52 protein-coding genes, 2 pseudogenes and 1 riboswitch (2 of these 55 cut by a window edge) are annotated in these 55,844 nt (G+C 67.5%); of the genes and pseudogenes, 28 read left to right on the top strand and 26 right to left on the bottom strand.

Annotation, left to right across the window (positions count from 1 at the left end; all coding sequences use genetic code 11):
• From ubiE to OEJ36_RS07170, 17 genes and pseudogenes are all read left to right on the top strand, one after another.
• On the top strand, positions 1–218 hold the 3' portion of the coding sequence (gene ubiE / locus OEJ36_RS07100; protein WP_043245833.1) for a bifunctional demethylmenaquinone methyltransferase/2-methoxy-6-polyprenyl-1,4-benzoquinol methylase UbiE. The gene continues 553 nt to the left of window position 1, outside the view; the window shows 218 of its 771 coding nt (coding positions 554–771); its start codon lies off the left edge, out of view; it ends in the stop codon at positions 216–218.
• Positions 218–835, top strand: a complete 618-nt coding sequence (locus tag OEJ36_RS07105) for an SCP2 domain-containing protein (protein WP_263400909.1) — start codon at positions 218–220, stop codon at positions 833–835. Before ubiE ends, OEJ36_RS07105 begins: the two co-directional genes overlap by 1 nt.
• A complete protein-coding gene (ubiB, locus tag OEJ36_RS07110; protein WP_043245830.1) occupies positions 832–2,427 on the top strand; it encodes a ubiquinone biosynthesis regulatory protein kinase UbiB in 1,596 nt (531 codons plus the stop codon). The genes OEJ36_RS07105 and ubiB overlap by 4 nt, the downstream gene beginning before the upstream one ends.
• Positions 2,428–2,506: 79 nt before the next feature.
• Positions 2,507–2,908: a phosphoribosyl-AMP cyclohydrolase gene (gene hisI / locus OEJ36_RS07115; protein ID WP_021221365.1), complete on the top strand. Its 402-nt coding sequence runs from the start codon at positions 2,507–2,509 to the stop codon at positions 2,906–2,908.
• On the top strand, positions 2,901–3,236 hold the full coding sequence (locus OEJ36_RS07120; RefSeq protein WP_021221366.1) for a phosphoribosyl-ATP diphosphatase: 336 nt from the start codon (positions 2,901–2,903) through the stop codon (positions 3,234–3,236). Before hisI ends, OEJ36_RS07120 begins: the two co-directional genes overlap by 8 nt.
• 23 nt (positions 3,237–3,259) lie before the next feature.
• Positions 3,260–3,529 (top strand): twin-arginine translocase TatA/TatE family subunit, encoded by a 270-nt coding sequence (locus tag OEJ36_RS07125; RefSeq protein WP_263400910.1) that lies wholly within the window; start codon positions 3,260–3,262, stop codon positions 3,527–3,529.
• Positions 3,530–3,535: 6 nt separating this feature from the next.
• Positions 3,536–3,964: a Sec-independent protein translocase protein TatB gene (tatB, locus tag OEJ36_RS07130; protein WP_263400911.1), complete on the top strand. Its 429-nt coding sequence runs from the start codon at positions 3,536–3,538 to the stop codon at positions 3,962–3,964.
• On the top strand, positions 3,961–4,755 hold the full coding sequence (gene tatC / locus OEJ36_RS07135) for a twin-arginine translocase subunit TatC (protein WP_263400912.1): 795 nt from the start codon (positions 3,961–3,963) through the stop codon (positions 4,753–4,755). The genes tatB and tatC overlap by 4 nt, the downstream gene beginning before the upstream one ends.
• On the top strand, positions 4,752–5,459 hold the full coding sequence (locus OEJ36_RS07140; RefSeq protein ID WP_263400913.1) for a 16S rRNA (uracil(1498)-N(3))-methyltransferase: 708 nt from the start codon (positions 4,752–4,754) through the stop codon (positions 5,457–5,459). The genes tatC and OEJ36_RS07140 overlap by 4 nt, the downstream gene beginning before the upstream one ends.
• Before the next feature lie 72 nt (positions 5,460–5,531).
• Positions 5,532–6,593 (top strand): annotated as a pseudogene (locus tag OEJ36_RS30585) (methyl-accepting chemotaxis protein); the annotation flags it as partial.
• Positions 6,594–6,734: 141 nt separating this feature from the next.
• Complete coding sequence (locus OEJ36_RS30590; RefSeq protein ID WP_374981961.1) at positions 6,735–7,448, top strand: methyl-accepting chemotaxis protein; 714 nt, start codon at positions 6,735–6,737, stop codon at positions 7,446–7,448.
• Between the two features lie 329 nt (positions 7,449–7,777).
• Positions 7,778–8,767: pseudogene (locus OEJ36_RS30595) on the top strand (methyl-accepting chemotaxis protein); the annotation flags it as partial.
• A gap of 141 nt (positions 8,768–8,908) precedes the next feature.
• Positions 8,909–9,622: a methyl-accepting chemotaxis protein gene (locus OEJ36_RS30600; RefSeq protein ID WP_371877116.1), complete on the top strand. Its 714-nt coding sequence runs from the start codon at positions 8,909–8,911 to the stop codon at positions 9,620–9,622.
• A gap of 57 nt (positions 9,623–9,679) precedes the next feature.
• Positions 9,680–10,102: a UPF0158 family protein gene (locus OEJ36_RS07155; RefSeq protein WP_263400916.1), complete on the top strand. Its 423-nt coding sequence runs from the start codon at positions 9,680–9,682 to the stop codon at positions 10,100–10,102.
• 261 nt (positions 10,103–10,363) lie between these two features.
• Positions 10,364–10,921, top strand: coding sequence for a sigma-70 family RNA polymerase sigma factor (locus OEJ36_RS07160; RefSeq protein ID WP_263400917.1), 558 nt, complete (start codon positions 10,364–10,366; stop codon positions 10,919–10,921).
• Positions 10,918–11,907, top strand: coding sequence for a FecR domain-containing protein (locus OEJ36_RS07165; protein WP_263400918.1), 990 nt, complete (start codon positions 10,918–10,920; stop codon positions 11,905–11,907). Before OEJ36_RS07160 ends, OEJ36_RS07165 begins: the two co-directional genes overlap by 4 nt.
• A gap of 172 nt (positions 11,908–12,079) precedes the next feature.
• On the top strand, positions 12,080–14,467 hold the full coding sequence (locus tag OEJ36_RS07170; protein WP_263400919.1) for a TonB-dependent siderophore receptor: 2,388 nt from the start codon (positions 12,080–12,082) through the stop codon (positions 14,465–14,467).
• A 76-nt stretch (positions 14,468–14,543) separates the two neighbouring features.
• Here OEJ36_RS07170 and OEJ36_RS07175 read toward each other — a convergent pair whose 3' ends face one another.
• The 5 genes from OEJ36_RS07175 to pip all read right to left on the bottom strand — a co-directional run bounded on the left by OEJ36_RS07175 (position 14,544) and on the right by pip (position 18,688).
• The gene (locus OEJ36_RS07175; RefSeq protein WP_263401053.1) at positions 14,544–15,278 is read right to left on the bottom strand and encodes an amino acid ABC transporter ATP-binding protein; all 735 of its coding nucleotides are present in this window, start codon (positions 15,276–15,278) and stop codon (positions 14,544–14,546) included.
• The gene (locus OEJ36_RS07180) at positions 15,271–16,233 is read right to left on the bottom strand and encodes an amino acid ABC transporter permease (RefSeq protein WP_043240630.1); all 963 of its coding nucleotides are present in this window, start codon (positions 16,231–16,233) and stop codon (positions 15,271–15,273) included. The genes OEJ36_RS07175 and OEJ36_RS07180 overlap by 8 nt, the downstream gene beginning before the upstream one ends.
• A gap of 108 nt (positions 16,234–16,341) precedes the next feature.
• Complete coding sequence (locus OEJ36_RS07185; protein WP_021221376.1) at positions 16,342–17,133, bottom strand: transporter substrate-binding domain-containing protein; 792 nt, start codon at positions 17,131–17,133, stop codon at positions 16,342–16,344.
• 140 nt (positions 17,134–17,273) lie between these two features.
• A complete protein-coding gene (gene dtd, locus OEJ36_RS07190; RefSeq protein WP_263400920.1) occupies positions 17,274–17,711 on the bottom strand; it encodes a D-aminoacyl-tRNA deacylase in 438 nt (145 codons plus the stop codon).
• Positions 17,711–18,688 carry a prolyl aminopeptidase gene (pip, locus tag OEJ36_RS07195; RefSeq protein ID WP_184489700.1) on the bottom strand — a complete coding sequence of 326 codons (978 nt, stop codon included), beginning with the start codon at positions 18,686–18,688 and terminating at the stop codon, positions 17,711–17,713. Before pip ends, dtd begins: the two co-directional genes overlap by 1 nt.
• A 92-nt stretch (positions 18,689–18,780) precedes the next feature.
• Here pip and OEJ36_RS07200 point away from each other — a divergent pair, with 92 nt between their 5' ends.
• Both OEJ36_RS07200 and OEJ36_RS07205 read left to right on the top strand, forming a co-directional pair.
• A complete protein-coding gene (locus OEJ36_RS07200; protein ID WP_031288443.1) occupies positions 18,781–19,212 on the top strand; it encodes a hypothetical protein in 432 nt (143 codons plus the stop codon).
• Complete coding sequence (locus OEJ36_RS07205; protein WP_263401054.1) at positions 19,209–19,682, top strand: NUDIX domain-containing protein; 474 nt, start codon at positions 19,209–19,211, stop codon at positions 19,680–19,682. The genes OEJ36_RS07200 and OEJ36_RS07205 overlap by 4 nt, the downstream gene beginning before the upstream one ends.
• 212 nt (positions 19,683–19,894) lie before the next feature.
• On the opposite strand, the gene hutG is transcribed toward OEJ36_RS07205, so the two are convergent.
• The 11 genes from hutG to hutC all read right to left on the bottom strand — a co-directional run bounded on the left by hutG (position 19,895) and on the right by hutC (position 32,702).
• Complete coding sequence (gene hutG, locus OEJ36_RS07210) at positions 19,895–20,698, bottom strand: N-formylglutamate deformylase (RefSeq protein WP_263400921.1); 804 nt, start codon at positions 20,696–20,698, stop codon at positions 19,895–19,897.
• Entirely contained in the window at positions 20,691–21,899 is a 1,209-nt protein-coding gene (hutI, locus tag OEJ36_RS07215; RefSeq protein WP_263400922.1) for an imidazolonepropionase, read from the bottom strand. The genes hutG and hutI overlap by 8 nt, the downstream gene beginning before the upstream one ends.
• The gene (hutH, locus tag OEJ36_RS07220) at positions 21,896–23,449 is read right to left on the bottom strand and encodes a histidine ammonia-lyase (protein ID WP_263400923.1); all 1,554 of its coding nucleotides are present in this window, start codon (positions 23,447–23,449) and stop codon (positions 21,896–21,898) included. Before hutH (OEJ36_RS07220) ends, hutI begins: the two co-directional genes overlap by 4 nt.
• Positions 23,450–23,456: 7 nt before the next feature.
• Entirely contained in the window at positions 23,457–24,272 is an 816-nt protein-coding gene (locus tag OEJ36_RS07225) for a glycine betaine/L-proline ABC transporter ATP-binding protein (protein WP_052351259.1), read from the bottom strand.
• Complete coding sequence (locus tag OEJ36_RS07230; RefSeq protein WP_043240618.1) at positions 24,269–25,120, bottom strand: ABC transporter permease; 852 nt, start codon at positions 25,118–25,120, stop codon at positions 24,269–24,271. The genes OEJ36_RS07225 and OEJ36_RS07230 overlap by 4 nt, the downstream gene beginning before the upstream one ends.
• A gap of 47 nt (positions 25,121–25,167) precedes the next feature.
• Positions 25,168–26,136: an ABC transporter substrate-binding protein gene (locus tag OEJ36_RS07235; RefSeq protein ID WP_263400924.1), complete on the bottom strand. Its 969-nt coding sequence runs from the start codon at positions 26,134–26,136 to the stop codon at positions 25,168–25,170.
• 173 nt (positions 26,137–26,309) lie between these two features.
• Positions 26,310–27,716 (bottom strand): amino acid permease, encoded by a 1,407-nt coding sequence (locus OEJ36_RS07240; protein WP_263400925.1) that lies wholly within the window; start codon positions 27,714–27,716, stop codon positions 26,310–26,312.
• Between the two features lie 92 nt (positions 27,717–27,808).
• Positions 27,809–29,341, bottom strand: a complete 1,533-nt coding sequence (hutH, locus tag OEJ36_RS07245; protein WP_263400926.1) for a histidine ammonia-lyase — start codon at positions 29,339–29,341, stop codon at positions 27,809–27,811.
• Positions 29,342–29,343: 2 nt separating this feature from the next.
• Positions 29,344–31,014 (bottom strand): urocanate hydratase, encoded by a 1,671-nt coding sequence (gene hutU, locus OEJ36_RS07250; RefSeq protein ID WP_263400927.1) that lies wholly within the window; start codon positions 31,012–31,014, stop codon positions 29,344–29,346.
• A 432-nt stretch (positions 31,015–31,446) separates the two neighbouring features.
• Entirely contained in the window at positions 31,447–32,037 is a 591-nt protein-coding gene (locus OEJ36_RS07255) for a HutD family protein (RefSeq protein WP_263400928.1), read from the bottom strand.
• Entirely contained in the window at positions 32,034–32,702 is a 669-nt protein-coding gene (hutC, locus tag OEJ36_RS07260; RefSeq protein ID WP_263401055.1) for a histidine utilization repressor, read from the bottom strand. Before hutC ends, OEJ36_RS07255 begins: the two co-directional genes overlap by 4 nt.
• A 200-nt stretch (positions 32,703–32,902) precedes the next feature.
• Here hutC and OEJ36_RS07265 point away from each other — a divergent pair, with 200 nt between their 5' ends.
• Positions 32,903–34,261: a formimidoylglutamate deiminase gene (locus tag OEJ36_RS07265; protein WP_263400929.1), complete on the top strand. Its 1,359-nt coding sequence runs from the start codon at positions 32,903–32,905 to the stop codon at positions 34,259–34,261.
• Positions 34,262–34,265: 4 nt separating this feature from the next.
• Here OEJ36_RS07265 and OEJ36_RS07270 read toward each other — a convergent pair whose 3' ends face one another.
• From OEJ36_RS07270 to OEJ36_RS07300, 7 genes are all read right to left on the bottom strand, one after another.
• Complete coding sequence (locus tag OEJ36_RS07270; protein ID WP_263400930.1) at positions 34,266–34,823, bottom strand: lipocalin family protein; 558 nt, start codon at positions 34,821–34,823, stop codon at positions 34,266–34,268.
• The gene (locus OEJ36_RS07275) at positions 34,820–35,074 is read right to left on the bottom strand and encodes a hypothetical protein (RefSeq protein ID WP_021221206.1); all 255 of its coding nucleotides are present in this window, start codon (positions 35,072–35,074) and stop codon (positions 34,820–34,822) included. The genes OEJ36_RS07270 and OEJ36_RS07275 overlap by 4 nt, the downstream gene beginning before the upstream one ends.
• Positions 35,075–35,143: 69 nt before the next feature.
• The gene (locus tag OEJ36_RS07280; protein ID WP_263400931.1) at positions 35,144–35,743 is read right to left on the bottom strand and encodes a DUF924 family protein; all 600 of its coding nucleotides are present in this window, start codon (positions 35,741–35,743) and stop codon (positions 35,144–35,146) included.
• A gap of 3 nt (positions 35,744–35,746) precedes the next feature.
• Entirely contained in the window at positions 35,747–36,757 is a 1,011-nt protein-coding gene (locus OEJ36_RS07285; protein ID WP_021221208.1) for a class 1 fructose-bisphosphatase, read from the bottom strand.
• A 173-nt stretch (positions 36,758–36,930) separates the two neighbouring features.
• On the bottom strand, positions 36,931–38,577 hold the full coding sequence (locus tag OEJ36_RS07290; RefSeq protein WP_263400932.1) for a histidine kinase N-terminal 7TM domain-containing protein: 1,647 nt from the start codon (positions 38,575–38,577) through the stop codon (positions 36,931–36,933).
• Between the two features lie 205 nt (positions 38,578–38,782).
• On the bottom strand, positions 38,783–40,159 hold the full coding sequence (locus OEJ36_RS07295) for a DUF3999 domain-containing protein (RefSeq protein WP_263400933.1): 1,377 nt from the start codon (positions 40,157–40,159) through the stop codon (positions 38,783–38,785).
• Positions 40,156–43,791 carry a DUF2339 domain-containing protein gene (locus tag OEJ36_RS07300; RefSeq protein ID WP_411860978.1) on the bottom strand — a complete coding sequence of 1,212 codons (3,636 nt, stop codon included), beginning with the start codon at positions 43,789–43,791 and terminating at the stop codon, positions 40,156–40,158. The genes OEJ36_RS07295 and OEJ36_RS07300 overlap by 4 nt, the downstream gene beginning before the upstream one ends.
• A gap of 299 nt (positions 43,792–44,090) precedes the next feature.
• Between OEJ36_RS07300 and OEJ36_RS07305 the strand changes: the two genes are divergently transcribed.
• The gene (locus OEJ36_RS07305) at positions 44,091–44,486 is read left to right on the top strand and encodes a YkgJ family cysteine cluster protein (RefSeq protein ID WP_043240585.1); all 396 of its coding nucleotides are present in this window, start codon (positions 44,091–44,093) and stop codon (positions 44,484–44,486) included.
• Positions 44,487–44,637: 151 nt separating this feature from the next.
• Here the strand turns inward: OEJ36_RS07305 and OEJ36_RS07310 are convergent, their stop codons facing one another.
• Positions 44,638–45,546 (bottom strand): DUF808 domain-containing protein, encoded by a 909-nt coding sequence (locus OEJ36_RS07310; protein WP_263400935.1) that lies wholly within the window; start codon positions 45,544–45,546, stop codon positions 44,638–44,640.
• A gap of 151 nt (positions 45,547–45,697) precedes the next feature.
• On the bottom strand, positions 45,698–47,482 hold the full coding sequence (locus tag OEJ36_RS07315) for a phosphoethanolamine transferase CptA (RefSeq protein ID WP_263400936.1): 1,785 nt from the start codon (positions 47,480–47,482) through the stop codon (positions 45,698–45,700).
• Positions 47,483–47,681: 199 nt separating this feature from the next.
• On the opposite strand from OEJ36_RS07315, the gene OEJ36_RS07320 reads away from it, so the two are divergent.
• The 3 genes from OEJ36_RS07320 (at position 47,682) to OEJ36_RS07330 (ending at position 50,642) form a co-directional block, all read left to right on the top strand.
• Positions 47,682–48,113, top strand: coding sequence for a hypothetical protein (locus OEJ36_RS07320; RefSeq protein WP_263400937.1), 432 nt, complete (start codon positions 47,682–47,684; stop codon positions 48,111–48,113).
• Between the two features lie 122 nt (positions 48,114–48,235).
• A complete protein-coding gene (locus OEJ36_RS07325; protein WP_263401056.1) occupies positions 48,236–48,691 on the top strand; it encodes a cell division protein in 456 nt (151 codons plus the stop codon).
• 469 nt (positions 48,692–49,160) lie between these two features.
• A complete protein-coding gene (locus OEJ36_RS07330) occupies positions 49,161–50,642 on the top strand; it encodes a M4 family metallopeptidase (RefSeq protein WP_317891566.1) in 1,482 nt (493 codons plus the stop codon).
• 65 nt (positions 50,643–50,707) lie between these two features.
• Here the strand turns inward: OEJ36_RS07330 and OEJ36_RS07335 are convergent, their stop codons facing one another.
• The gene (locus tag OEJ36_RS07335; protein ID WP_263400938.1) at positions 50,708–51,616 is read right to left on the bottom strand and encodes a LysR family transcriptional regulator; all 909 of its coding nucleotides are present in this window, start codon (positions 51,614–51,616) and stop codon (positions 50,708–50,710) included.
• A 134-nt stretch (positions 51,617–51,750) separates the two neighbouring features.
• Here OEJ36_RS07335 and OEJ36_RS07340 point away from each other — a divergent pair, with 134 nt between their 5' ends.
• From OEJ36_RS07340 to OEJ36_RS07355, 4 genes are all read left to right on the top strand, one after another.
• Positions 51,751–52,368: a nitroreductase family protein gene (locus OEJ36_RS07340; protein ID WP_263400939.1), complete on the top strand. Its 618-nt coding sequence runs from the start codon at positions 51,751–51,753 to the stop codon at positions 52,366–52,368.
• A 9-nt stretch (positions 52,369–52,377) separates the two neighbouring features.
• The gene (locus OEJ36_RS07345; protein WP_263400940.1) at positions 52,378–53,259 is read left to right on the top strand and encodes an EamA family transporter; all 882 of its coding nucleotides are present in this window, start codon (positions 52,378–52,380) and stop codon (positions 53,257–53,259) included.
• A 175-nt stretch (positions 53,260–53,434) separates the two neighbouring features.
• The gene (locus OEJ36_RS07350) at positions 53,435–55,078 is read left to right on the top strand and encodes a methyl-accepting chemotaxis protein (protein ID WP_263400941.1); all 1,644 of its coding nucleotides are present in this window, start codon (positions 53,435–53,437) and stop codon (positions 55,076–55,078) included.
• Between the two features lie 56 nt (positions 55,079–55,134).
• Positions 55,135–55,225, top strand: a riboswitch (glycine riboswitch).
• Positions 55,226–55,345: 120 nt separating this feature from the next.
• Positions 55,346–55,844, top strand: partial view of a trimeric intracellular cation channel family protein gene (locus tag OEJ36_RS07355; protein ID WP_263400942.1) — the 5' portion only. It continues 122 nt past the right edge of the window; only the first 499 of its 621 coding nucleotides appear in the window; it begins with the start codon at positions 55,346–55,348; its stop codon lies beyond the right edge, outside the window.

A 55,844-nucleotide genomic window follows, 5' to 3' on the forward strand; every position in this document is an offset into this window, starting at 1 on the left:
CCAAGGCCTATGACGCCTACTCCTTCAGCCTGCTGCCGCTGATGGGCAAGCTGATCACCAACGACTCCGAGAGCTACCGCTACCTGGCCGAGTCGATCCGCATGCACCCCGACCAAGAAACCCTCAAGGCCATGATGGTGGAGGCCGGCTTCGAGCGCGCCACCTTCCACAACATGACCGGCGGCATCGTCGCCCTGCACCGCGGCATCAAGCCCTGATGCTTACCCAGGCCCTGCTCGCCGGCGTCGAACACGGCATCAACCGCGTCCTCAGGCTCGACGGCACTGCGCTGCCGCGCCTGTCGCGCCTCGAAGGCAAGGTGATCGAGATCGATTGCCAGGCCCCCGCCCTGCAGCTGTTCATCCTCCCCGGAGGCGACGGTCTGCAACTCGCGGCGAACTGGGCCGCACCGGCCGACTGCCGCCTGCGCGCGCCGGCCGCCAGCCTGCTGCGCCTGGCCCTGAGCCGCGAAAAGACCGCCGTCCTGCACCGCCCGGAAGTCGAGCTGGACGGCGACAGCGCCGCGCTCATGGAACTCGCCGGCATCCTCCAGGACCTGGAGCTGGACTGGGAATACGAGCTGTCCCGCTGGCTCGGCCCGGTGGCCAGCCAACTGCTCGGCGCCCACCTGCGCAGCCGTGTCGACTGGACCACCCAGAGCCTCGACAGCCTGCGCCTGAACCTCGCCGACTACCTGGCCGAGGAATCGCGCACACTGGTCGGCCAGCGTGAAGCGGACGCCCGCTTCGCCGAACTGGACCGTCTCAAGGTCGACCTCGACCGCCTCGACGCCCGCATCGGGCGCCTGACCCAGAAAAGCAAACCCAACGCATGAAGCTGCTCGCCGTCCGCCGTCTGCTGCGCATCCAGAGTGTGGTCATCCGCTACCGCCTCGATGACCTGGTCTTCGACCTGCCGCTGCCCTGGTGGCTGCGCGCCCTCAGCTACCTGCTGCCCTGGCGCTGGTTACCGCGCAAGCGCCTGGAGCTCTCCCGTGGCGCACGCCTGCGCCTGGCGCTGGAAGGCCTGGGGCCGATCTTCATCAAGTTCGGCCAGCTGTTGTCCACCCGCCGCGACCTGCTGCCGCCGGACATCGCCGACGAGCTCGCGCGCCTGCAGGACCAGGTCCCGCCCTTCGACCCCGAGCAGGCCGTGGCCCGTATCGAGGAGCAGCTCGGCGCCCGCGTCAGCGAAGTCTTCGCCCGCTTCGACGTCACCCCGCTGGCCTCCGCCTCGGTGGCCCAGGTCCACGCCGCGCAGCTGAAAAGCGGCGAGGAAGTGGTGGTCAAGGTGATCCGCCCCAACCTGCGCCCGATCATCCGCCAGGACCTCGCCTGGCTGTTCATCCTCGCGCGCATCGCCGAGCGTCTCTCCAGCGACGCCCGCCGCCTGCGCCCGGTGGAAGTGGTCAGCGACTACGAAAAGACCATCTACGACGAACTCGACCTGCTCCGCGAGGCGGCCAACGCCAGCCAGCTGCGGCGCAACTTCGAAGGCTCGCCGCTGCTCTACGTGCCCCAGGTGTACTGGGACCTGTGCCGCCCCAAGGTGCTGGTGATGGAGCGTATCTACGGCGTCCCGGTCACCGACCTGGCCACCCTCGCCGACCAGCGCACCGACCTCAAGCTGCTGGCCGAACGGGGCGTGGAGATCTTCTTCACCCAGGTCTTCCGCGACAGCTTCTTCCACGCCGACATGCACCCCGGCAACATCTTCGTCAGCAACCGCCAGCCCTGGAACCCGCAGTACATCGCCATCGACTGCGGCATCATCGGCAGCCTCACCCCCGAGGACCAGGACTACCTGGCGCGCAACCTGATCGCCTTCTTCAAGCGCGACTACCGCCGCGTCGCCCAGCTGCACATCGACTCCGGCTGGGTGCCCGCCGAAACCCGGGTCAACGACTTCGAAGCCGCCATCCGCACCGTCTGCGAGCCGATCTTCGAGCGGCCGCTCAAGGACATCTCCTTCGGCCAGCTGCTGCTGCGCCTGTTCCAGACCGCGCGCCGCTTCAATATGGAAGTGCAGCCGCAACTGGTGCTGCTGCAGAAGACCCTGCTCAACATCGAAGGCCTGGGCCGCCAGCTGTACCCGGACCTCGACCTCTGGAGCACCGCACAGCCCTACCTGGAACGCTGGATGCGCGAACGCATGAGCCCCAGGACCCTGCTGCACAACCTGCAGTCCCAGGTCGAACAGGTGCCGCACGTCGCCAACATGACCCGCGACCTGCTGGAGCGCATGAGCCAGCCCCACGCCGCCGACCCGCCGCCGCCCTGGCACAAGCCCCGTGACGGCCTGGCCCTGCGCCTGATCGGCGCCGCCCTGCTGGTCGGTGCCGCCACCCTCGGCCTGGAGCAACACGCCGCAGCCTGGCCCGCCTGGCTGATGCTGGCCGGTGGTCTGTATCTGGTATTGCGCCGATAGCCAAGCCAGCGCCGGCGCTGGCACACTAGCCGCCCCGGTCAGGCCGTGCATCGCACCTGACCCGCTCGTGGAAACCGAAATGAACGACTGGCTGGAAGAAATTCACTGGAATGCCGATGGTCTGGTGCCGGCAATCGCCCAGGACCACAAGACCGGCCGCATCCTGATGATGGCCTGGATGAACCGCGAATCCCTGACGCTCACCGTCGCCGAGAACCGTGCCATCTATTGGTCACGCTCCCGTGGCAGGCTATGGCGCAAGGGCGAGGAATCCGGCCACGTGCAGCGTCTGCACGAGCTGCGCCTGGACTGCGACGCCGACGTCGTGGTGCTGATGGTCGAACAGCTTGGCGGCATCGCCTGCCACACCGGCCGTGAAAGCTGCTTCTACCGCGTCTTCGAGAATGGCGACTGGAAAACCGTCGACGCGGTCATCAAGGACCCCGATGCGATCTACCACGCAGGACACACCCATGAGTGACACCCTTACCCGCCTCGCCGAGGTCCTGGAAGCGCGCAAGGGCGCCGCAGCGGACTCCTCCTACGTGGCCAGCCTGTACCACAAAGGGCTGAACAAGATTCTCGAAAAGGTCGGCGAGGAATCGGTGGAAACCATCCTCGCCGCCAAAGACGCCGCCGTCAGCGGCGACTGCAGCGACCTGATCTACGAAACCGCCGACCTCTGGTTCCACAGCCTGGTCATGCTCGCCGCCCTCGGCCAGCACCCCCAGGCGGTGCTCGATGAACTGGATCGTCGCTTCGGCCTGTCCGGGCACGCTGAAAAAGCCGCCCGCCAGCCTTCCGCATAACGCATTAGCCTCAGGAGCAAACCATGGGTATTTTCGACTGGAAACACTGGCTGGTCATTCTGATCGTCGTCGTCCTGGTGTTCGGCACCAAGCGCCTGAAGAACCTCGGTTCGGATGTCGGCGAAGCCATCAAGGGCTTCCGCAAGGCGATGAACACCGAAGAAGACCAGAAGGCCGAACAACAGGCTGCCGCCCAACCGCAAGCGCAACAGCCCGGCACCCCGCTGAACCAGCCGCACACCATCGACGGCCAGGCACAGAAGGTCGAAGAGCCGGTAGTGCGCAAGGACTGACCCAGCATGTTCGGTATCAGCTTTGGTGAACTGCTGCTGATCGGCCTGGTGGCGCTGCTGGTGCTCGGCCCCGAGCGCCTGCCCGGTGCCGCCCGCACCGCCGGCCTGTGGATCGGCCGCCTCAAGCGCAGCTTCAACGCCATCAAGCAGGAAGTGGAACGCGAGATCGGCGCCGACGAAATCCGTCGCCAGCTGCATAACGAACAGATCATGGCGCTGGAGAAGCAGATCAAGGAGAGCATCGTGCCTCCCGCTGCGGAGCCCGTGCCCACGCCGGCCGCCCCGCAGCCGGCCCCCGAGGCCGTGCCCGCACCCGCGACAGCAGCGGCGGCCGAGGCGAGCCCCGTCGCGCCCGCCGCTGAAGCCGTCCCGGCCAACGTACCGGCCGCCCCCGTCGTGCCCACCGAACAGCCACAGCCGCCACGCCCCCTATGAGCGATCACAAGCCGGAACTGGACCAGGAAATGCCCCTGGTCTCGCACCTCACCGAATTGCGTACCCGCCTGCTGCGCTGCGTGGCCGCGATCTTCCTGATCTTCGCCGGGCTGTTCTACTTCGCCCAGAAGATCTACACCCTGGTCTCCGCGCCGCTGCGCCAGTACCTGCCCGAAGGCGCGACCATGATCGCCACCGACGTGGCCTCGCCCTTCCTCACGCCCTTCAAGCTGACCATGGTGGTGGCGCTGTTCCTCGCCATGCCGGTGATCCTGCACCAGGTCTGGGGCTTCATCGCGCCCGGCCTGTACAAGCACGAGAAGCGCATCGCCATGCCCCTGCTGGTCTCCAGCATCGTGCTGTTCTACGCCGGCATGGCCTTCGCGTACTTCCTGGTGTTCCCGCTGATCTTCCACTTCTTCGCCAGCGTCACCCCCGAAGGCGTGTCGATGATGACGGACATCAGCAGCTACCTCGATTTCGTCATGACCCTGTTCTTCGCCTTCGGCGTCGCCTTCGAGATCCCGGTGGCCGTGGTGCTGCTGATCTGGATCGGCGTCGTCGACGTCGCCTACCTGAAGAAGATCCGCCCCTATGTGATCATCGGCTGCTTCGTGGTCGGCATGGTCCTGACCCCGCCGGACATCTTCTCCCAGACCCTCCTGGCGATCCCCATGTGGCTGCTGTTCGAGGTCGGCGTGTTCTTCGGCGGCCTGATCCGCAAGCGTGGCGATCACCCCGAGGACAGCACCGACGAGCCCGGCGACCAGCCGCCCGCCACCCAGCCGTGAACCTGCTGCTGCTCGAAGAGGGCGACCTGATCGCCCCCGATCGTGCCCTGCTGCAGGGTCGTCGCCTCAAGCACCTGCATGAAGTGCACCGCGCCGAAGCCGGCGACAGCCTGCGCGTCGGCCTGCTCGGCGGCGCCATGGGCGAAGGCCGCCTGCTGAGCCTGGAGGCTGACCGCGCTGAACTGCAGTTCAGCCTGGAACAGGCCCCGCCGGCCAAGCTGCCGCTCACCCTGCTGCTGGCCCTGCCACGACCGAAGATGCTGCGCCGTGTGCTGCAGACGGTCGCCACCATGGGCGTGCCTCGCCTGGTGCTGCTCAACAGCTACCGGGTAGAGAAAAGCTTCTGGCAAACCCCCTTCCTCGAACCCGACGCCATCCGCGAGCAGCTCATCCTCGGCCTGGAACAGGCCCGCGATACAGTGCTGCCCGAGGTGGTGATCGAGAAGCGCTTCAAGCCCTTCGTCGAGGATCGCCTGCCCGCCATCGCCGCCGGCACCCTCGGCCTGGTCGGCCACCCGGGCCCCTGGCCCGCCTGCCCGCGCGCGGTGGAAGGCCCCATCACCCTGGCCATCGGCCCGGAAGGTGGCTGGATTCCCTACGAGGTGGAAAAGCTCCAGGAAGCCGGCCTCGATCCGGTGCAACTGGGCGAGCGCATCCTGCGCGTGGAAACCGCCGTCACCGCCCTGCTCGCCCGCCTGTTCTGACGCGTCCCGCTTCAAGACACGACCGCTGCTGCCGATAACCCCAGCACTGCCTTGTTCGCTGGAGAAATCCTCATGTTCCGCTGGTTCGGCAATATCAGTGTCAACCTCAAGCTGACCCTTGGCTTCGGCCTGGTACTGCTGCTTACCGTGCTCATCACCCTCACCGGCTGGTTGGCCGTGGACGCTACCCTGCAACGGGGCGACAAGCTCGGCGCCAGCGCCAAGCTCAGCGAGCTGACCAAGGACCTGCGCGTCGCCCGCCTGCAGTACCAGATCAAGCAGGAGCCGGCCACGGCCGACCAGGTCAACGCCGCCCTCAAGGCCATCGACGACTACGCCCTGGAGCTCAACAAGAAGCTCAGCGACCCCAGGGACCGCGACCTGATCAGCCAGGAAGAAGCGGCAGTCAACACCTATCAACAGGCCTTCGGCCAGCTTGGCCAGGCCTACCAGGCCCGCGAGGCAGCGCGCACCCAGCTGGGTGCCAGCGCCGATGCCGCGGTGCAGGCCATCGGCGAGATCGAGCAGCGCATCCTCGCCGACATCGCCCTGGACGAAGCCTCGCGCCTCGAACAGTACCGCCAGCTCAGCGAACTGCGCCTCTCGGTGCAGCAGGCGCGCTTCCAGGTGCGCGGCTACACCTACAGCAACGACCCGAGCCTGGAGCAGGCCGCCCTCACCGCCGTGGACACCGCCCTGGCCGGCCAGGCCAAGCTCGGGGAAACCCTGGGTGAGGACGAAGACCTGGCCAAGGTCGCCGCCGGTCTCAAGGCCTACCGCAGCGCCATCAGCGCCTTCCGCGCCGCCACCGACAACACCCAGGTGCACTTCCAGAGCATGGCCACCCAGGGCGACAAGCTGCTGCAGATCAGCTCCCAGCTGTTCGAAGGCCAGTCGGCCAAGCGCGTCAAGGAAACCACCCGCACCCGCAGCATGCTGCTGACCGCCATAGCCGTCGCCCTGGCCATCGGCGTCGCCGCCGCGGTGATCATCACCCGGCAGATCGTCCTGCCCCTGCAGCGCACCCTGGGCGTAGCCGAACGCATCGCCTCGGGCGACCTCAGCGAAGACCTCAAGGTCGAGCGCGCCGACGAACTCGGCCAGCTGCAGAAGAGCATGCAGCGCATGACCCTGAGCCTGCGCGAGCTGATCGGTCACATCCGCGACGGCGTCACCCAGATCGCCAGCGCCGCCGAGCAGCTCTCCGCCGTTACCGGGCAGACCAGCGCCGGGGTCAACAACCAGAAGGTCGAGACCGACCAGGTCGCCACCGCCATGAACGAAATGGCCGCCACCGTGCAGGAGGTCGCGCGCAACGCCGAGCAGGCCTCCGAAGCCGCCAGCTCCGCCGACCGCCTGTCCCGCGAGGGCGAGGTGGCGGTCAACGACGCGGTGGAGCAGATGGATCGCCTGGCCACCGAAGTGGGCCGCTCCAACGACGCCGTCGGCCGCCTCAAGCAGGAAAGCGACAAGATCGGCAGCGTGCTCGACGTGATCAAGTCCGTGGCCGAGCAGACCAACCTGCTGGCCCTCAACGCCGCCATCGAGGCCGCCCGCGCGGGCGATGCCGGCCGTGGCTTCGCCGTGGTCGCCGACGAAGTGCGAGGCCTGGCCCAGCGCACGCAGAAGTCCACCGAGGAGATCGAGGAGCTGATCGCCGGCCTGCAAAGCGGCACCCAGCAGGCCGCCAGCCTGATGGACACCAGCCGCAGCCTGACCGAAAGCACCGTCGAGCTGACCCGCCGCGCCGGTCGCCGCCTGGGCACCATCGCCCAGGCCGTCTCCACCATCCAGCAGATGAACCAGCAGATCGCCGCGGCCGCCGAGCAGCAGGGTGCGGTAGCCGAGGAGATCAACCGCAGCGTGATCAACGTGCGTGACATCTCCGAGCAGACCGCCTCCGCCAGCGAGGAAACCGCCGCCTCCAGCGTCGAACTGGCGCGCCTGGGCAACGAACTGCAATCGATGGTCTCGCGCTTCCGCGTGTAACCCGCCAGCCCTGGCCCGCACCTCGCGGCCAGGGCGCAATGCCCATGCAGGCTTGCGGCGCCGCTATGGCGCCAGCTACTCTCCCGCACCTTGCGTCCCTGGTCGCAGCTCCGGTGGCCCCTTCAGCCAGCCACCCGCGACCAGTTCCAACAACTCGAAAGACGCCCCTACCCCACTCGAACACGGCAGCGCCACAAGCACTGCCGTGCGCAGCTCATTTCCGGGAGAAATCCATGTACCACTGGTGTACGCAACTGCTGGCCAACCTCACCGTCAGCAAAAAACTCGTGGCCGGCTTCGGCCTGGTCCTGCTGCTCACCCTCACGGTGATGCTCACCGGCATCCACGGCATCGACCGCATGATCGCCAGCAGCGACGAGATGGTCGCCGTCGGCGCCGTGGACAACCTGATCAAGGACGCCCGCGCCGAGCGCCTGCAGTTCCTCGCCAACGGCGACATGCAGCACGCGAAGAACATCGAGGAACTGGTCGACCGCATGCTCCAGCAGAACGAGCACATGCGCCCGCAGTTCGCCGAGGGGGAAGGCGCACGCCGCCTGGCGGGCCTCAATGCCGCCGTGCTCGCCTACCGCCAGTCCCTGGGCGACCTGATCCGCGCCCAGGAAACTCGCAACGCCGCCCGCGCTGTGCTGGTCAAATCCGCCGAGTCCAGCCTGCAGGTGTTCGAGAAGCTGCAGAACCAGCTGTTCGACGAACTGGCGCTCAACAGCAGCGACAGCCAATTGCTGGGCCAGGCCCGCGAGGTGTTCGAGCTGAACCGCCAGTTGCTGTCGATCCGCTACCTGGTGCGCGGCTTCGTCTTCCAGCAGACCCCGGAATCGGAACAACCGGCCCTCGCGGCGCTGGCCACCATGCAGGCCGACCTGCAGAAGGCCATCGCCGGCACCAGCGGCGAGCGCCTGGAAGCCCTGAAGAGTGCACAGCAATCCTTCGCCGCCTACCAGGACGCCATCCGCCTGTTCGGCAACGGCGCCGCTGCCAGCCGCCAGGCCAGCGCCACCATGGCCGACCACGCCCAGGTCATGCGCGACCTCAGCCAGGCGCTGTACAGCCAGCAAGTGGACGAGCGCAGCGGTGACGCCAGCGCCGCCAGCGGCCAGTTGCTGGTCACCACCCTGTTCGCCGTGCTCCTGGCCATCGGCGCCGCCTGGGTCATCACCCGGCAGATCATCCAGCCGCTGCGCCAGAGCCTGGCCTTCGCCGAACGCATCGCCCAGGGCGACCTCGGCGGCCAGCTGCAGGCCGACCGTCGCGACGAACTCGGCCAGCTGCAGCGCTCCCTGCAGGCCATGGCCGGCAACCTGCGCCAGCTGATCAGCCACATCGGCGACGGCGTCACCCAGATCGCCAGCGCCGCCGAACAGCTCTCCGCCGTCACCGAGCAGACCAGCGCCGGGGTCAACAGCCAGAAGGTCGAGACCGACCAGGTCGCTACCGCCATGAACGAGATGGCCGCCACCGTGCAGGAAGTCGCGCGCAACGCCGAGGAAGCCTCCGAAGCCGCCCTGGCCGCCGACCGCGAAGCCAATGCCGGCAACCGCATGGTGCTGGAAGCCGTGCAGCAGATGGACCGCCTGGCCACCGAAGTGGCGCGCTCCACCGAATCGGTGCAACAGCTCAAGCGCGAGAGCGAGAAGATCGGCAGCGTGCTCGACGTGATCAAGGCGGTGGCCGACCAGACCAACCTGCTGGCCCTCAACGCCGCCATCGAGGCCGCACGCGCAGGTGAAGCCGGCCGTGGTTTCGCCGTGGTCGCCGACGAGGTACGCGGGCTGGCCCAGCGCACGCAGAAGTCCACCGAAGAGATCCAGGAACTGATCGGCGGCTTGCAGAACGGCACCCAGCAGGCCGCGAGCATGATGGAGAGCAGCCGCGCCCTCACCGACAGCACCGTGGAACTGGCGCGCCGCGCCGGTGATTCCCTGGCCAGCATCACCCGCACCGTGTCCACCATCCAGGCGATGAACCAGCAGATCGCCGCGGCCGCCGAGGAGCAGAGCGCGGTGGCCGAAGAGATCAACCGCAGCGTGATCAGCGTGCGCGACGTCTCCGAGCAGACCGCCGCTGCCAGCGAAGAGACCGCCGCCTCCAGCGTCGAGCTGGCGCGCCTGGGCAACGAGCTGCACACCATGGTCGGGCGCTTCCGCGTCTGACAAAACGGCGCCCCGGGGGTAGGATCACGCAGTCATCCTTCCCCCAAGGCCCCCGTCATGCGCCCACTGACCATCGACCTCGACGAACTGGCCTTCGCCCTCAACACCGAAGGCCTCGACCACTACCTCGACCTGCTCAGCGGCAAGCTGCTGCTGATCCCCGAGGAAGACCCCGACCCGGAACTGGACGCCCTGCTGCGCGCCGAGCCCGAACGCTTCCTGCTGGTGGAGCCGCTGACCCCGGGCGAGAGCCTGCGGCTGATGCAGGAGTTCCTCCACGAGGTGTCCCACCCCCACGCCTATACCGCCCTGGAACAGGCCCTGGCCGGGCGCAAGCCGGTGCGCACCTTCAATCACGTGCTGATGGAATACCCGGTGCTGCTGCAGGCCTGGCAAGGCTTCGAAGCGGCGCGCCTGCGCGAGCTGGCCCAGGACTGGCTGGAAGAGAACGAACTGCAGCCGGCCACGCCGCTGCACTGAGCAAGCCCCCCACGAGACCGCCAGCCGATAGGCCACGCACCTGCCACGCCCCGGGGTGCGTGGTCGCCTGCTTCGTTGCCGCAACGGCAACGACGAACGAGCGGCGCGCAGCCCCTCTCCACATCGCGTCGCACCGGGGCCGTTACCGGCAGCCTGGCCGGGTTGCTGGCGGCTGACAAACCGTGCAACAATTGCAATCAATTCTCATTAACTATAAGCCTTGATGACCGCGGGACTCCCCCGGCGGCGTGGTGACAGCCTTTGAGCGCATCTGCCTATCTCACCCCTCCATCGCTGGAAACCCTGTACTGCGACCATCACGGCTGGCTGCAGGTCTGGCTGCGCCGGCACCTGGGGCATGCCAGCGATGCCGCCGACCTGGCCCACGACACCTTCCTGCGCCTGATAGGCGTCGCCAACCCGCCCCGCTTCGCCAGCATGGCCGAGGCTCGCGCCTACCTGCGCACCACCGCCAGGAACCTGTGCATCAACCTGTGGCGGCGCCAGGAGATCGAGCGCGCCTGGCTCGACACCCTGGCAGCGCTACCCGAGGGCGAGTACCCCTCGGCCGAGCGCGAAGCCGTGGTGTTGCAGGCCCTGGAGGAGATCGGCTGGATGTTGCAGGCGTTGCCTGCCAAGGCGGCACGGGCTTTTACCCTCGCCGTGGTGTGCGAGATGACCGACGACGAAGTGGGTGCCGAACTGGGGGTTTCCGGGCGCATGGTCCGCAAGTACGTGGCCCAGGCGATGCTCGCCTGCCTGACGCTGCGCGCCAGCGAGACCGCAGCCGCGTTGCGCCAGGAACCGCTCTGCCGATGATGCGCACAGGCAACGACGCGCCCTTGCCGCCACACGCCGTGCTGGAGCAGGCGGCCTATTGGTACGCCACCCTGCGTGATGGCCAGGCCAGTGCCCAGCAGCGTGCCCGCTGGCAGGCGTGGCTGGGCGCGGACCTGGCCCACGAGCAGGCCTGGCGCTATGTCGAAGGCATCAGCCGTGATTTCGAGCCCCTGCGCGGTCGGTCCGATGCGCGCCTGGCTGCCAATACCCTGGAGATCGCCAGCGGGCGCATGCATTCGCGTCGTCGGGTGCTGACCGGGATGGCGGCCATCACCAGCGCCTCCCTGTGCGGCTGGCTGGGCTGGCGCGAGGCGCTGCTGCCATCCGGCCTGATGGCCTGGGGTGCCGACCATCGCACCCGCACGGGCGAGCAGCGCGAGATGACCCTGGCCGATGGCTCCCAGGCCTGGCTCAACACCGCCAGTGCCATCGACCTTGCGTTCAGCGACCGCGCGCGCTGCATCACCCTGGTGCGCGGCGAGCTGTTCGTGGCCACCGCCAAGGGTGCGAGCCCCTTCTATGTCGACACCGAGCATGGACGCCTGCAGGCGCTGGGGACGCGCTTCAACGTGCGTCGTGATGGCGAGCGTACCTGGCTGGCCGTCTACGAAGGCGCCGTGAAGATTCGCACCACTACGGGCGCCACTCGCATCGTCGACGCCGGCCAGCAGGCCCATTTCGCCGCCGACCGCATCAGCGACCTGCAGACCGCCGACGCCGCCCGTGAAGCCTGGACCCAGGGCACGCTGCTGGCCGACAACATCAGCTTGCGCGAGGTGGTGCAGGAGCTGCGCCGTTATCGCCATGGTCACCTCGGCGTGGCCGACGACGTGGCCGACCTGAAGGTCTACGGCAACTTCCCCGTGCAGGACTCCGAGCGCGTGCTGCGCATGCTGGCATCGGCATTGCCGATCCGCATCGAACAGCCTCTGCCCTGGTGGGCGAGCATCGAAGCCCGGCCCTGAACGCCTGTCGGCAAAAAATAAATCGGAAAAGGGTTCCGGGTTTTGCCTGCTCGTTGGTTTACCCAGTGAGAAGACATGAAACTTCGCCGGACCGGTGCCCTGAGCACCCGCGCTGCAGCGCCTGCCGAGGGTCTTCGTTCATCAACCCTTGCTCCCCAGAGGAACGCTGTCCATGCCCCATCGCCGTCACCAGCGCGCTGCCCGCCCGGGTGTTGCTGCACACGTTTTCGCCCTGCGTCCGTTGACCCTGGCGCTTCACCTGGCGCTGCTGGGCGGCGCCCTGAGCCTGGCAAGCTGGTCGCCGGTCGCCCTGGCCGAGGACAGCGCCGCGACCGCCTCCGTGCGCAGCTACGACATCCCCGCCGGCCCGCTGGCCAGCGCCCTCACGCGTTTCTCCCATGAGGCGGGCGTGTACCTGGTGGGTGCCGGCAGCCTGGCCGAAGGTGTGACCAGCCCGGGCCTGAAGGGCAACTACTCGGTACCGGCCGGCCTGGCCATGCTGCTTTCGGGCTCGGGCCTGGAGGCGGTCCAGCAGGACGACGGCAGCTATGGCTTGCAGATGGCCCCTGCCGAGGAAGCGTTCCGCCTCTCGCCCATCCTGGTGAACAGCCAGGCCAAGGTCGACGAAACCTCCAGTTCGATCGTGGCCCAGGAGCTCTGGGTCGGCGGCAAGGTGGCGACCAGCATCCTCAATACACCGGCTTCCGTCTCCGTCGTGACGCAGAAGGAAATCGAGCAGCGCAGCGCCAGTACTACCGAAGAAATCCTGCAATACACCCCGGGCGTGATCACCGACTACTACGGCACCGACGACCGCAACGACTACTTCAACATCCGCGGCTTCCAGGCCACCACCTACCGCGACGGCCTGACCCTGGGCTCGATGCGCGGCGTACGCGAAGAGCCCTTCGCCTATGAGCGCGTGGAAATCCTGCGGGGCGCCAACTCCACGCTGTTCGGCCCGGCAGACCCGGGCGGCTCGGTGAACTTCGTGACCAAGCAGCCGCGCTTCAGCCAGTTCGGCCAGGGCTATGTGACCTACGGCTCGTTCGACCATGTCGAGTCCGGCCTGGACATGGGCGATGCGAACGACGACCAGACCCTGGCCTATCGCTTCACCGGCAAGTTCCAGGACAGCGACCGCGAGTACGACCACTCCCAGGACGACAACAACTTCCTGATGGGGGGCCTGACCTGGGCGCCGACCGCCTTCACCTCCGCCACCCTGGTGGTGGACCATCTGCGCCAGGACAGCACGCCCAACAGCGGCGGCTACCCGCTGGACAAGGAATACGATCGCGACGAGTTCTTCGGCGAGCCGAGCTACAACTTCCACGACGTCGAGCGCACCAGCATCAGCGGCACCTTCACCCACGACTTCGACAACGGTTTCGTGTTGCGCAGCAACCTGCGCCACAGCGACCTGACCGACGACTTCGGCTACGTCTACATCAGTGACTCCGCCGCGCGGACGGGCACCACGGTCAACCGCTACCTGTTCGGCACGGACAAGGAGTCCGAGCAGCTCAACGGCAACCTGATGCTGCAATACGACGCCCGCTTCGAGAACCTCGACAGCAGCACCATCGTCGGCCTGGAATACCTCGACGCCTCCACCGAGGACAGCTCGGTCTATGCCCTGACGAGCCCCATCGATATCGCCAACCCGGTCCACACCGGGGTGCCGTCCGGCGTTGCGCCCTACAGCGCCAACGATCAGGACAACACCATCAAGTCCGTCTTCCTGCAGCAGAACCTGTCGTTCTACGAGCGCTTCATCGTGACGGCGGGCATGCGCAACGACTCGATGGACGTTTCCAGCACCAACATCGCCGGGGTCAAGTCCTCGGACAGCTACTCGGAGAACTCCTTCCGCGGCGCCCTGACCTACATGGTCACCGACGAAGTCTCCACCTACGTCAGCATGGTGGAGTCCGTGGCCCCGCCGGTGGTCGGCACCACGCCTGAACGCGGCAAGCAGTACGAGATCGGCGTGAAGTACTCGCCGCTAGCGATAAACGCGCTGTTCTCGGCCGCGATCTATGACCTGACCCAGGAAGACATCACCATTGCCGTGGTGCAGCCGAGCGGCGCCATCGAGCGGGAGACCGTGGGTGAGTCGCGCGTGCGCGGCCTCGACCTGGAAGCCAAGGCGGAACTGACCGAAAACCTGAGCCTGGTGGGTGGCTACTCCTACATGGACAGCGAGGTGGTTCGCGGCACGCTGCGCAACGGTACCTCGCTCAAGGGCAATGAACTGGTCACCGCGCCCAAGCACTCGGCATCGCTGTGGAGCTACTACAGCCTGCCGGGCACGGACGTCAGCGTCGGTCTCGGTGCGCGCTACATCGGCGCCTACTACTTCGACGCGGCCAACAGCGGCCAGAGCGACGGCACCACGCTGTTCGATGCGGCGCTCAACTACAAGCTCGCCAAGGGCACCGACCTGGCGCTCAACGTCAGCAACCTGCTCGACGAACAGCACGTGGTGGGTTCCGGTACGGCGGACTACTACAACCCGGGCCGCGAGCTCACCGCCAAGGTGAGCTACAACTGGTAAGCCTGTGTGGGGTTGCCCGGGTGTCGCCCGGGTAACGCCACCCATGAAAAAGGGCCGCATCGCGGCCCTTTTTTCGTTACAGCACCTGGCGCAGGAAGGATTGCGCGCGCGGGTCCTGTGGCTGGTCGAAGAACTGCGCCGGCGGCGCGTCCTCCAGCAGCTTGCCGTGGTCGAAGAACAGCACGCGGTCGGCCACTTCGCGGGCGAAGCCCATCTCGTGGGTGACGCAGACCATGGTCATGCCCTCGACGGCCAGCTGCTTCATCACGTCCAGCACCTCGCCGACCATTTCCGGGTCCAGCGCCGAGGTGGGCTCGTCGAAGAGCATCACCTTGGGCTCCATGCACAGGGCACGGGCGATGGCCACGCGCTGCTGCTGGCCACCGGAGAGGCGCGAGGGGTACTCGTCGACCTTCTGCGAGATGCCGACCTTGGCCAGCAGGGCCCGGGCCTTCTCCTCGCGCTCGGCCTTGCCGCGCTTGCGCACGATCTTCTGCGCCAGGCAGAGGTTCTCCAGCACTGTCATGTGGGGGAAGAGGTTGAAGTGCTGGAACACCATGCCCACTTCGCGGCGGTAGGCGTTCACGTCGGTCTTCGGGTTGGCGAGGTCGACGCCGTCGATGCTCACCGAGCCGGAATCCAGCTCTTCCAGGCCATTGAGGCAACGCAGGAAGGTGGACTTGCCGGAACCGGACGGACCGATCACCACCACCACTTCGCCACGGGCCACCTGGGTGGTGACATTGTCCACCGCGCGCACTTCATGGCCACGGGCATCGAAGACTTTTATCAGCTCACGGACTTCAATCACTTTGCGCAAGCCTCCGTTCCAGGCGGTTGGCGATCTGCGACAGGGGCAGGTTGATCACGAGGTACAGGGCGGCGACGCAGAACCAGATCTCGAAGGTCGAGAAGGAGGTGGTGATCGCCTCGCGACCACTCTTGGTCAGTTCGGTGATGGCGATGACCGACACCAGCGAGGTGTCCTTGACCAGGCTGATGAACTGCCCGGCCAGGGGCGGCAGCACGCGCTTGAAGGCCTGGGGCAGGATCACGTGGCGCATCGACTGCCCGGAGGACAGGCCGAGGGAGCGCGCCGCCTCGTTCTGCCCACGGGCGATGGACTGCACGCCGGCACGAACGATCTCGCCGACGTAGGCGCCGGTGAACAGCGCCAGCGCCGCCACCCCGGCGAACTCGCGGGACAGATCGAGCACGGTGCCGATGAAGAAATAGAAGATGAAGATCTGCACCAGCAGCGGCGTGCCGCGCACCAGCTCGACATAGACGGTGGAGAGGTCGCGTAGGGTGGGGTTCGGCGACAACCGGCAGAGGCCGGTGAACAGGCCGATGGCCAGGCCGAAGGCACCGGAGAGGACGGATATCCACAGGGTGGTCCAGAGGCCCCAGAGCAGCGGCCCGGCGGCCCAGTGGCGGGTCACGCCGACCACATCGCCCTCGGCGACGTCATCGCCCTGGGAGACCTGCAGGCTGTCCTTGGCGATGACCAGCTGCTGTTCCTCGCCGGCATCGTTGACCAGCGTCACCCGGGCGTTGGCGCCCTCCTCGGCGATGGCATCGACCCGCGCGTACTCGGCGGCGCGCTGGGCTTCTTCGGCGTGGTAGGCGAAGTACTGCGGCACGCGGTTCCAGCGCCACTCGTACGAAATCAGGGAGGTTGAATACCAGAGGCCGTAGGCGACCACGACCAGGATCAGGCCGGTCAGTACGTGCCAGGGCCAGGTGCGACGTTGTTTTCTAGTCACGGGCTATCTCTTTCATGGCGGGAGGCCATAGAAGGCAAAAAGGCAGGCCCGGCCTCGTGAGCCGGAACCTGCCGTCTGCAGCGTGAGCGTCGGGGCTCGCGGCTGCGGTTACTCCATATCCTTCAGCCAGGCGGTGTTCTTGAACCACTTGGCATGGATGCGATCGTAGGTGCCGTCCTTCTGGATCTGATGCAGCCAGTTGTTGATCCAGTTGATGCTGTCGTAGTCACCCTTCTTCAGGCCGAAGGCCAGGGGCTCGTAGGTGAAGGGCTCTTCCAGGTACACCAGCTTGCCGGCGCCGGCCTTGTTCACCGCAACCACGTTGTAGGGGGCGTCGTAGATGAAGGCGTCGGCCTTGCCGTTGACCACGTCCATCACCGCTTCCTGCTCGTTGTCGAAGCCGTTGTACTTGGCCTTGGCGATCAGCTTCTTGGCGACCATCTCGCCGGTGGTGCCGATCTTCGAGGTGATGCGGTACTGGGCGTCGTTCAGGTCCTTGTAGGACTTGATCTTGCCTTCCAGCTCCTTGCGGATCAGCAGGGTCTGGCCGACCACGATGAAGGGCTCGGAGAAGTTGAGGCGCAGGTTGCGCTCCTGGGTCAGGGTCATGCCGGAGCCGATCATGTCGAACTTGTCGGTCAGCAGCGCCGGGATGATGCCGTCGTAGCTGGTGGAAACCAGTTCCAGCTTGACGCCCATCGCCTTGGACATGGCCTTGAGCAGGTCGACTTCGAAGCCGATGATCTCGCCACGCTTGTTGGTCATTTCGAAGGGCATGTAGGTCGGGTCCATGCCAACGCGCAGGGTGCCGCGCTTGACCGCATCATCGACGACGCCAGCGTGGGCCAGGCCGGTGACGGCACAGGCGGAGAGCAACAGGGATGCGAGAAGCTTCTTCATTCTTACTCCTGATGGGGCAGATCGTTTTATTGTTGGCAGCCCACGGACGACGGGCAGGCGGCAGATGCTAACCGCCCGCGCCGTGGATGGCGAGTCAGAGGCAAGAAGTACGCCAGAATCGGACGGGTGGAGCCTGGGGCCTAGCTTTCCAGGAGGAAGGTGACCGGGCCGTCATTCACCAGGTGCACCTGCATGTCGGCGCCGAAGCGGCCGGTCGCCACCTTGGGGTGCTTGAGGCGCGCCTGCGCCACCAGGTAGTCGAACAATTCCTCGCCCAGGGCGGGCGGGGCGGCACTGGAAAAGCTCGGGCGCAGGCCGCTGCGGGTGTCGGCGGCCAGGGTGAACTGGGACACCAGCAACAGGCCGCCCCCCACCGCGCCGAGGGAGAGGTTCATCTTGCCCTCGGCATCGGCGAACACGCGGTAATTGAGCAGCTTGTGCAGCAGCTTGTCGGCGCTGGCCTGGCTGTCCTGGGGCTCGACGCCCACCAGCACCAGCAGGCCCTGGTCGATGGCACCGACGGTTTCGCCAGCGACGTCCACGCGGGCCGCGGAGACCCGTTGCAGCAAGCCCTTCATCAGGCCTCTTCTTCCGGCGGCAGGTCCAGCAGGCGGCGGGCGATCTGGTCGGTGGCGCGCACCAGTGCGTCGGTGATGCCCGGCTCGGACGCGGCGTGGCCGGCATCACGGACGATCTGCAGCTCGCTGTTGGGCCAGGCCTGGTGCAGTGCCCAGGCATTGTCCAGCGGGCAGATCACGTCGTAGCGGCCGTGCACGATGATGCCCGGCAGGTGGGCGATCTTGTGCATGTCGCGCAGCAGCTGGTTGGGCTCGAGGAAGGCATCGTTGACGAAGTAGTGGCACTCGATGCGGGAGATGGACAGCGCGCGCATCGGCTCGCTGAAGCGCTCCACCACCGGGCCGCTGGGGCGCAGGGTGGCGGTGCGGCCTTCCCAGGTGGACCAGGCCTTGGCGGCGTGCATCTGGGCGATCTGGTCGCTGCCGGTCAGGCGCTTGTGGAAGGCCTGCAGCAGGTCGCCCTGCTCGTCGGCCGGGATCGGCGCGACGTAGTCTTCCCAGTAGTCGGGGAACAGGCGGCTGGCGCCACCCGCCTGATAGAACCAGGTGATCTCCTGGGGGCGGCAGAGGAAGATGCCACGCAGGATCAGCGCCTGCACGCGTTCCGGGTGTGCCTGGGCATAGGCCAGGGACAGGGTCGAACCCCAGGAGCCACCGAACAGTACCCACTTGTCGATGCCCAGGTGCTCGCGGATGCATTCCAGGTCGGCCACCAGGTCCCAGGTGGTGTTCTTCTCCAGGCTGGCATGGGGCGTCGAACGGCCACAGCCGCGCTGGTCGAAGGTGACGATGCGGTACAGGTTGGGGTCGAAGAAGCGGCGACTCAGGGCGTCGCACCCGGAGCCCGGGCCACCATGGATGAACACCACCGGCAGGCCGTCGGGCGAACCGCTCTCGTCGACGTAGAGCACATGCGGTTCGTCCACCGCCAGCTCGTGACGGGCGTAGGGCTTAATCTCCGGAAACAAAGTCTGCATTCTGGGCTCCGATACTCTGCGTAAGCTCGACCCCTTGCGGGTCTCCGCCACCTGTCCTGCAGGGCATCATAACGAGGAAAAGGGAGTTAGGCATGTCACCTGGGAAGATGATTTTCGCGATCGCATTGATTCTAGTCGCGCTCACCGGGTGTGGCCGCGACGATCCCGCCGCTGCGCTGGATGCAGCGGTACAGCAGCTGCAGGACAACCTCGAAGCGAAGAAGACCAGCGCGGTGATCGACCAGTTGCACCCGCAGTTCAGCGCCCAGCAGGAGTTCGACCGTGAATGGGCCAAACGCACCATGACGCTGTTGTTCCTGCGGCACAAGAATGTGCGCATCCTGGCCCTGGGCAAGGCCAACCGCATCGACCCGACCTACAGTACCAAGGGCTACACCGAGGCCCAGGTGGGGCTGGCCGGCGCCGAGGGGTTGCTCCCCGACGCCGCGCGGCACTACGCCGTGAAGCTCGAATGGTGGCTGGAGGACGGCGAATGGAAACTGGCACGGCTCACCTGGGAATAGCCCCCAAGCTGCAACACCGCATCCGCGCCGCCGGCCTGCTGGTGGAGGCCGGGCGCATCCTGCTGGTCAAGCACGTGGTCGGCGACGACACCTACTGGATACTACCGGGCGGCGGCTTCGAATCGGATACCGATGCCTGCACCCGCGACACGGTGAAGCGCGAATTCTTCGAAGAGACCGGGCTGGTGGTGGAAGTCGGCCCGCTGGTCTACGTTCGCGAGTTCGCCGAACCGGCCATGGGCCGCTTCCATATGGAGCTGTTCTACCGCATCGACGCCCGCCACGGCGAACCCACCCTGGCCAACCTCAAGGGCCTGGGCGGCGACGAATTCGACATCCGCGAGCTGGCCTGGATCAGCCGCGAAGAACTGGCCGCCCTGCCCTTCTACCCCGCCGAGCTGCTGGACGACACCTGGGACCGCATCGCGCCCACCCTGCCCACCATCCGCCATCTCGGTTTGCAGACCTAGCCCGGCACAGCTCCTGTGGGAGCGAATTCATTCGCGAAAAGGCGACCGGTGGGCTGAAGCGGAGCGCCGCCCGGCCCACCCTACGAGAGTGCCACCCCGGCCATCGATGGGATTCGCTGCGCTCTTCCCATCCTACGAAGGCCCTTCAACGCACGCCCCTGTAGGGGCGAATTCACTCGCCCAAGGGCCGCGCAGCGGCCCCCGGAGCGCAACTATTTCCCGTACCGCTCCCGCCCCCAGGCGAGCATCGCCAGCAGCAGTTGGCGGATGACCTTGCGGGTGGGCACGGCGAGGTCTTCGCGGAAGGCGAAGGGTTCCACTTCGTTCATGTAGGTGCGCTGGGCCAGTTCCAGCTGCACGGCGTGGATGTGCTGGTCCGGCTGGCCGTAATGGCGGGTGATGTGGCCGCCCTTGAAGCGGCCATTGAGCACGTGGCTGTAGCCCTCGGCGCGGGCACAGACGCTTACCAGCGCATCCGCCAGGCCCGGGTCGCAGCTGGCGCCGGCGTTGGTGCCCAGGTTGAAATCCGGCAGGTGGCCGTCGAACAGGCGCGGGATGAAGGCGCGGATCGAATGGGCGTCGAACAGCAGCGCATAGCCGAACTCGCGCTTCAGACGCGCCAGCTCCTCGGCGATATGCCCGTGATAGGGCCCCCAGATGCCTTCCAGGTAGCCGGCACGCTCCTCGGCCGAAGGCTCCGCGCCGTCGCGGAACAGCGGCTGGCCATCGAACATCACGTCGGGGAACAGCCCGGTGGTGGCGGTGGCGTAGAGCGGCTTGTCGTCCGCCGGGCGGTTGAGGTCGATGACGTAGCGCGAGTAGTTGGCGGCCAGCAACCCGGCACCCAGCTCGGCGGCGAAGTCGTAGAGCAGCGGGATATGCCAGTCGGTGTCGATCAGCGAACGTGCGCCGTCGACCAGGCCGGCCTCCACCGCCGGGGTCAGGCGGGTGCCGGGGTGCGGCATGCTGATCAGCAGCGGCACACGGCCGGGGGTGAAGTCGAGGACGTTATCCAAGGTCGATCTCCTGTCCGTGGCGAACCACCCGCTTGGGCAGGTCGCCGCCGAGCCAATAGGCCAGTTGCGCCGGGCGCTCGATGTCCCAGGCGACGAAGTCGGCGAGCTTGCCCGCCTCCAGGCTGCCGCAACGCTCGGCCAGGCCCAGGGCGCGGGCGGCGTTTAGGGTGACGCCGGCCAGGGCCTCTTCCGGAGTCAGGCGGAACGAGGTGCAGGCCATGTTGAGCATCAGGCGCAGCGACAGCGCCGGTGAGGTGCCGGGGTTGAGGTCGCTGGCCACCGCCATGGCCACGCCGTGGCGGCGCAGGGCCTCGATGGGTGGCAGCTGGGTCTCGCGCAGCAGGTAGAAGGCGCCGGGCAGCAGCACGGCGACGGTGCCGGCAGCGGCCATGGCGATGGCGTCTTCTTCGGTCATGTACTCCAGGTGGTCGGCCGACAGCGCGCCATAGCGCGCCGCCAGGCTGGAGCCGTGCAGCGACGACAGCTGCTCGGCGTGCAGCTTGACCGGCAGGCCCAGCCCGCGTGCGGCCTGGAACACCCGCTCGACCTGGGTCGGGGAAAAGGCCAGGTGCTCGCAGAAGGCATCCACCGCATCCACCAGGCCTTCACCGGCCAGTTGCGGCAGGATCTCGGTGCATACCAGGTCGATGTAGTCATCGGCGCGCCCGGCGTATTCCGGCGGCAGCGCATGGGCGGCGAGACAGGTGGTGGTCACCGTCAGCGGCAGCACTTCGGCGAGGCGCCGGGCGACCCGCAGCATCTTGCGCTCGCTGGCCAGGTCCAGGCCGTAGCCGGACTTCACCTCCAGGGTGGTGACCCCGTCACGCAGCAACTGCCGGGCGCGCGCCACCGCGCTGGCCAGCAGCTCATCCTCGCTGGCCTCGCGGGTGGCGCGCACGGTGCTGGCGATGCCACCGCCCTTGGCGGCGATCTCGGCGTAGCTGACACCCTCCAGGCGCTGTTCGAACTCGGCGCTGCGGTCGCCGCCGAACACCAGGTGGGTGTGGCAGTCGATCAGCCCCGGGGTGACCCAGGCACCGCCCAGGTCGATGCGCTCGGCGCCCGTGGTGTCGGGCGCCTCGGCCAGCGGACCGACCCAGCGGATCAGCTCGCCGTCGGTGAGCAGGGCCCCGTCCTCGATCATCGAGTAGCGCCCGCCCTGCAGGGTGGCGAGACGGCAGCCGTGCCAGAACCTCTTCATTGCAATCCTCCTGTCCGTGTGGAAACCGTTTCCAGGGCCGGCCCGTCGCGCAGCAGCGCCACGGCCGAACCGATGTCGGGGGCCAGCCAGCGATCCTCCTCGTAGGCCGGCACCCGCTCACGCAGCAACGCACGGGCGGCAGCAGTGCCGGCGCCAGTGGCCAGCTCGCCGAGGAACTCCTGGGCCTGGGCAGCCAGCAGGTACTCGATGGCCAGTATCTGCCGGCAGTTGCCCAGGGCGCGGCCGAGCTTGAGCGCGGCACTGGTGCCCAGGCTGAGGTGGTCTTCCTGCAGGCCGGAGGTGACGAAGTTGTCCACCACCGCCGGTTGCGCCAGGTGGCGGTTCTCGCCGGCCAGGGCGGCGGCCACGTACTGCAGGATCATCATCCCCGAGTTGACCCCGGGGCGGCTGACGAGGAAGGCCGGCAGGCCGCTGACCAGCGGGTTGACCAGGCGATCCAGGCGCCGCTCGGCGATACCGCCCAGCTCGGCCACGGCTATGGCCAGCAGGTCGGCGGCCATGGCCACGGACTCGCCGTGGGGGTTGGCCTGGGAGATCACCCGATAGTGGTCCGGCGTGCCCAGCACCAGCGGGTTGTCGTTGGCGGAATTGAGCTCGGTCTCCACCTGGCGCGCGGCGTGGTCGAACTGGTCGCGGCAGGCGCCGTGCACCTGGGGAATCGAGCGGATGCTCAGGGCGTCCTGGGTGCGCAGGCCCTGGCTGGCGGCGATCACTTCGCTGCCGGCGAGCAGCGCGCGCAGGTTGGCGCCGACCGTCTGCATGCCCGGGTGCGGCTTGAGTTCGAGTATCGCGGGGTCGAAGGCGGCGAGCTGGCCGCGCAGGGCCTCGAAGCTCATGGCGCCGATCACGTCGGCCCAGCGCAGCAGGTGCTCCAGGTCGGCCAGTGCCAGGCAGGCCAGGCCGGTCATGCAGGGCAGGCCGTTGACCAGGCAGAGCCCGTCCTTGGCCCCCAGCTGCAGCGGTTGCAGCCCCTCGGCGGCCAGCGCCTGGGCGGCCGGTACCACGGCGCCGCGATGGCTCACCTCGCCGACGCCCAGCAGGGCGATGCCGACATGGGCCATGTGGGTCAGGTAGCCCACCGAGCCCTGGGACGGCACGCGCGGGGTGATGCCGCGGTTGAGCAGGTTGAGCAGCCCTTCCACCACCTGCGGCTGCAGGCCGGACTTGCCCTGGCTGTAGTTGGCGATGGCGCAGCAGATGATGGCGCGGGTCTGTTCGTCCTCCAGCACCGGGCCGACGCCGCAGGCGTGGCTGAGCAGGGTGTTGCGCGACAGCGCGGCGAGTTGGTCGCCCTCCAGCAGGATGTCGCTCAGCGCCCCCAGGCCGGTGCTGATGCCATAGGCGCGCTCGCCACTCTCGACGATGCGGCGAACGATGGCGTGGGCGTTGTCGATGCGCGCCCAGGCCGCCGGGGCCAGCTCCAGGCGCCGGCCGCCACGGGCCACATCGACCACGTCGCGCCAGCGCAGCGGGCCGTTGCCGAAGACGGTGGTTTCGAGGGTGGTGCTGCTGGTCTTCACGGTATCCATGCCGCCCTCACAGGTTGGCCACGCGGCGCTGGACGAAACGGTCGACGTAGTCGTCAGCGGGCTGGTGGAGGATTTCACGGGGCGCGCCGACCTGGATCAGCTGGCCGTCCTTGAGGATGGCGATGCGGTTGCCGATGCGCACCGCCTCATCGAGGTCGTGGGTGATGAAGACGATGGTCTTGTTCAGGCCCTTCTGCAGCTCCAGCAACTGGTCCTGCATGTCGGCGCGGATCAGCGGGTCGAGGGCGCTGAAGGCTTCGTCCATGAGGATGATGTCGGTGTCCGCCGCCAGCGCCCGGGCCAGGCCCACGCGCTGGCGCATGCCGCCGGACAGCTGGTGCGGGTAGGACTTCTCGTAGCCGGCCAGGCCGACCGTGGTGATCCAGTGCTGGGCGCGCTCCTGGCACTGCGCCTTGCTCTCGCCGCGCACCTTGAGGCCGTAGGCGACGTTGTCCAGCACGCTCTTGTGCGGCAGCAGGCCGAAGCTCTGGAACACCATGCTGATCTTGCGCCGACGGAAGTCGCGCAGGGCCTGCATGTCGTAGCGCAGGATGTCCTCGTCATCCACCAGGATCTCGCCGCTGGTGGGGTCGATCAGGCGGTTGAAGTGGCGCACCAGGGTGGACTTGCCCGAGCCGGACAGCCCCATGATGACGAAGATTTCCCCCGCCTCGATGGACAGCGACAGGTCGTTGACCCCCACCACGCAGCCGGTGGCGGCCAGCACCTCGGCCTTGCTGCGCCCCTGGCGGATCAGCCCCATGGCCTCTTCCGCGCGCGGGCCGAAGATCTTGTAGACGTTCTTCACCTGGATCTTGCTCATTTGCTGGCCTCGTGGCGGGAGCGGCCATAGGCCTGGGTGATGCGGTCGAAGACCACGGCGAGGATGACGATGGCCAGGCCCGCCTCCAGGCCCCGGCCGACGTTGAGCGTCTGGATGCCGATGAGCACGTCCTCGCCCAGGCCACGGGCGCCGATCATGGAGGCGATCACCACCATCGACAGCGCCATCATGGTGGTCTGGTTGACCCCGGCCATGATGCTCGGCAGCGCCAGCGGCAGTTGCACGCCGAACAGTTGCTGCCAGCGGTTGGCGCCAAAGGCGTTGACCGCCTCCATCACCTCGCCGTCCACCTGGCGGATGCCCAAGTCGGTGAGGCGGATCAGCGGCGGTGCGGCGTAGATCACCGTGGCAAAGATGGCCGGCACCTTGCCCAGGCCGAAGAGCATCAGCACCGGGATCAGGTACACGAAGCTGGGCATGGTCTGCATGATGTCCAGCAGCGGCATCAGCAGCGCCCGCAGGCGATTGCTGCGCGCCGAGAGGATGCCCAGCGGGATGCCGATCAGCACCGAGATGAAGGTGGCCACCAGCATCAGCGCCAGGGTCTGCATGAGCTTGTCCCAGAGCCCCACCGCGCCCACCAGGAACAGCAGGCCGGTGATCACCAGGGTCGGCAGCACGCGGCGGGTGGCGTGCCAGGCGATGCCTGCCACCAGCGCCAGCATCAGCCACCAGGGCGTGGCACGCAGCAGCCACTCCAGGTTGACGATGGCCCACAGCAGGGTGTCGGAGATGTGCCGGAACACATCCCCGTAGTTGGTCACCAGCGCATCGACCCAGCGGTTGACCCAGTCAGCGATGGAAAATGTGAAGCGTTCGGGAAACATGGGGTGCTCTCTCCGGATGGGTGGATGCGGCTGGCGGTTTCAGGCGGTCAGAGCGAGGCGTCGACCTTCTTCGCCGCATCCTCGCTGACCCAGGCGTGCCAGACCTCCGGGTGCTCCTTGAGGAAGGCCTTGGCCAGCTTGTCCGAGGCGATCTTCTCCTTGGCCATGCGTGCCAGGTTCTGGTTCAGCAGGTCGATGGGCAGGTTGACCTTCTTGAGCATCTCCACCAGTTCGGGCGCCTCGTCGTGGAAGACCTTCGACAGGCCCACCTGGATGGTCACGCGCTTGTCGACGCCGGGCTTCTCGTCCAGCTTCACCAGGTCGGCCTGGCCCATCAGCGGCGTCGGCGACCAGTAGTAGAAGAGGATAGGCTCGCCACGGCGGTAGCTGGACAGCACCGCGGCATCCAGCGCCGGGCCGGTGCCTGGGCGGAAGTTGGTGAATTTGTCTTCGAGGCCGTAGTCCTTGAGCATCTCGCTGTTTTCCAGCTCGCAGGTCCAGCCGGCCGGGCAGTTGTAGAAGCGGCCCTTGGACGGCTCCTCCGGGTCGCGGAACAGCTCGGCGTACTGGCCCAGGTCGGCGATGGCCTTGAGTGTCGGCGCCTTGGCTTCCAGGCCGCGCTTGGCGTCGCCCTCCACCAGGTAGCGCGGCACGTACCAGCCTTCCACGGCACCGACGATCGGTGCGCCCACGCCCACCACCTTGCCGGCCTTCTCGGCCTTGTTCCAGGCGTCGCTGCGGCCGATCCACTCCTCAGCGAAGATCTGGATGTCGTTGTTGCCCAGAGCCTGCTCCATGGTGATGGAGTTGCCCGGCAGGCTGTCGGTCTCGCAGCCGTAGCCTTCCTTGAGGATCACCTGCAGCAGGTCGGTGAGCAGCATGCCGCTCTCCCAGTTGAGGCCGGCGAACTTCACCGTCTTGCCACCTTCGCACCAGCCTTCGGCCTGGGCGGTCCCGTGGCCGGCCAGCAGTCCCACGGCACACACCAGGCCCAGCATTTTCTTGTTGAATCGCATGTTCCGACGCTCCTTGAACTTGGTAAGGGTTAAGGCAGAGCAAATGCCCGGAGGGCAGGCCATCGGCTTCCGGGCAGGGAACCGGCCAGAGCCGGTTCCCGTACGTCGGCGACGACGAATTCTCGTGAATGGCGGGTACGCCCAGGCGCCCCGCTCATCCCGCGTACGACCACTCAGTCATCCAGACTCAACACGGACGGCACCTCCTGCCGCCCCTCACCAACGCCCGGCCGCACCCAGATGAACCAGGCGATGACCAGCAGGGCGATCCACACCGCGCCCACCAGCAGCGCGACCTGGGTCTTCGGGAACCAGCCAAGCACGCCGAAGACGAACAGCATGAAGGCGATGGCGCAGGCCGGCCCCAGTGGCCAGAACGGCACAGGGAAAGCCAGCGCCGCTACTTCTTCGCGGCCGAGACGGCGACGCATGCCGACCTGGGCCAGGAGGATCATCAGCCACACCCAGACGGTGGCGAAGGTGGCGATGGAGGCCACCAGCAGGAACACGTTCTCCGGGATCAGGTAGTTCAGCAACACACCCAGCAACAGCGCAGCGGCCATTACCAGCACCGTCATCCAGGGCACGCCATGGCGCGAGACGCGGGCGAAGCCCGAGGGTGCCTGGCCCTGCTGGGCCATGCCGAAGAGCATGCGACCGGCACCGAATATGTCGCTGTTGATCGCCGAGACCGCCGCCGAGATCACCACCAGGTTGAGCAGGGTCGCGGCCGAAGTGATGCCCAGGCTGTCGAATATCTGCACGAAGGGACTGCCCTGGGTACCGATCTGCGGCCAGGGGAAGATCGACATCAACACGAACAGGGTCAGCACGTAGAACAGCAGGATGCGCAGCGGCACCGCGTTGATCGCCTTGGGAATGGTGCGACGCGGGTCCTGCGCCTCACCGGCGGTGATGCCGATGATCTCGATGCCGCCGAAGGCGAACACCACCACCGCGAAGGAGGCGATCAACCCGCCCAGGCCGTTGGGCATGAAGCCACCGTGGCTCCAGAGGTTGGCGACACTGGCAGCATGGGTGGCCTCGGCCATGCCGAAACCGAACAGGAGGATGCCGAAGCCGCCGAGGATCATGGCAACGATGGCCGAGACCTTGAGCAGCGACAGCCAGAACTCCAGCTCGCCGAACACCCGCACGCTGCACAGGTTGAGGGCGCCGATGAAGAAGATGATCGACAGCACCCAGATCCAGCGCGGCACCTCGGGGAACCAGAAGCTCATGTAGATGCCGAAGGCGGTCACGTCGGCCAGGCAGACGATGATCATCTCGAAGGTGTAGGTCCAACCGGTGAGGAAGCCCGCCAGCGGGCCGATGTAGCTGCTCGCGTACTGGCCGAAAGAGCCCGATACCGGCTCGCGCACCGCCATCTCCCCAAGGGCGCGCATCACCATGTACACCGCTGCCCCGGCCATCAGGTAGGCCATGAGCACGGCCGGCCCAGCCATCTGGATGGCCGACGCCGAACCATAGAACAGGCCCGTGCCGATGGCCGAGCCCAGTGCCATGAAGCGTATGTGCCGGGCGTTGAGGCCCCGGCGCAGGCTGGTCTGTACAGTCATTCCCTTATTCTCCTTGTTCTTGGGGTGGTGGGCGGCTCCGGCGCCTCCATCGCAAGCGCCGCCCGGCATGACGGGTGGTCGGGGTGCCGGCCTCAAAGGCTCGGCAGCAGCCCTCCCGGGATCAGTTCATTGAGGCAACCGCTGGCCAGCAGCACGCTGGCGGCCTCGATGTCGGGAGCGAAGAATCGGTCCTCCTGGTAGTACGGGACCTGGCCGCGCAGCAGCGCACGGGCTTCCTCCAGCTTCGGCGAACTCTTCAACCCCTCGCGGAAATCCAGGCCCTGGCAGGCGCCCAGCCATTCGACGGCGAGGATGCCGCGCACGTTCTCGGCCATGGCCCAGAGGCGCTTGCCGGCGTTGGGTGCCATGGAGACGTGGTCTTCCTGGTTGGCCGAGGTGGGCAGGCTGTCGACGCTGTGGGGGTGCGCCAGGGCCTTGTTGTCGCTGGCCAGGGCGGCGGCGGTGACCTGGGCGATCATGAAGCCCGAGTTGACCCCGCCATTGGCCACCAGGAAGGGCGGCAGCTGCGACATGTGCTTGTCCATCATCAGCGAGATGCGCCGCTCGGAGAGCGAGCCGATCTCGGCAATGGCCAGGGCCAGGTTGTCGGCGACCAGGGCCACCGGCTCGGCGTGGAAGTTGCCGCCGGACACCACGTCGCCCTGCTCGGCGAACACCAGCGGGTTGTCGGAAACGGCGTTGGCCTCCACCTCCAGCACCTCGGCGGCCTGGCGCATCTGGGTCAGGCAGGCGCCCATCACCTGGGGCTGGCAGCGCAGGGAGTAAGGGTCCTGCACCTTGTCGCACTGGGCATGGGAGCGGGCCACTTCGCTGCTGTCGGTGAGCAGCGCGCGGTAGGCGGCGGCGACGTCGATCTGCCCGCGCTGGCCACGGGCGGCATGGATGCGCGCATCGAAGGGCGCCCGCGAACCGAGCATGGCCTCGACGCTGAGGCCGCCGCAGACGGTGGCGGCGGCGAACAGGTCCTCGGCCTCGAACAGCCCGCGCAGCGCATAGGCGGTGGACGCCTGGGTGCCGTTGAGCAGGGCCAGGCCCTCCTTGGCGGCCAGGGTCAGCGGCTCCAGCCCGGCGATGGCCAGGGCCTCGGCGGCCGGCAGCCACTGGCCCTTGTGGCGCGCGCGGCTCTCGCCGAGCAGCAGCAGGGACATGTGCGCCAGGGGCGCGAGGTCGCCGGAGGCGCCCACCGACCCCTTGAGCGGAATGTGCGGGTAGACCTCGGCATTGATAAGCGCGATCAGCGCGTCGATCACCTTGCGGCGGATGCCGGAGAAACCACGGGCCAGGCTGTTGACCTTGAGCAGCATGATCATCCGCACCAGGGCGTCGTCCAGCGGCTCGCCGACACCGGCGGCGTGGGACAGCACCAGGGAGCGCTGCAGCTTCTCCAGGTCCTCGCGGGCGATGCGGGTGGAGGCCAGCAGGCCGAAGCCGGTGTTGATGCCGTAAGCGGTGCGGTCCTCGGCGATGATGCGCTCGACGCAGGCGACGCTGGCCTCGATGGGCGCATCGGCGCTGCTGTCCAGGCTCACGCGTACCGGCCCGAGATGCACCTGGCGCAGTTGCGCCAGGGTCAGTTGGCCGGGGTGCAGATGGAGGTCGAACATGCTCATTCCCCCTTGCCGATCATCGGCAGGTTGAGGCCCTGCTCGCGGGCGCAGTCGATGGCGATGGAGTAGCCGGCGTCGGCATGGCGCATCACGCCGGTGCCCGGATCGTTGGTCAGCACGCGGGCGATGCGCGCGGCGGCCTCATCGGTGCCGTCGCAGACGATGACCATCCCCGAATGCTGGGAGAAGCCCATGCCCACGCCGCCGCCATGGTGCAGCGACACCCAGGTGGCACCGCTGGCGGTGTTCAGCAGGGCATTGAGCAGCGGCCAGTCGGACACGGCGTCGGAGCCGTCCTGCATGGCTTCGGTCTCGCGGTTGGGGCTGGAGACCGAGCCGGAATCGAGGTGGTCGCGACCGATGACGATGGGCGCCGACAGCTCGCCGCTGCGCACCATCTCGTTGAACGCCAGGCCCAGCTTGGCGCGCTGGCCCAGGCCGACCCAGCAGATGCGCGCCGGCAGGCCCTGGAAGGCGATGCGTTCGCGGGCCATGTCCAGCCAGCGGTGCAGGTGGGCGTCGTCGGGAATCAGCTCCTTCACCTTGGCGTCGGTCTTGTAGATGTCCTGCGGATCACCGGAGAGCGCCGCCCAGCGGAACGGACCGACGCCGCGGCAGAACAGCGGGCGGATATAGGCCGGGACGAAGCCGGGGAAGTCGAAGGCATTGGCCACGCCTTCTTCCTTGGCCATCTGGCGGATGTTGTTGCCGTAGTCGAAGGTGGGGATGCCCTGCTTCTGGAAGTCGAGCATGGCCTGCACGTGCACGGCCATGGACTGCTTGGCGGCCTTGACCACGGCAGCGGGTTCGCTCTGCGCGCGGTCGCGGTACTCCTCCCAGGTCCAGCCGGCCGGCAGGTAGCCGTTGAGCGGGTCGTGGGCGCTGGTCTGGTCGGTGACCATGTCCGGGCGCACGCCACGGCGCACCAGCTCGGGGAGAATCTCGGCGGCGTTGCCGTGCAGGGCGATGGAGATGGCGCGGCCTTCGGCGGTGTACTTGGCGATGCGCGCCAGGGCGTCGTCGAGGTCCTTGGCCTGCTCGTCGACGTAGCGGGTCTTCAGGCGGAAGTCGATGCGGCTCTGCTGGCATTCGATGTTCAGCGAGCAGGCGCCGGCCAGGGTCGCCGCCAGGGGCTGGGCGCCGCCCATGCCGCCGAGGCCGGCGGTGAGCACCCAGCGACCGGCGAGCTTGCCGTCGTAGTGCTGGCGGCCGGCCTCGACGAAGGTTTCATAGGTGCCCTGGACGATGCCCTGGCTGCCGATGTAGATCCAGCTGCCGGCGGTCATCTGGCCGTACATGGCCAGGCCCTTGGCGTCCAGCTCGTTGAAGTGTTCCCAGGTCGCCCAGTGGGGCACCAGGTTGGAGTTGGCGATCAGCACCCGCGGGGCGTTGGCGTGGGTCTTGAACACCCCGACCGGCTTGCCGGACTGCACCAGCAGGGTCTCGTCCTCGTTCAGCTCCTTGAGAGTGCGGACGATGGCGTCGTAGCACTTCCAGTTGCGCGCAGCACGACCGATACCGCCGTACACCACCAGCTCCTTGGGGTTCTCGGCCACTTCCGGGTCCAGGTTGTTCATCAGCATGCGCAGCGGCGCTTCGGTCAGCCAGCTCTTGGCGTTGAGCTGGGTACCGCGAGGGGCGCGGATCTCGACATCACGAAATTTGGTCATGGCAGGCTCCTGGGAGGCGTGGAGTGCAGATGGATGGGATCGTACCCCGGGATATCTACACACATATAAACTTGTACATACAAGCATATGCAAGTGAAAGGCCAGTTCGGAGAAGCGCGCCTCACTGCATCGCAAGGAGCCGCTGTACGCCGCGAATGGCGGGGCCCAGAGCAAACGCAAAATGTTCGGCGGTGGACCGCAAGGAAGGTAGCCGACCTGTTACCGGGTGGCTTTCCTGGGGCAAAGAGCCCCCTTCTGCGCACGGGAATGGGGCATTCGGTAACGCGGCGGGGAAACAGGGGAAGGAAACGCAGGTTGGGCCGGGCGGCGTTCCGCTGGAGCGCGGAGCCTCATGCAGCGAAGCCAAACGCTACGCCGTTGGGCCTCGCGGTGCTCGGCGCCAACCTAGGGCACCGAGTTCAACCAAGGGGATCAGCGCGGTTGCAGCTCGATCAGGCAGCAATCCACCACGGCCAGCGCATCGAGCACCAGCTCGCGCAGCGTGCCATTGCCTTCCAGGTGCAGGCAGTCATGGCGACCGAGGTGCAGTGTCTCGCCCCCGTCCAGGCGCACTTCCAGCCCTTCGCCGGCGCTGAACAGCAACAGGGTGTCGGCAGCGCTGAACAGGCGCAGCGGCCCGTTGACGCGCTGCCACTGCAGGCGGGCGGCGAAGCGCTGCGGGGCATAGATGAGGTTGAAGTCGCGGATGGCGCCGCCCAGCAGTTCGCACTGCACGCGGCTGCCGCCGTCGAAGGCGAAGGCGTCACCGGCCGTCAGCTCGCGGGACGGGACGTCGTCCACTACCAGGCGCATGCCGGCGCCCTCCAGCACGGTGATGACGCGCTGGTAACCGGTGAAGGCGGAAAAGGGCCCGGGCTGGCCGACATCGGCGATGGACAGGCGCCAGCCGAAACCGTCGAGGTCGGCGCCGCCGTCGCGGAGGATCTCCTGGGTGGAACCGGCGCCGTTCTTCCACGGCATGCGCGGGTAGTCGGCGGCGCGCAGCACGCGGGGCAGGCTCATGAGCCGAACCGCCCTTCGAGGCGGTAGCGCGAGCCCGGGTAGAGCAGGCGCGCGCTGGTGACGGTATTGCGGCCCGACCAGGTGCGGCGGCGGATCAGCAGGCAGGGTTCGCTGCGCTCGATCAGCAGCAGGCGGCATTCGTCGGCGTCGGCGAGGATCGCCTCGACCACGTGCTCGCCCTCGGTGAGCGGCGCTACCTGGGACAGGTAGGCGTAAGGGGTCTGCTGGGTGAAGTCCTGCTTGAGGTAGTCCGGCGCCACCGCCGCGTTGACGTAGCGGTCCTCGATCTGCACCGGCACCTCGTTCTCGTAATGCACGATGAGCGAATGGAACACCCGCTGCCCCTCGCGCACATCCAGCGCCAGGGCACGCTCGGAGCCGGCCAGCTCCTCGCCCAGTGCGATCACTTCGCAGCGGTGCGCATGGCCCCGCGCGGCGATCTCCTCGGCGATGTTGTGCACCTCGAACAGCGCCGCCTGGCCCTTGGGCTCGGCGACGAAGGTGCCGACGCCCTGCATGCGCACCAGGTAGCCCTCGGCGGTCAGCTCGCGCAGGGCGCGGTTGACGGTCATGCGGCTGACGCCCAGCTCGTTGACCAGCTCGCTCTCGGAGGGCACGCGATGGTGCGGCGGCCAGGTGCCCTCGTCGATCTGCCGGCAGATCATCTGCTTGACCCGTGCATAGAGCGGCGCAGGCGCCTCGCCGGGCTGGACGGCGAAGGACGGGATATCGACAGGCGGATTGGGCACGGGAACACTCCTTGGCGGCACGCTCGGCTGGTCGGCCGGGGAACAGGGCGAGTTTACGGTCTCGATATACGTCTGTATATGTATATACAAATAACAACCCTCGCAGGTCGCCAATCATGCCAGCCTTCTTCACCGAACGAGCCCTGTTGCCCCAGGGCTGGGCCAGGGACGTCCGTTTCGAGGTGGCCGCGGATGGCCGCCTGAGCCGCGTGGAAGCAGGCGCCACGGCCGATGACGCCGAGCGTCTGAACGGCCCGGTGGTGCCGGGCATGCCCAACCTGCATTCCCACGCTTTCCAGCGCGCCATGGCCGGCCTGGCCGAGGTGGCGGGCGACCCCAACGACAGCTTCTGGACCTGGCGCGACCTGATGTACCGCCTGGTGGGTCGCATGGAGCCGGAGCAGGTGGAGGTGATCGCCCGCCAGCTCTACATCGAGATGCTCAAGGCCGGCTTCACCGGCGTCGCCGAATTCCATTACCTGCACCACGACCGCGACGGCCGCCCCTATGCCGACCCGGCGGAGCTGGCCCTGCGCATCAGCCAGGCCGCCAGCCGCACCGGCATCGGCCTGACCCTGCTGCCGGTGCTCTACAGCCACGCCGGCTTCGGCGGCCAGGCGCCCAACGAGGGCCAGCGCCGCTTCATCAACTCCACCGACGGCTACCTCGCCCTGCAGCAGCGCCTGCGCGCAGCACTGCCCGCCGGGCAGGTGCTGGGCACCTGCTTCCACTCGCTGCGGGCGGTGACACCGGAGCAGATCGAGGCCGTGCTGGCGGCGGACCCGGGCGACGCGCCCATCCACATCCACATCGCCGAGCAGCGCAAGGAAGTGGACGACTGCCTCGCCTGGAGCGGCCGCCGCCCCCTGCAATGGCTGTACGACAACGTCGATGTGGACCCGCGCTGGTGCCTGGTCCACGCCACCCACGCGGAACCCGACGAGGTCGAGGCGATGGCCCGCAGCGGAGCGGTGGCCGGCCTGTGCCTGACCACCGAAGCCAACCTGGGCGACGGCATCTTCCCGGCGGTGGACTACCTGGCCCAGGGCGGGCGCTTCGGCATCGGCTCCGACAGCCATGTGTCGGTCAGCCCGGTGGAAGAGCTGCGCTGGCTGGAATACGGCCAGCGCCTGCGCGACCAGCGCCGCAACCGCCTGCACCAGGCGAATCAGCCCCGCGTAGGCGACGCCCTCTACCAGGCGGCGCTGAGCGGTGGCGCCCAGGCCCTGGGCCAGCCCACCGGCGCCCTGGCAGCAGGCCAGCGTGCGGACTGGCTGGTGCTGGACGGCAACGACCCCTACCTCGCCACCGCCCAGGACGACGCGCTGCTCAACCGCTGGCTGTTCGCCGGCGGTGATCGCCAAGTGCGTGATGTGATGGTGGCGGGTCGCTGGGTGGTGCGGGACGGCCGTCACCCCGAGGAAGAGGCGACGGCGCGGGAGTTCGCCGGCGTGTTGCGATCCCTGCTGGGCTAGGGGATCAGCGCGGCATCTTGTCGTCCGGCGTACGCCAGATCAGGCCATCGGTGTCGTAACCCTGGTCGCGGGCCAGCTTCAGCAGGTGCGCGCGAGTGTGTTCCGGCACCTCGGGGGTGCGTGACAGCAACCAGAGGTAGGTGCGGTCCGGGTGGCCCACCAGCGCGGTCTGGTAACCGTCATCCAGGTAGAGCACCCAGTACTGGCCCTTGGTGAGGTCCGGCGCCAGGCGGCTGAACCAGTTGTCGAAGCGCACCCAGAGCTTGTCCGTCTGCCCCTCGACCTGGGGCACGGCCTGGCCCTGGGCTTCCTTCCATTCCCCTTCGGCGGTGCGGCAACGGTTGAGCACGCCCACCGTGCCACCCGGCTGCAGGCTGTAGTGGGCTTCGGATTGTGCGCAATGGCGCTGGAAGAACATCGGCAACCGCGCCAGTTCGTACCAGGTGCCCTGGTAGCGCTCCAGATCCACCGAACCCACCGTGCGCGGTGGCGCGGCGGGCTCGCCGGAGCCGGCGCAACCGGCCAGCAGCACCGCGCCGAGCAGCAGCGCCAGGCGGGTCATTTAAGGCCCTGCCCCTGGTACATCATCACCTTGTCGCCAGCGAACTGGATGCTGATGAAGGCCTTCTGGTCACCCCAGGTGCAACTGGTCAGGCCCACGGCGCCGGAGCACTCGGTGGGTTCGCCGATGATCTGCTCGACCTCGGCCTTGGCCATGCCGGCCTTGATCTTCGAATAGTTCTCCTGGTTGATCTTGTTGCAGGCGACGAGCGCGACGCAGACGGACAGCAGGGCGAGGATGCGCAGTTGCATGAATGACTCCGTGGTGTGGGGAATACCGCGGCAAGCTTGGCACAGCGCCACGGGGAATGCCCATTGGAGTCAGAAGCGCGAGCCGGGTTCCTTGAGGAAAGCGGCTTCCTCGACGCTGGAGGCACGGCCGAGGATGGCATTGCGATGGGGGAAGCGGCCGAAGCGGGCGATCACCGCGTGGTGGCGCACGGCGTAGTCGAGGAAGCCGTCGAACAGCTCGCGCTCGGCGGGGGAAACGGCATCACGCAGGGCGGTGTAGCGCTGAACGGCCAGTTCCTGGGTAGCCAGGTCCTCGGCGTGCTCGAAGACGATCTCGATGAACACCCGGCGGATCGGCGCGAGCTGCGCATCCAGGCCACGGGCGATGCCGTCGCGCACCAGTGCCAGGGCACGGGTGTCGCCGGCAAAGGCGCGGGGCTGGTCACGGAAGAGCATGCGCGGCAGCTGGTCCAGCAGCAGGATCAGCGCCAGCCAGCCCTCGGGCTGCTCTGCCCAGTCGGCCAGGCCGCCGTCCAGCGCCTGCTCCACCTGGGTGCCGAAGCACTGGCGGGCGTGTTCGTCCTGGCTGTCGCGCTTGCCGAACCACAGGCCCTGGCGCGCGGCAGCCGTCTCGGCGGCGTCGGCGAAATCGCCGAACCACCAGTCGAGCAACGGCTGCCAGGGCTGCACGGCTTATTCCTGGTGGTAGCCGGTAACGCGCTCGACTTCTTCCTTGGAGCCCAGGAACACCGGCACGCGCTGGTGCAGGGAGGTGGGCTGGATGTCGAGGATGCGCTGGCGGCCATCGGTGGAGGCGCCGCCGGCCTGCTCGATGATGAAGGACATCGGGTTGGCTTCGTACATCAGGCGCAGCTTGCCGGGCTTCTCCGGCTCACGGGCGTCCCAGGGGTACATGAACAGGCCGCCACGGGTGAGGATGCGGTGCACGTCGGCCACCATGGAGGCGATCCAGCGCATGTTGTAGTTCTTGCCCAGCGGGCCTTCCTTGCCGGCCAGCAGCTCGTCCACGTAGCGCTTGACCGGGGCTTCCCAGTGACGCTGGTTGGACATGTTGATGGCGAATTCGGCGGTGGCGGTGGGCACGCGGATGTCGTCGTGGGTCAGTACGAAGCTGCCCAGCTCGCGGTCCAGGGTGAAGCCCTTGACGCCGTCGCCCAGGGTCAGCAGCAGCATGGTCTGCGGGCCGTAGATGGCGTAGCCGGCGGCCACCTGCTTGGTGCCCGGTTGCAGGAAGGCCTGCTCGTTGAGGCTGTCGTTCTGGGAGAGGTACTCGTCCGGGCAGCGCAGCACCGAGAAGATGGTGCCGACCGAGACGTTGACGTCGATGTTGGAGGAGCCGTCCAGCGGGTCGAACACCAGCAGGTACGCACCCTTGGGGTACTTGCCGGGGATCTGGTAGGCGTTGTCCATCTCTTCGGAGGCCATGCCGGCCAGGTGGCCGCCCCACTCGTTGGCTTCCAGGAGGATTTCGTTGGAGAGCACGTCGAGCTTCTTCTGTACCTCGCCCTGTACGTTCTCGGTGCCCATGCTGCCGAGCACGCCGCCGAGGGCGCCCTTGGAAACGGCATGGCTGATTTCCTTGCACGCACGCGCCACGATCTCGATGAGGAAGCGCAGATCGGCAGGGGTGTTGTGGCTACGGGTCTGCTCGATCAGATAGCGACTCAGGGTTACGCGGGACATGGAAGAGGCTCCGGAGGGGAAGTAAAAACGCGCGCAGTTTAGCGCGACTCGCGCCGCAATGCTGCAAGCCGCTCGGCAGCCTTCTGCAATGCCCGGAGCAGAGGCGCCGGAGGCCTTCTGGGCGGCACGCAGAATCATCTGACGCAGCAAACGCCAACTGGTTCAGCGGCGGCTCAGAGACTCACCCGGGCCAGCGCGCAGACCTGGTTGCGGCCGTTGCGCTTGGCGTCGTAGAGCGCGGCATCGGCCACCTGCAGCAGCTCGTCGAGGCTCTGCCCCTGGCTGGGCCAGATGGCCAGGCCGGCGGACAGGGTCACGTGCAGCTCGCCGCCACGGGTCGCCAGGCCGGTATCGGCCAGTTCGCGACGGATGGCTTCCAGGCGTAGGCGCGCCTCTTCGCTGTCGGCACCCGGGAGGATCAGCAGGAACTCCTCGCCGCCGATGCGGAACACCGCGTCGGTGCTGCGCAGGCTGCATTCCAGGAAGCCGGCGACGCCCTTGAGCACATCGTCGCCCACAAGGTGGCCGTGGCGGTCGTTGAGCTGCTTGAAGTGATCCAGGTCGATCAGCGCCAGGGCGATGGGGGTTTCCTCGCGGAGGCTGCGGGCCTGCTCGCGGGCGAAGAATTCGTTGAGGTAGCGGCGGTTGTAGAGCCCGGTGAGCGGGTCGCAGAGGGCCTGCTCCTGCAACTGCTCGTGCAGGCTGGAGATGGTGAGCAGGCGTTGCTCGCTCAGGGCCAGGGCCTCGGCCAGCTGCAGCTCGCTGCGGTGGCGCTCGGTCACTTCGCGCAGGTAGACCATCCGCCCCAACACATGGCTGCCGGTGCGGGTGACCCGCTCGATGGCCCGGGCGCGCACCTCGAAGTAGCGCGGCGGCTCGCCCAGGGTCAGCATCGGCTCGCCACTGGCCTGCGCCTGCAGCAGGCCGTGCAGTTCGACGCCGATCACCGGCCAGCCCAGCAGCGCCCTGCCCTGCCAGCCGTTACGCAAGCCCGCCAGGCGCAGCGCGGCGGGGTTGGCCTCGATCACGCGGCCCTTGGCATCGATCACCAGCACCGGATCGGGCAGCTCCTCCAGCAACAGGTGGCGCGCCACCGGCAGCAGGTCGAACAGGCGCACGCCGAGGATCAGCCAGGAAAACGCCAGCAGGGTGAAGGCGAAGCTGAAGGGCGTCGGGTCGAAGCCGAACAGGGTCCAGCCGAACACCACGTAGCTGATGTTGGCGGCCCAGGGCACGCAGGTGACCACGACGAAGGCAAGGTAGTGGCGGCGATGCAGGCCGTGGCTGGTGATCACCGCGCGACTCACCACCGCCAAGCAGAACAGCATCAGCACATAGACGTACACCGCGGTGCCGTGGAACAGCACGCCGTGCTCGTACACCACCGGCGCACCCGGCAGGTTGGAAGCCGGCGCCGTGGCCGGGCCATAGAAGGCCTGCCAGGGGTTGAGCAGCGCCAGGCCCCAGGCCGCCAGCGGCGCGATCGCCAGGGGCAGGTAGCGCTGCGGCGCCAGAGGCTCGCGGATGCTGTTGACGTATTGCCAGAGGAACACCGCCCAGAGGGTGGGCACGGCGACGATGCCCGGCCAGGCCATGCTGGCCCAGAACACCTTGCACGAGGCGCCCTGGGCGGCCAGCTCGAGGCCGGCGGTGGTCAGCCACCAGAGAATGCAGACGTGCAGGACGACGAAGCTGGCGCGGCCCGGGAAGTAGCGCTGGCGGCCGATCCAGCGGGCCAGGAACATGATGCCGACACTCAGCATCCCGGTGAACAGGACGGGAGTGGTCAGGGCCCAGCCGGAGCCACCGCACATGCTCATGCCGGGCAACCCACGGCGAGCCGGCGAATGACCGGCCGCCCGAAGAAGGACTGGCCCAAGAGGCGGGCAGCTTGCAGCTGCGGAATGAAGTCGAGCACCGGCCGTACCTGACGCAAAGGAACGTTGCGCGACCCCTGTCGCGCAACGGCGTCAAGATACAGCAAAAAGCCAGTATCTACGTGACAACTTCGCTCAGCGAGCGGCCTCAGGCGCCCTTGCTTTGGCCCTTCAGCAGGCTCAGCGCCATCAGCACCAGAAGCCCCACCCCCAGCAACAGGACGGCCCACAGGCCGATGCGCTTCCAGGCCAGTGCCGAGCCCTTCTCCTCGGCCACCACCACCGCCTTGGCCTCGGCCAGGCGCAGATCGCCATCGGGCTGGGCGATGCCCATCTTCGCCAGGCTGCCGGGGCCGTAGCCGGGCACCAGGGTGGTCAACGGCAGTTCGGCGCTGGCCGCGCCGGGCTTGCCGACGGCCAGGGTGTAGGGCGGCGTGCCCCGGGCCAGGAACACCAGCTGCAGCGCGCGCATGCCCACCTGCAGGGTCGGGGCCTTGGCGCCGAAGCCGCCGGCACGCTGGTCCACGCTCATCTTCAGGTGTTGCACCGGCATCCAGCCGTCCAGTTCGAGCCGGTCGTGCAGCACCTCCTTGCCGTCCTTGGGCAGGCGGTAGAGCAACCCGGAGGTCAGCGCCTGCCATTGCGCGGTGTCGTTGCTCCGCGCCTGGAGCCGCACCGGCGCCAGGGTATTGGCCTGTTCGAGGGAGAATTTCAGGCTCTCCACCGGCAGCGGCAAGGGCAGGTCCCAGCTGTACTCGCCGGCAGCCGGGCTGCCAGCGGGCATCGGGTCGGACCAGACCATGGGCGCCGGGCTGCTTTCCTGGCGTGCACCGGTGACCCGCGCCTCGGTGAGCAAGGGCGCTTCGCGGTCCAGCCAGAGCAGGCGCAGGTAACGCGCCTTGTGCCCGGGCAGGGTCACTTCGCGCTGGTAGATATGGTCGTTGCCGAAGCTCAGCCGGGCGATCTGCCCGGTGCCCCAGGACTGCCAGCTCTGCAGGTCGTCACTGGCCTCGATGGTGAACTGCTGGAAGCCTTCGCCCTCCTCGCTCCAGTCGATCACCAGCTTCTCCAGGGGCGCTTTCATGCCGCTGGCGTCCAGCAACCAGCCACGCAGGCGCTCGCCGCTGGCGGCCGGGTCTTCCGGCAGCACCTCGACCACAGTGCCGGTGGTACTGCGCTCCACCCGTACCCGTGGCGCGCCCAGGCTGGTATCGGCCGGGCCGCGCAGGGGGAACCACTTGAGTTCCAGCTCCTGCTCGCTGCGGGTGACCTGGGACTCGCCCCGGGCCAGCGCATAGGCCAAAGGCTCACCCTCGGCGTTGAAGATGCGCAGGTCGCGCAGGTCGGCATGACGGGCGAGGAAATGCAGCGACATCGGCAGGTCGACGCGGTACCAGGGGCCATTGCCCTCGACCTTGAGCGGTACCCGGGCGGCGAAGTCGTCCAGGCTGTCCTGGGCCTGCACCGGCTGTGTCACGCACAGCAGGCCCAGGCAGATGTTCAGCAAGAGGGGGAAACGGCTCATGCGTTGACCTGCTCCGATTCGGGCGCCGCCCGCTTGGGCGGAAGCGGCGCGAAGTAACCGACGACCAGCAGCAACACGCCGACGCCGATGAAGGAAATGATCCGCTCCAGGCCGCCCCGGTTACCCAGTTCGACGAAGAACAGCTTGGCCACCACCACCGCGATCAGCGCGGCGCCCACCAGCCACAGCTCGCGGTGCACGCGCCTGTGGCCGCCGATCATCAGGCCCAGGGCGATGCTGGTCCAGACGATGGACAGGCCGGCCTGCACCAGCATCGAATCCAGCTGCGCATCCAGCACGAAGGGCACGCCGCCCCAGTGGTGGGCGCTGCGGAAGACGATGGCCGTGGCCAGGGCGAACAGCGAGGCGCCCACCACCAGCTGCGGCGCCAGGCGCTGGATGCCGGCATCGAAACCGAACTCGCCGAGGTTCTCGCGCAGCCACAGCCAGACGCCCAGCAGGGCGAACAGCAGGCCGAGCTCCAGCGGGTTGACCAGCGGCAGGTAGGGCAGCGGGTCGGCACTGCCGTCGCTCCAGGCGTTGGCGACCCAGAACCAGCCCAGCATCATCGCCGCCAGGGGCATGGCGGCCCACAGGCGGTATTCGCGCGGGAAGGCGATCACCGGCCAGGGCAGACGCGACACCCGGGTGACCAGCAGCAGGTAGAGGCTCGGCAGCAAGGCCCAGCCCAGCCAGCGCCAGGCGTTGTAATGCTCGGACAGCAGCATCAGCAGGTAGCGCAGCTCCAGCGCCAGCACCCCGAGGATCAACCAGCAACCCAGCACGTGGGCAGCGCTGCGGGGGCCCTCCGGCAACAGGCCGTGGAGCTTGCGCAGGGCCAGCAGGTGCACCGCGAACAGCGCGCCCCAGCCCAGCCAGCCGAAGTCCGCCGCCGGGTGGTAATGCGGGTTCCAGGCAAGCATCAGCACCACCAGCGCACCCGGCACCAGCAGCAGGCAAAGCAGCGCCAGGGTGCGCCACTGGGTGCGCAGCGCCAGCAGCATCCACAGCGCCACGGTCACCGCTGCCGCCAGCAGCACCAGGGGGACCTGCAGTTCCGGCGCGGCGAAGCGGGCGATCTCGGCGACCCAGGTCAGGGTCCACCAGCCCGCGCTCCACACCAGCAGCAGTTGCGACAGGTGCCCCAGGCTCAGGCCTTGCAGGCGCGGGTCCTCGCGACGGGTTTCGTGGTGCAGGCGCCAGGCGCCGGCCAGGGCGGCCAGGGACAGCACCAGCGGCGTCCAGAAGCCGGCATGGGCCAGCGGGCGCAAGCCCTCGGTGCTCAACTGGCCGAGCAGCAGCGGGCTCACCGCGAGGAAGCTCAGGCCCGCGATCACCTGCAGCGCCAGGCCGAAGACGAAGCTGGCGCGCAGTTGCAGGTGCAGGCTGAGCCAGACGATCAGCAGGCCGCTGCCGCCCCATACCGCGCTGGCCGTACGCCAGGGCAGGACGAAGAGCACCGCCAGGTTGATGAACACCAGGCCCACCAGCAGCACCAGGGACATGCTGTGCAGCAGGCGCTTGTCGTTGCGCACCATGTCGTCGCGGGCCGCCACCAGCATGCCGCCGATCAGCGCCAGGCCGATCAGCGAGGCGGTGACCAGGCCACTCCAGCCCAGCGCACTGCCGCTGCCCAGCCCGCTGCGGTCCATGCCCAGGAGGAACACGGCGCCACCGAGCAGCTGCACGGCGAAGGCGCTGAAGAGGAAGGTGCGCGAGGCCAGGCGCAGGCCGACATAGAGGGTCGCCAGGCCGGCCAGGGCCCAGACGATGGCGGTGCCTTCGGCGCGCAGGCACAGCGGCGCGATCAGGTAGAGGAAGGCCAGCCCGCTGCAGGCCAGCACCGGCAAGCCGCTGCGTTCCCAGGCGGACGCCTCTTCCTCCTGCGCACCGCGCAGCTGCCAGAAGCTGAACAGCAGCGCCACGCCGAGCATCAGCGCGCCCAGCGGCGCACCGTCCAGCAGGCTGTCGACGCCCACGCGCAGGCTGCCGAGGAAGGCCAGTGCCGCCCCCACCTGCAACAGCAGGGCGAAGGCACGGGCCAGCGGCCGGCGCTGACGCAGGCCCAGCCAGAAGATGCCGGCGCCTTCCACGGCCCAGGCGGCGGAGGTCCAGCGCGCATCCAGGCCCAGCGGAATGGCCAGGGTGCCGAACACCACGCCGAGGGCCATGCAGGTTTCCACCAGCAGCAAGGCGCGACCCGGTGCGCGACCGGCCAGGACCCGGGCGATGAACATGTACAGCAGGCCCATGGCCAGGGCGCTGAAGGCGGCGCCGAACTCGATGTGGTGGATCACCGCGTACTGCAGGCCGAAACCGATCAGGGGCGGGCCGAACAGCACGGTGCCGTCGATGTAGTCGCCCTGGCGCGCCGACCAGCGCAGCAGCGCATCACGCTCGCCATCCGGCGCGGCCGCCGCCTCGCGCAGCTTGCGCCGGGCGAACAGCAGGCCGATGGCCAGGTACATGAGGAAGAACAGCACCAGGAAGGGCTCGGTGCTGGCGAACAGCTCGGGCTTGTAGGAGCGCAGACCCCAGGCGAAGCCGATGCCGAAGGTGCCGACGAAGCCGATCAGGTTGAGCAGGCGCCAGGCCTTGAACCAGGCGATGGCGAAGATGCCGGCGTTGAGCAGGGCGAAATAGGAGAACAGCGCGACATGGTTGCCGCTGCCGGTGGAGGTGAGGATCGGCGCGGCGAAGCCACCCAGCGCCGCAGCGGCGGCCAGGCCCAGGGCATCCTGCAGCACCGCGAGAATGGCCGAGCAGAGGGTGACCACGATCAGCAGGATCAGCGCCATCTTCGGGTCCAGCAGCGGATGCAGGCGCATCGCCGCGAACACCGTCAGGTAGAGCACCGCAATACCCGCACCCTGCAGCATCAGGCCATAGTTGGGGTTGCGCTTGCGCAGCCACCAGCCGAGCCCCAGCAGGGCGATGGCCGCAGCGGCGACACCCGCGTAGCGCACCTCGATGGGCACCACCATGCCTTCGGTGGCGTAGCGCAGGAGGAAGGCCAGGCCGAGGAACAGCAGCAGCACGCCGACCCGCAGCACGGTGTTGCCGCCGAACAGCCAGTTGCGCGCGGCCTCGAAGCCGCGCTCGAACAGCGAGGGCTCGCGGGGCGGCGGTGGTGGGGGCGGGGTAACCGGGGCACGGGCGACCATGGGCTCCGGCTGGCGCGGCGGCAGCGGCTCGGCCAAGAGCTCGGGGAGGGGTTCCAGGGTCCAGTCGCTGACATCCGGCTGGCGCGGTGGCGGGGTGACCACCAGGGGCTCCGGTTCGAGCTCCGCGGGCAGTTCCCAGACCAGCTCGCTGTCGTCCACCGGTTGCTCCGGCTTCTCCGGCGCGGCGGCCTGGGCATGGACGACGGGCGCTTCCGGCACTGGCACGGGCGCCTCGGTGGGCGGCGCGGCGGGAGCGGCGGGTTGCACCCCGCTGCGCTCGACCTTGAGCAGCCGCTCGTGGATGGCCTGGGTGCCCACATCGAAACGGGCCGCGAACTCGCGCAGCTGCTTCTGCAGGGCGGCGTTTTCCGTACTCAGCCCGTGCAGGCGGATCGCCTGTCCGAGGCCCAATCCGAGGAGGCCGCCCAGCAGGGCTCCGGTGATCGATTCACCGGCTGCCGCTCCCATGGCCAGACCCACCAGCATGAAGATCCATTGCATGCACTGAATTCCCAAGTGATTGAGAAGAAACGCCAGATCCCTGCACGTTCAACGCCGCCGCCCGGCGTAAATGGCGACGCGCCAGTATATCGAGCGAAACGGAACACTCCCTACAGACGAATGCTGGCCATCTCACAGACACAGAAAATTCACCCGATTGCGCACAGAGAGTAGAAATCGTCTCGCCGGCCGGCGGCAAACTGTTCACAAATTCGCCAATCCCGCTATGATGCGCGCCCTCCCAGCCCCAAGCCCGCGCCCAAGCCATGAAAACCATGCTCATCGTCGGTGCCGACATCGATCGCACCGAAACCTGGATCCGTTACGAAAAGAGCATGTGCCACGCCTGCGTCTCCAGCTGCTGCACCATGCCAGTGGAGGCCCGCATCAGCGATCTGATCCGCATGGAGCTGGTGGCCGACTTCGAGCGTGGCGAGCCGCCGAAGAACATCGCCAAGCGCCTGATGAAGGACGGCCTGGTGGAACGTTTCAACCAGAAGTCGGGCATCTTCACCCTGGCCCGCATGGCCAACAACGACTGCTATTTCCTCGACCGCAAGTCGCGCCTGTGCACCATCTACGACAAGCGCCCGGAAACTTGCCGCAACCACCCCAGGATCGGCCCGCGCCCCGGCTACTGCGCCTTCAAGCCCAACGCCTGATCCCCCGAACTCGACCTGTAGCCGCGAATTCATCCGCGATGCCCAGGTCCCCGGGCTGAAACCCGGGCTACGGTCCGAGCGGTAATACGAGCCCCTGAAAACGAAAACGCCCCGCGGGCGATGCCGGCGGGGCGTTTTTCATGGGCGGCGATCAGCCCTTGGCGAACAGCTTCTTGGCCAGGCTCACCACCACCAGCACCAGCGCACCGGCGACGATGCCGACCACGCCGTTGATCAGGGTCGGCACCACCACGCCTGCAGCGCCCGCAGCTTCGGCCAGGTGGTGGATGGGCTCATGGGCCGCAGGAATGCCGTGGGTGAGGATGCCGCCGCCCACCAGGAACATCGCGGCGGTGCCGATCACCGACAGCCCTTTCATCATGTAGGGCGCGGCACGCAGGATGGCGCGACCGATGCTCTGCGCGGCCTGGCTGGCCTTGCGGCTGAGGTACAGGCCCAGGTCGTCCAGCTTGACGATGCCGGCCACTAGGCCATACACGCCGGCGGTCATGATCGCGGCGATGCCCACCAGCACGGCCACCTGCACACCGAAGGACGACTCGGCGACCGTGCCCAGGGTGATGGCGATGATTTCGGCGGAGAGGATGAAGTCGGTGCGGATGGCGCCCTTGATCTTGGCCTTCTCAAAGGCCACCACGTCCACGTCGGTCTTGGCCAGCGCCTCGACATGGGCCGCATGGCTCTGCTCGTCTTCTTCGGCGCTGTGCAACCACTTGTGGGCGAGCTTCTCGAAGCCCTCGAAGCACAGGTAGGCGCCGCCCACCATCAACAACGGGGTCACCGCCCAGGGCGCGAAGGCGCTGATCAGCAGCGCGGCCGGCACCAGGATCGCCTTGTTCACCGCCGAGCCCTTGGCCACCGCCCAGACCACTGGCAGCTCGCGCTCGGCCTGCACACCGGAAACCTGCTGGGCGTTGAGGGCTAGGTCGTCCCCCAGTACGCCGGCGGTTTTCTTCGCGGCGACCTTGGTCATCAGGGAAACGTCGTCGAGGACGCTGGCGATATCGTCGAGCAGGGTGAGCAGGCTGGCTCCGGCCATGTGGAAATCCTTGAGTGGGGGAAGGCGTTGCAGGGGCGGAATGATGCAACAGCCTACGGCGCCATTCCATCGGCCCGTCGGATTTCCAAGCAAAAAGCTGACAGACAGACGCCCCGGCACAGTCAAGGCCGGGGCCGGACGCTATCTCACCTCAACCACGGGTGCTGGGCGGGCCGCTCTGCAGGGGCTGGTCGCCCTCCTTTGCCACTTCCACCGGTTTGGCGGTAGCCTTGGGTTTGGGCTTGATCAGGCTGAAGTCGATCATGGTCTTCGGCGCGTAGGGGTCGCCGATCATCAACGGGCGCGCCTTGAAGTCGGCACTGACCAGGCTGCGGCTGGGGTCGAGCGTGTCGAAACGCAGGCCAGCGAGGTCGGCCCAGGTGTGCACCAGCCCGGCGCTGCTGAAGGGGCGGTCGAAGGTACCGGCGAAATTGCGCGGGTGGCTCTGCTGCCAGGCGGGGCTGGTCCAGACCATGAAGGGGATGGTGTACATCGGCGCGGTGGGCGCCGCCTCGTTGCGCCCCAGCACCTGCGGGTGCTCGGGGTCGAACACCGCCTCGCCGTGGTCGGAAAGGTAGAGCAGGAAGCCGTTCGGGTCGGTGGCCTTGAAGCGCTCGATCAGGGTGGAAACCACGTGGTCGTTGAACAGCACGGCGTTGTCGTAGCTGTTGTAGGTGGGCAGCTGGTCGTCGGTGACGTTGGGCGGCACGCCCTGGCGATCGGTGAAGCGCTCGTACTCCGGCGGGTAGCGGTACTGGTAGCTCATGTGGGTGCCCAGCAGGTGCACCACGATGAACTTGCGCGGCGCCTGGTCGGCAAGGACCTTGGCGAAGGGCTCGAACACGTCGTCGTCGTACTGGCGGGCGTTCTGGTTGCGGTTGTTGTTCAGGTAGAACTGCTCGTCGGCCTGCTTGGAGAAGGTGGTGAGCATGGTGTTGCGCTTGGTCAGGGTCTGCTGGTTGGTGATCCAGAAGGTCTTGTAGCCCGCCTGCTTCATCATGTTCAGCAGCGAGGGCTTGCTCAGGTAGGCGTCCGGGTTGCTCTCGTCGGCGAAGCTCAGCACCTGCTGCAGCGCCTCGATGGTGTAGGGTCGCGGGGTGACCACGTTGTCGAACACCTGCAGCTCGCCGCGCAGCCTGTCGAGGTTCGGCGTGGTCGAGCGTGGGTAGCCATACAGGCTCATGCGCTGGCGGTTGGTGGATTCGCCGATGACCAGCACCAGGGTCGACGGCTGGTTGCCGTTGATGTCGTGCAGGTTGGCCAGGGGCGCGATGCGGGCGTTGCCTTCCAGCAGGTCCTGCATGTTGGACAGCTGCTGGCGGTATTGCCGGTAGCCCACCGCCAGTTGCCAGGGCACCGCCGGCTCAAGGCGCTTGTCGATGCCGTCCATGGCCTGCTCGAAGCTGTCGTTGACCATCATCTGCTTGGTCACCGGGTAGCCGAGCAGCGCCACCAGCAAGGCCGTGCTGATCGCCAGCGCCTTGCCACGGGGCAGGTACACCGGGCGCAGGCGACGCCAGATCAACCAGGCGACGCTGGCATAGGCCAGCAGCACCAGGGGTATCCACCAGGTCATGTACTGGGTCAGGTACTCGCCGGCCTCGGCGGCGTTGGACTCGAACATGATGAAGATGACGCTCTGGGAAAACTCCTGGCCGTACACCAGGAAGTAGAACAGCGCCGGCAACGAGGCCAGCCAGAGCATCACGCCGATCACCGCAGCGAGTGTGCGGGTGCGCACCGGGAACAGCAGCACCGGGATCAGCCACAGGCCGCTGAGCAGGAAGGCCTGGCGGAAGCCGGTGAAGCCGCTGGTATCGGTGGCGAGGATCAGCACCTGGGTGAGGCCGGAGAAGCACCAGAAGAACAGGAACAACCAGCCCAGACCGGCCCAGTCGAATTTTCGGGCCCCTTGATCACGCGCATGCGACGGCATAAGAACTCCATCAGTCGGATACAGGCTGCCGGGCGAACCGGCAGGAACCGCACGGACTCTGCACAAGCACGTGTGAAAACTTCGTCAAGAAAAACCGGAAGGCCGCCATGACTCGGGGTATAAGAAGCAGCCGGTGGCGAGCAGCAGCCAGCCATCCCGGTGCAAACGGAATTCAGCCCCCCATCAAGGAAGGGACACCATGCCAAGGAAAACCAAGCAGCAACGCAATGCCGAAAAGAATGCGCGGAGAACCAACAACAGGGCTTTGCAGCATGCCCAGAGCAAGGGCCTCGACACCGCGACCAACACCTGCTCGGCCATACGCATCGCCGGGGTCCAGGACCGGCACAGCAAGGCGATCATGACCCGCAGCGGCGCCAATGCACGGACCGGTGGCACGCTGATCGGCTACAACGAAGACGACATGCCCTGGGCAGGCCTGAACCCCGGGGAGACCTACGCCTTCATCAACTGCGCGGAAGCCAAGGCCTACCTGGAGATACTGGCCAGGCACGCGGACCCCAAGCACTACCGGATCACCTCCTTTACCCCCGACAAGAAGGTCAACCCGCCCTGCGGCAACTGCCGGCAGTGGGTCTATGACACCTTCGGTGAAGTGGTCGACGCCTGATCGAGGGGCAACCGATGGGCATCCCGGCGCGCCTGGGGTGCTCGCGCTCCCGGGCTGATCAAGGCCCGGGTTAGTCGCTACACTCCGCCACCACCCACGCTCCAGCAGGACACGGAATGTCGATGACCACCCCGCACGCACGCCTCCGCCAGCTCCTCGTCTATTGGCTGTATGCCGCCGCCTTCGGCCATCTCTGCGCCGGCCTCGCGCTCACCTGGTTCAACCACCTGCCGCTGTTCGAGGCCTATCAGCAGGGCGTCGAGCACGCCTTCTGGACCGGCGCAGTGCCGGAGGGCGCACGTGATCAGCAGCTGTGGTGGCAGGCCCTGTTCGGCGCCACGATGCAGAGCTACGCGGTGTTCATGTTCGCCCTGGTGCGCATCGGTGACCGGCGGCGCAATGCCTCGGCCTGGGGCTGGATGATGGTCGGCATCCTGCTGTGGGCCCCGCAGGACATGCTGCTCTCCGCGCAGCGGGGCATCTGGGCGCACCTGTGGGTCGACGGTTTTGCCCTGCTCGCCCTGCTACCACCGCTCGCCTGGCTCTATCGACACGATCGCCGCACATCTTCCGACTGACCGGTCGTCGGCAGCTCCCGCAGGCCTTGGGTGACCCGACCGAAGGCCGAGGGCTTCGCTTCGTCGTCCCCCCTCCTCCTCTCCCCCGCTTCGCCGTTGCCAGCGCCCGTTTGCGGTTGCCGGCACAACCTCCCGTTTTTCGGGCCCTGCAGCCCTGAGTTCCGGCCCGGACTCTCCCCGGCGAGCCCATCCGTGATCGCCCCGGCAGTCGGTCAAGCGCAACGGCTAGAAATTGACACCCTGTCAATTCACGACAAATAGCAGCCCTATTGCCGAAATTTGCAGCAAATATCGCGATTATTTATGCATTCGAGCGTTGATATCCCCTTCCTGGCGTCTATACCTTCCTCCTTATCGCCACCCCAACCGGCCATCCGCCGAACACCGGCGATACCTCGCTCCTAGAGCGCCCACAAGGCCACTGGAGCACCACGGAGATACCCTCCGACCATCACCAAGGAGCTACAGAATGCAAAGGAAGTTCATAGGAAAAACGCTGATCCTGGCCACTCTCGCCTCTCCCGCGATAGGACTCGCGGCCGAGCTGGTGGACGTAGCCAAGTTGCCGTCACGGGCAGGAATAGCCGGTGGCAGTGACATCCACTCCGACCTGGGCCTGGACGCCGAGGAGCTCGACAAGGGCACCAGCGCCAAGCTGCCGAACGGCACCCAGGTCACCCGCTACCAGCAGTACTACAAGGGCGTGCGGGTCTGGGGCGAAGCCATCACCGAAAGCCGCAACGGCGCCACCAAACGCACCGGCCGCATGCTGGTAGGCATCGAGCAGGACCTGGTGCGTGACGCCACCCCCACCCTGACCAAGGAGCAGGCCCTGCAACAGGCCAAGGCCCTGGTCGCCAGCAGCCAGCCGGTGAGCAACGAGCAAAGCGAGCTGGTGGTACGGCTGAACGAGCAGCAGCAGGCGCAGCTCGCCTACGTGGTGTCGTTCTTCGTCGGTGGTGACGAGCCGTCCCGCCCGCACTTCATGATCGAGGCCAACACCGGCCAGGTCCTGCAGCGCTGGGAAGGCCTCAACCACGCCGAAGCCACCGGCCCCGGCGGCAACGCCAAGACCGGCAAATACCTCTACGGCACTCAATACGGCCCGCTGATCGTCAACAACCGCTGCGAGATGAATAGCGGTGACGTGATCACCGTGAACCTCAACAACAGCACCAACAACACCAGCGTCAAAGCCTTCCGCTTCGCCTGCCCGTACAACGAGTACAAGCTCACCAACGGCGCCTACTCGCCCCTCAACGATGCCCACTACTTCGGCAACGTGGTGTTCCAGATGTACGGCAACTGGTTCGGCGGGCTGCGTCCGCTCAACGAGAAGAAGCTGTACATGAAGGTGCATTACGGCAATGGCTACGAGAACGCCTTCTGGGACGGCCAGGCCATGACCTTCGGCGACGGCAAGAGCCGCTTCTACCCGCTGGTTTCCCTCGACGTGTCGGCCCACGAGGTCAGCCACGGCTTTACCGAGCTGAACTCCGGCCTGGTCTACGAGGGGCAATCCGGTGGCATGAACGAAGCCTTCTCGGACATGGCCGGCGAAGCCGCCGAGTACTTCATGAAGGGGCGGAACGACTGGAAGGTGGGTGCCGATATCTTCAAGGGCAACGGTTCGCTGCGCTACATGGACCAGCCCAGCCGTGACGGCAGCTCCATCGACAAGGCCGGCGACTACTACGAGGGCATCGACGTGCACCACTCCAGCGGGGTGTACAACCGCGCCTTCTACCTGCTCGCCAAGTCGACCGGCTGGAACACCCGCAAGGCCTTCGAAGTGTTCGTCGACGCCAACCGCTTCTACTGGACCGAGACCAGCACCTTCGACCAGGGCGCCTGCGGCGTGATCAAGTCGGCGCAGAACCGCAGCCTGCCGACGGCGGACGTGATCAACGCGTTCAAGACCGTGGGCGTGAGCTGCAAGACGGCGCTGTAACCAGGGCACTGCCCGTATCAAGCCCCCTGTCGGCGCGAGCCTGCAGGGGGTCGCGGGACACGCCCTTAACTGAGTTCCGCCACCGCATCACTGCCCAATTCCTCGACGAGGAAATCCACGAAGGCGCGCACCTTGGCCAGCATGTGCCGGCGCGAGGGGTAGATCGCATAGACGTGGGTCTTCACCGGCTCCCAATCCTCCAGCACCGCCTGCAAGGCACCCCGGGCCAGGTCATCGCGCACATAGACCTCCGGCACCAGGCTGACGCCATGCCCGCCGCGCAACGCACTGCACAGGGCCAGGCTGGAGTTGACCTTGTAGCGCCCACGCACGGGCACCCGATGGGTCTGCCCGCCTCGTTGGAATGACCATTCGGTGGCATGCCCTGAGAGGGTGAACTGCACGCACTCCAGACGCGGCAGGTCATCCGGGGATTCGGGGATGCCGTGCTCGGCAAAATAGGCCGGCGCACCGCAGAGCACGTGGTGCAGCGTCATCACCGGGCGCGCCACCAGGCTCGAATCCTCCAGGCGGTCGCTGCCGCGTATGGCCAGGTCGAAGCCCTCCTTGACGATGTCGATGCGCCGGTCCTCCATCTGCAGGTCCAGGGACAGCTCCGGGTAGCGCGCGAGGAAGCGCGGGATGGCATCCGCCAGGCAGATCAGGGTGAAGGACATGGGCGCGCTGACCCGCAAGGTGCCGCTGGGCGCCCCTTGCATCGGCCCCATGGAGCGGTCCGCCTCCTTCAGGTCATCGAGGATGCGCACCACCTGCTCGTAGTAGCTGGCGCCCGCCTCGGTCAGGCTCATGCGCCGGGTGGTGCGGTTGAGCAGGCGGGTCGCCAGGTGCGCCTCCAGCTCGGCGACGTTCTTGCTCACCGCCGCCGGCGACAGCCCCAGCTGGCGGGCAGCAGCGGCGAAGCCGCCCAGGTCGACGACATGACGGAAGACGGTGAGCGCGGTAAACCTGTCCATGGATTAGCCACTCGCAGTAAATAGTGAAGTCAGCGGAACGCATATTATCGCCACGGCGGCGGTGAATTAACCTTTTCTTCATCGGGCTGCAGCGACTCCGCGAGCAGCCATGGACAGACACAAGGACGCCCGCCATGAACCAGCCGCTGATCGACGCCATCACCCAACGCACCTCCGTGAGCTACTTCGATCCCAGCCGCGAGCTGGACGATGACAGCATCCACGCGCTGATCAGTTGGGCGACCCGCGCACCCAGCGCCTTCAACCTGCAGAACTGGCGCTTCATCGCCGTGCGCAGCGTCGCCGCCAAGCAGCGCCTGCGCGAACTGGCCTGGAACCAGCCCAAGGTCTGCGACGCGGCGGTGACCTTCATCGTCTGCGGCGTGCTGCCCCAGCCGGCAACCCTGGTGGAGCGCCTGCAGGGTTCGGTGGATGCCGGCTTCATGCCCGCCGAAATGCCGCCGTCCTGGGTTGCACTGGCCGACCGGCTCTACGCCGGGGCGCCGCGCACCCAGCGCGACGAAGCGGTGCGCAGCGCCACCTTCGCCGCCTCCACGCTAATGCTCGCCGGGCAGGCCCTGGGGTTGGCCGCCAGCCCGATGACCGGGTTCGACCCGGAGGGCGTCGCCGATGTGTTCCGCCTCGGCGCCGATGAAATCCCCGTGATGCTGGTCGCCATGGGCCATGCCCAGCCCGGCAACTGGCCGCAGAAACCGCGCCGGCCGGTGGCCGATGTGCTGGAACTGGTCTGAGGACGCACCATGAACCGCCATGCCGACCTGCTGCTCACCGCCCTCGCTCCGGCCGTCTGGGGCAGCACCTATGTGGTCACCACGCAGATGCTGCCGGCCGGCTACCCGCTGACGGTGGCCCTGCTCCGCGCCCTGCCCGCCGGGCTCCTGCTGCTGCTCCTGGTACGCCAGCTGCCCAGCGGCGTCTGGTGGCCGCGCACCCTGCTGCTCGGCGCGCTCAACTTCTCGGTGTTCTGGGCCCTGCTGTTCGTCGCGGCCTATCGCCTGCCCGGCGGCGTCGCCGCCACCCTCGGCGCCATGCAGCCGCTGTTCGTCATCGTTCTCGCGCGCCTGGCGCTGGGCTCGCCGATCCGCAGCCTGGCGGTGATCGGTGCGCTGGCCGGACTCTTCGGTGTCGCCCTGCTGGTGCTTACCCCCAAGGCCACACTGGACCCGATCGGCATCGCCGCCGGCCTGGGTGGCGCTGTCTCCATGGCCCTGGGCACCGTGCTCAGCCGCCGCTGGCAACCGCCCGTGCCCGCACTGACCTTCACCGCCTGGCAACTCACCGCCGGTGGTCTGTTGCTGCTGCCCGCCGCCCTGCTGCTGGAGCCGGCGCTGCCGCCGGTCACCCTGCTGAACGTCACCGGCATCGCCTACCTCGGGTTGATCGGCGCGGCGCTCACCTACCTGCTGTGGTTCCGGGGCATCGCCCGGCTGGAGCCTTCGGTGGTGTCCTCCCTGGGCCTGCTCAGCCCGGTCACCGCCGTGCTGCTGGGCTGGGCCCTGCTGCACCAGGACCTGAGCCCCGCACAGATGGCCGGCATGCTGATCGTGGTCGCCAGCGTCTGGCTGAGCCAGCGGGCACAGCGCGTGGCGCCGCCGCTGGTCACCACGAATACCCGGGCCTAGGCGACCCGGCGCGAAACCAAGCAGCCAACGAACGGCGGGTTCGGCGCGCCCGGTAAATGGCTGGGAAACCCTGTGTGCCAGATCACATTTCCCTCAAGTTCTGTCAGAGTATTCCGAAACAAAAGAAAGCCGTGGCGACCATGGCTGGAATCTCCACTCGGATGGAACTGAACCGATGTCATCGCTGCGCTCCGTCAGCCTGCAGACCAAGATTCTGCTGGCCTTCACCCTGGTCAACCTGATCAGCATCGCCACCTTCATCAGCTACGCGCAGTACGTGAAGTCCCTGGACATCCGCGAGCAGATGGACAACCGCCTGCGCGCGGCGGCTCATGCGGTGCCGCGCCTGCTGGGCAATGACTACCTGGAGCGCACGCGAACGGCCGAGGGCCTGCGCGAGGGCGAGTACCTGGAACAGGTGCGCAACCTCGGCGAATACGCCGGCGAGGTAGACCTGAAGTTCGCCTACACCATGATGGTCGACAGCGGCGGCCGGGTGTTCTACCTCTCCGACGGCGCCAGCGGCAGCGAAATCGCCAGCGACAGCTACGCCAAGCACCTGGAGGAGTACACCGATGCCAGCCCGGCGGTGATCCAGGCCGCGCGCAGCAACCAGGCGCAGTTCGACGAATACACCGACAGCTACGGGACCTTCCGTTCGATCTTCCTGCCCATGCGCACCAGCAGCGGCCAGCCCTATGTGGTGGGCGTTGACGTCACCCTGAGCAGCCTCGACCAGGCCATAGTCGACAGCCTGCGCAGCCTGCTGCTGATCGGCGCGGTAACCCTGGCCATCGGCCTGCTGCTGTCCTGGCTGGCCACGCGCATGCTGGTCCACGCCATCCGCCAGCTCACCGGGCAGCTCAACCAGATCGCCCAGGAGCGCGACCTGTCCCACCCTCTCTCGGTCACCAGCAACGACGAACTCGGGCAGATGGGTACGCGCCTGTCCGGCCTGCTGCAGGACCTGCGGCAAACCCTTTCCGGCGCTCTGGGCATGGCCGACAGCAACCAGCAGTTGGCGGAAACCTTCCTGCACCGCGCCGACGACATCACCCAGCAGATCCAGCAGGCGGCGCACCAACTGGCCGACGTCGACCAGCATGGCCAGTCGATCCAGCAGGCCGCCGGGCAATCCCACAGCCTGGCCGGTGCGGTGCGCAGCAACCTCGAGCGCACCAGCGCCGAACTCAGCCGCGCCCACCAGGAGCTGCAGCAACTGATCGCCGACGTGCACGGCAGCACGTCCTCCAACATCGAACTGGCCACCGACCTCGACGGCCTCAGCCGTGAGGCCGAGCAGATCGGCCAGGTGCTGCAGATGATCGCGGGCATCTCCGAGCAGACCAACCTGCTGGCCCTCAACGCCGCCATCGAGGCCGCGCGCGCCGGCGAGGCGGGCCGTGGCTTCGCGGTGGTCGCCGACGAGGTGCGCAAACTGGCGGGGCAGACCAAGAGCGTGCTGGCCGATGCGCACAAGGTGATCGACCAGGTCACCGGCGCCATCCGTCAGATCGCCCAGCGCATGGGCAGCACCGCCGAGCGCTCGCGTGCCCTCGCGGGCAACGCCGACGAAGCGCTGGAGGCCCTCGACACCCTGGTGCGGCAGATGGGCGAGGTGAACGCCAACGTCGAGCAGGCGCTGACCAGCAGCGAGCACATCCAGCATGCAGTGGCGGATATGTCCGGCCGGCTGGGCGACATGCGCGGCGCCTTCGAACACACCCGCCAGGACGTGGACGCCATCAACCACTCTGCCGCCGAGCTGGGCGAAACGGCACGCGCCTTGAAGAGCGGGCTGGGGGCCTTCCGCACCTGACAGGTGCGGGCACTGAAGCTGACCACTCGCACAAGTTCGTCAGCCCCCCTATAATCCGCGCCCCCGCAGGAGAGCGAGGCGCCATGCGCCTCCGCCGAAGGCGCAAACTCCCATAATCGCTCAGGCAGAAGTCACTGCGGGTTCCATGATCGCCAACTGGAGAGCGGCCGCCTGCGAGCGGCCCACCGAAGGGGCAAGCGGCCCACGCCGCGCAAACTCTCAGGTACACAGGACAGGGGGAGGGGCAGCACAACGCAGGAGTTCTGTGTGCTTACCTACGTCTACCTGATTGCCATCGTCGCCGAAGCCATGTCCGGTGCACTCGCCGCCGGCCGGCGCAACATGGACCTGTTCGGCGTCAGCCTCATCGCCTTCCTCACCGCCCTCGGCGGCGGCACCGTCCGCGACATCCTCCTCGGCCACTACCCGGTGAGCTGGACCCAGCACCCCGAGTACATCTTCCTCACCATCGGCGCCGGCCTCTCGGCCATGCTCCTGGCCAGGTTCATGCACCACCTGCGGCAGCTGTTCCTGGTGCTCGACGCCATGGGCCTGATCGCCTTCACCGTCATCGGCTGCAACGTCGCCCTGGGCCTGGACTACGCCCTGCCGGTGGTGGCCATGGCCGGGATCATCACCGGCATCTTCGGCGGCATCCTCCGCGACATCCTCTGCAACCGCACCCCGCAGGTGCTGCGCCAGGAGCTCTACGCCAGCGTCTCCCTGCTGGTCGCCCTGCTCTACCTCGGCCTGCGCCAGCAAGGCG

This window comes from Pseudomonas sp. PDM13 (genome assembly GCF_025685765.1).
GTDB classification, from domain to species: Bacteria; Pseudomonadota; Gammaproteobacteria; order Pseudomonadales; family Pseudomonadaceae; genus Metapseudomonas; species Metapseudomonas solani.

What these genes read in the sequence shown, in the direction of transcription:
- OEJ36_RS07285 (WP_021221208.1), bottom strand. Translation starts at nt 36,757, where the DNA reads ATGTCCCGCGTAACCCTGAGTCGCTATCTGATCGAGCAGACCCGTAGC.
- OEJ36_RS07295 (WP_263400933.1), bottom strand. Translation starts at nt 40,159, where the DNA reads ATGAGCCGTTTCCCCCTCTTGCTGAACATCTGCCTGGGCCTGCTGTGC.
- OEJ36_RS07125 (WP_263400910.1), top strand. Translation starts at nt 3,260, where the DNA reads ATGGGTATTTTCGACTGGAAACACTGGCTGGTCATTCTGATCGTCGTC.
- OEJ36_RS07305 (WP_043240585.1), top strand. Translation starts at nt 44,091, where the DNA reads ATGAAAACCATGCTCATCGTCGGTGCCGACATCGATCGCACCGAAACC.
- OEJ36_RS07185 (WP_021221376.1), bottom strand. Translation starts at nt 17,133, where the DNA reads ATGAAGAAGCTTCTCGCATCCCTGTTGCTCTCCGCCTGTGCCGTCACC.
- OEJ36_RS07105 (WP_263400909.1), top strand. Translation starts at nt 218, where the DNA reads ATGCTTACCCAGGCCCTGCTCGCCGGCGTCGAACACGGCATCAACCGC.
- OEJ36_RS07235 (WP_263400924.1), bottom strand. Translation starts at nt 26,136, where the DNA reads ATGCGATTCAACAAGAAAATGCTGGGCCTGGTGTGTGCCGTGGGACTG.
- hutH (WP_263400923.1), bottom strand. Translation starts at nt 23,449, where the DNA reads ATGGATACCGTGAAGACCAGCAGCACCACCCTCGAAACCACCGTCTTC.
- hutU (WP_263400927.1), bottom strand. Translation starts at nt 31,014, where the DNA reads ATGACCAAATTTCGTGATGTCGAGATCCGCGCCCCTCGCGGTACCCAG.
- OEJ36_RS07240 (WP_263400925.1), bottom strand. Translation starts at nt 27,716, where the DNA reads ATGACTGTACAGACCAGCCTGCGCCGGGGCCTCAACGCCCGGCACATA.
- OEJ36_RS07350 (WP_263400941.1), top strand. Translation starts at nt 53,435, where the DNA reads ATGTCATCGCTGCGCTCCGTCAGCCTGCAGACCAAGATTCTGCTGGCC.
- tatC (WP_263400912.1), top strand. Translation starts at nt 3,961, where the DNA reads ATGAGCGATCACAAGCCGGAACTGGACCAGGAAATGCCCCTGGTCTCG.
- OEJ36_RS07170 (WP_263400919.1), top strand. Translation starts at nt 12,080, where the DNA reads ATGCCCCATCGCCGTCACCAGCGCGCTGCCCGCCCGGGTGTTGCTGCA.
- OEJ36_RS07270 (WP_263400930.1), bottom strand. Translation starts at nt 34,823, where the DNA reads ATGACCCGCCTGGCGCTGCTGCTCGGCGCGGTGCTGCTGGCCGGTTGC.
- OEJ36_RS07225 (WP_052351259.1), bottom strand. Translation starts at nt 24,272, where the DNA reads ATGAGCAAGATCCAGGTGAAGAACGTCTACAAGATCTTCGGCCCGCGC.
- tatB (WP_263400911.1), top strand. Translation starts at nt 3,536, where the DNA reads ATGTTCGGTATCAGCTTTGGTGAACTGCTGCTGATCGGCCTGGTGGCG.
- OEJ36_RS07335 (WP_263400938.1), bottom strand. Translation starts at nt 51,616, where the DNA reads ATGGACAGGTTTACCGCGCTCACCGTCTTCCGTCATGTCGTCGACCTG.
- pip (WP_184489700.1), bottom strand. Translation starts at nt 18,688, where the DNA reads ATGCAGACTTTGTTTCCGGAGATTAAGCCCTACGCCCGTCACGAGCTG.
- hutC (WP_263401055.1), bottom strand. Translation starts at nt 32,702, where the DNA reads ATGATCTGCCGGCAGATCGACGAGGGCACCTGGCCGCCGCACCATCGC.
- hutI (WP_263400922.1), bottom strand. Translation starts at nt 21,899, where the DNA reads ATGAAGAGGTTCTGGCACGGCTGCCGTCTCGCCACCCTGCAGGGCGGG.
- OEJ36_RS30600 (WP_371877116.1), top strand. Translation starts at nt 8,909, where the DNA reads ATGAACGAGATGGCCGCCACCGTGCAGGAAGTCGCGCGCAACGCCGAG.
- OEJ36_RS07310 (WP_263400935.1), bottom strand. Translation starts at nt 45,546, where the DNA reads ATGGCCGGAGCCAGCCTGCTCACCCTGCTCGACGATATCGCCAGCGTC.
- OEJ36_RS07200 (WP_031288443.1), top strand. Translation starts at nt 18,781, where the DNA reads ATGTCACCTGGGAAGATGATTTTCGCGATCGCATTGATTCTAGTCGCG.
- ubiB (WP_043245830.1), top strand. Translation starts at nt 832, where the DNA reads ATGAAGCTGCTCGCCGTCCGCCGTCTGCTGCGCATCCAGAGTGTGGTC.
- OEJ36_RS07290 (WP_263400932.1), bottom strand. Translation starts at nt 38,577, where the DNA reads ATGAGCATGTGCGGTGGCTCCGGCTGGGCCCTGACCACTCCCGTCCTG.
- OEJ36_RS07300 (WP_411860978.1), bottom strand. Translation starts at nt 43,791, where the DNA reads ATGGGAGCGGCAGCCGGTGAATCGATCACCGGAGCCCTGCTGGGCGGC.
- OEJ36_RS07165 (WP_263400918.1), top strand. Translation starts at nt 10,918, where the DNA reads ATGATGCGCACAGGCAACGACGCGCCCTTGCCGCCACACGCCGTGCTG.
- OEJ36_RS07325 (WP_263401056.1), top strand. Translation starts at nt 48,236, where the DNA reads ATGACCACCCCGCACGCACGCCTCCGCCAGCTCCTCGTCTATTGGCTG.
- OEJ36_RS07255 (WP_263400928.1), bottom strand. Translation starts at nt 32,037, where the DNA reads ATGAGCCTGCCCCGCGTGCTGCGCGCCGCCGACTACCCGCGCATGCCG.
- OEJ36_RS07275 (WP_021221206.1), bottom strand. Translation starts at nt 35,074, where the DNA reads ATGCAACTGCGCATCCTCGCCCTGCTGTCCGTCTGCGTCGCGCTCGTC.
- OEJ36_RS07265 (WP_263400929.1), top strand. Translation starts at nt 32,903, where the DNA reads ATGCCAGCCTTCTTCACCGAACGAGCCCTGTTGCCCCAGGGCTGGGCC.
- hutH (WP_263400926.1), bottom strand. Translation starts at nt 29,341, where the DNA reads ATGTTCGACCTCCATCTGCACCCCGGCCAACTGACCCTGGCGCAACTG.
- OEJ36_RS07230 (WP_043240618.1), bottom strand. Translation starts at nt 25,120, where the DNA reads ATGTTTCCCGAACGCTTCACATTTTCCATCGCTGACTGGGTCAACCGC.
- OEJ36_RS30590 (WP_374981961.1), top strand. Translation starts at nt 6,735, where the DNA reads ATGAACGAAATGGCCGCCACCGTGCAGGAGGTCGCGCGCAACGCCGAG.
- OEJ36_RS07320 (WP_263400937.1), top strand. Translation starts at nt 47,682, where the DNA reads ATGCCAAGGAAAACCAAGCAGCAACGCAATGCCGAAAAGAATGCGCGG.
- OEJ36_RS07155 (WP_263400916.1), top strand. Translation starts at nt 9,680, where the DNA reads ATGCGCCCACTGACCATCGACCTCGACGAACTGGCCTTCGCCCTCAAC.
- OEJ36_RS07315 (WP_263400936.1), bottom strand. Translation starts at nt 47,482, where the DNA reads ATGCCGTCGCATGCGCGTGATCAAGGGGCCCGAAAATTCGACTGGGCC.
- OEJ36_RS07330 (WP_317891566.1), top strand. Translation starts at nt 49,161, where the DNA reads ATGCAAAGGAAGTTCATAGGAAAAACGCTGATCCTGGCCACTCTCGCC.
- dtd (WP_263400920.1), bottom strand. Translation starts at nt 17,711, where the DNA reads ATGAAGGGCTTGCTGCAACGGGTCTCCGCGGCCCGCGTGGACGTCGCT.
- OEJ36_RS07120 (WP_021221366.1), top strand. Translation starts at nt 2,901, where the DNA reads ATGAGTGACACCCTTACCCGCCTCGCCGAGGTCCTGGAAGCGCGCAAG.
- OEJ36_RS07340 (WP_263400939.1), top strand. Translation starts at nt 51,751, where the DNA reads ATGAACCAGCCGCTGATCGACGCCATCACCCAACGCACCTCCGTGAGC.
- hisI (WP_021221365.1), top strand. Translation starts at nt 2,507, where the DNA reads ATGAACGACTGGCTGGAAGAAATTCACTGGAATGCCGATGGTCTGGTG.
- OEJ36_RS07345 (WP_263400940.1), top strand. Translation starts at nt 52,378, where the DNA reads ATGAACCGCCATGCCGACCTGCTGCTCACCGCCCTCGCTCCGGCCGTC.